Origin of the sequence: Bradyrhizobium sp. C-145 (assembly GCF_023375135.1) — a bacterium.
Classification (GTDB): Bacteria; Pseudomonadota; Alphaproteobacteria; order Rhizobiales; family Xanthobacteraceae; genus Bradyrhizobium; species Bradyrhizobium zhanjiangense.
The window spans coordinates 6,839,131-6,896,448 of record NZ_CP088150.1 but is presented as its reverse complement, the minus strand read 5'-3'; the positions used below and the strand labels follow the sequence as shown (position 1 = coordinate 6,896,448).

Sequence of the window (57,318 nt, the reverse complement as noted above, 5' to 3'; positions counted from 1 at the left end):
GAGGGAGCCCAGAGTGCGGCTCATTGAGTATTCGCTCGGAGGAGGGGACCCGTCAGGCTGTCGGCTTCCAGGATGAAGTCCGGCGCCAAGTTGGTAGAACAAGCTGAATCTATGCGCGCAGAACCAGAACTCGGGCGATTCTCTCATCTCTGGCGAGATAGAGTTTTGGTCGCATAGCGTTTACTCGAACGGCGCTTATCAGGGTTCAAATCAAATGACCACAGACACGAACTGTTTCCTGTCGAATGCCGAGCGCGAGGCCGTGATTGAGTTGCGCCATGCCATGCATCGCGAGCCAGAGCTCTCGAACGCGGAATGGAAAACTCAAGAGCGAATTCGCGGGATGTTGCAGCGCTTCGGCATCAATGGCGCCAAGGTGTTCCACAAGACCGGCCTGTATGTTGATATCGAAGGCACTGCATCTGGCCCAAAGCGCTCGATTGCCGTTCGGGGCGACATCGACGCGCTGCCAATCCGCGAGATGCGCGAGGATCACTCGGGACAGCTGCTCGGCATCAATGGCCATATCCGTCCGCAGCACGACATACCCATCGCGATCTCAAGCTTGATCGCCGGAATCTGACGCTCCTCCAACGCACCTTCCACGACCAGCGGCGCGAATGTCGGCTGCGACGCCTCGCACGGCGGCAACATGCCTCGCTGTCGAAACCGCCGCCGCCAATCGTAGACCTGCCAGCGCGTCGCTCCGTACTTGCGCGCCACCTCGGACACCTGGGCACCGGGTAACAGACTCTCGGCGACGATCCGAGCTCTCTCAGCTTCCGAACGTACGCGACGCCCCGATGGTCCTTCAAGAACCTCCAGCCGGCTCACCGCCCCCGTCGTTGAGCCGTCCAAATGGACGTCCTTTTTGCTGTCCAATCCCATCCCAAACCTCCGTCCAAGCCGGAGGCTTCTTTCGCACAGCTATACAAATCCCGAAGCAAGGGTTCCGGCTAAGCGCTTACGTCTATCTAGGAAGCTTTCGCCGTTGATCGGCCCATCGATCACACAGGGGGCGCTGATGCCGTCATGTCGAAGCGCAGCCAGGAAGGTCAGCGTCCGCCATCGGCCATGGGGAGCCTTGGCGACCAGCCGCTCGCCGCGACGCGCTCGGCCATCGGAACGCGTCATGTTGGTCTTGGCCCATGTCTCGTCGATGAAGACCAGGCTGGAGGGATCGAGCCGCCCTTGATACTTCTTCCATTGCGCCCGCCGCCGGGCGACGTCGGGACGATCCTGCTCGCTGGCGTGCAGGCTTTTTTTGAGACTGATGCCTTCGTGCTCGAAGAAGTGCCACGCCGCGTAATAGCTGACCTTGATCCCGCGCTCTGCCAGCTCTGCAAACAGCGCGCGCAAAGTGATGTCCGGTTGCTCGGTAAGCCGCTTGAGCAGCCGGTCTCGTTCGGACGCCAGCACGTAGGGCCGATTGCCTCCCATCGGCCGGGCCGCGGCGCTTCCGGTCGCGCGGTACCGCTGCGACCACTTCACAATGGCAACGCTGACTTTGAAGGTTGTAGCCACAGACCGACAGCCTTCGCCTGCCGCCACAGCAGCAACAACCCGTTCACGCAGATCAAGAGAATTGGCTCGCCCCATCGGATCCTGGCCTCCAGCCCAGCCAGCATCTTGAATCAGAACTCGCCTGATTTGGAAATCCCAATCGATTCAGACTCAGACGATCACGCTCTAGTGGCCTGGCGACATCGCGAAGCGTCGGCCCCTATCCGCGTTGTCATAATCCAATCAAAGCGTGTGCGTTGGCATGGCCAGTCTAGAGTATGCGACAGATATCGGGAGGCTCATGCAGCTTGTCCGCGGCTCGATTGACGCGCGTCTGCGTTCGACCGTACGGCTGAGTCCGGCTCCTGATATCGAAGGCAGATTTCGAGGTTCAATTTTTCACAGCGTCAGTATATTGAGTTCGTAAGCTCTATTTCCAGTCGGGAGTACATTAATGTTCAAGTGGCTGGCTATTACCTTGTCCGTTGCGTCGCTCTACTGAACGTCCGCGGCAGCTCGGGAGGAGCGGGGCGTGATCCTCCTCAAGGCAACCCACTTTCTGGATCCGCGATCCGGAATAGTCCTTTCTCCGGCGGCCATCCTGATCGAATATGGTAAGATCACTGAAGTGGGATCACCTGCGCAGATCCATGCTCCTTCGAACGCTCAAGCATTAGACTTAGGCGGATCCACGCTCCTGCCAAGCCTGATAGATGGCCACACCCACCCGGTTATTGACGAAGTCATTCCTGCGGAGGCAGAGCTCAACCGGCGGTGGAACGCGGAATCCGAACCGGACATGCTGCTCGCCATTGTGGAGTCGCCAGAGAAGCGTGTGCTTATGGGCGTGAAGTTTGCTGCGGGATCGGACATGTATTTGTACTTTCCCGGCAAGACCCGCGGCGAGGCGTCCGCCACGATGTTCACCGCGCTGCATCACTCGGGAATGCCGCCGTTGGACATCATACGCGCCGTGACCGCCAACGCGGCGGAAATGCTGGGCTGGCATAATCGGATCGGCACGATCGAGCCTGGCAAGTTGCGCACATTATCGCAGTGACAGGAGATCCCCTTAAGGATATCAGTGAGCTGGAAACGTGTGGGATTTGTGATGGAGAAGGGGGCGGTTGTGAAGAACGAGCTGCGCCCCGTGGCTCACTAGCGTAAGTGTGATTTAAACGAGTGAACAAGCCTGCTTAGTCGGCACGTTATTAGTAGACGCCTGAGGCAGTTGTCGCCGAATGATATTGCAGCCATCCACCATTATTTGACGGTAAATTCTAATTTCAGTGTGGCACCTCCAGAATTGCCGCCTGCGCTTCTATAGACGTGGACGCCAATCAGGTCCCGGCATGCAATTCAATTCTTTTGTCCATCTTTTGATTCTAATGAGCGCGATTCTGATGGCATCTCCCGCGTTATTCTTCTCGGCCGCCCATGCAGAGAGATGGGGTAGCACTTGGCGGATACTTACACACCAAACGGCGATAGCATTGTCCGCACATCGGCGAGCTGAGCACCGCGGTAGGCATGGAGCGGGTAGGGATATGAACTTCGTTAATCAATTGAAGATTTGGAGCCAACCCTGCGCAGTGTGTTCCGGGAATTCAGGGCCTATAACGTCGCGTTGCTAGGTGTTGTGAGCCGACAAGAGATGAGCGTGGCGGGTGCGGATACGCGCGCCAGCTGGCCGAGCCGATGAAAACGCTATACTATCCTCGGCCGACAAGTATGATCCCGTATTAGCGCTGGCCACCACCAGCGGAAAAAATGTCCTGTCGCGGGTCGCGGCTAAGCTAGATGTCGGCCAGATGTCCGAAATCCTGAAAATGCTCTCGCTCGACACGTTCGAGCGGCCGATCTATGCCGGCAACGCTATCGAGACGCTGCAGGCGCTGGCCGGCAAGAAGGTCATCATCGCGCGCGTACGACCATATTCAAACCGAGCGCGGAAGGGGGGAGGCGCGGCGGTGGAGAAGGCCGCGCCGGGTGCCGATCCCGGCGTGTCGCGTTGCACCGGCCAAGCTTTTTGCGTCTTGTCCGGTCTGGGAGCGGGCTATCTCATCGGTGGAGAGCCTGCTTACGCTGCGCAAGGATCGCGCGGCCGTGGCTTTTGGTGCAGATTTCTGCGTCTCTGGCCCATCCTCGCAGTAATTCGCGGCTCAAGCCTTGCTATGGTCCGTTTTGGAGCGGCCAATTGTGCTACGTTCCAGCATGAACATAACGGAGAGTTTCCGTGCGTTTTCGTGACAAGATCATTCAGGGCAAGGCGACCACGGCGTTTCGAAAAATGCTCGCCTCCGCTTTGCCGCCGGCGGCACGGCGCATCACGCCCAGTTGGCGGAAGCGGCAGGCTTCAAAGCTTTCGACCTTTCGGGGTCGCAGACATCGATGCACTTGTTGGGCATACCGGATTCTGGGTTGCACACTCTGACCGAGGTGGTGGAAAACACCCGACGCGTCTGCCAAGCCGTATCGATCCCTGTGTCAGTCGACTGCGACACCGGGTTCGGCAACGCTATCAATGTTGTGCGTACCGTGGACGCGATCATCCGCGCCGGCGCAGCTTCCCTGTTCATCGAGGACCAGGTGGCGCCGAAGCGCTGCGGTTTTGTGAAGGGGAAGGAGTTGATTCCGATTGAGGAGGCCGTTGGCAAATACCGTGCCGCCTGCGACGTGCGGAACGAACTGGACCCTGACTTCGTCATCATGGCACGGACCGATGCGCGCGGCGCCGTTGGTGGCAGCATAGACGAAGTGATGCGCCGGGGGGAGGCCTATCTCAACGCAGGTGTCGACATTCTCTATGTCGAGGCGCTGCAGAGCCGCGAGGAGATGTGGGCGGTGCGCCGTGCATTTCCAGACGCCATGCTGTTGATGACGCCTTGGGCGATCAATCCTCGGATAACGACTGAAGAGATGCGCAAACTCGGCGTCGTCAGCACTTATGTGCATTTTCCCGCGGTCGGCAGCATCGCAATGTATGATTTTCTGGTCGACTTCGTCAAGCGAGGAGACGACGCCTACAACGAGTTCGCAATCCGCACTGAGGACCACCCGCTCGGTGGCTGGCGCACGTTCGACCTTGTCGGCTTCCCGAAAGTGCACGAGCTGGAGCAAAAGTACCTGCCGGCCGAGGCCTTAGCCCGCTACGACAATTCCATCGGTGTCTATGATCCGCGCAACCGTTCGGCAAAGCACCCTGATGCGGCGGGCTAGCGGACTGATGAAAATGGCGCTCGCCGCTGAGCGGCAACGTGTTTCACTGTTTCGGAGGTGGTGTCCAGGGCGCCCATCTAACGGACGAACTGTTCAGCAACGCCGTCAAGGTCTGCGACCCGAGCGTTCCGGACAGTTGTGACCAAAGGACTGGAGGGCGAGTGTGCGGAGGGCTCCCGCATAGTCTGGACGGTATATCCGCAGGAATCGAGCTCACACTCAACTATAACGGCAATCATCGTCGCGGGAATGAACATTAGGATGTTACCTCATCGTCGGCCTGCAACTGACGAACAATAGGGATGAAAGGAGTATGTCGTGAGTTTTTACGAAAATGAAGCCGTGCGCATTTATTTCGAGGAGGCTGGCTCTGGCTTTCCACTGCTGCATATCGCCGGAGGAGGATTGAATTCAACTATCGCGCACTTTAGCAACGGCATGTTACCTTTCAATTCATTCAAAGAATTTAAGGACGAGTACCACTGCATCGCGGCCGATCTGCGCAACGCCGATGGCGGTCAATCGACGGGCCCATTCGAGGTTGATCGTCCCTGGGATTCGTACACCGATGATCACTTTGGATTAATGGATCATCTCGGCATCGACAAGTTCATGGTGATTGGCTTCTGTGTCGGTGGCCCATTCATCTGGAATATGCTCAAACGGGCACCCGACCGCATCGCGGCCGCCGTGTTAGTTAACCCCAGTGGTTCGCGGCCGGAGGCGCGCGACCTCTTCTACGACGGTTATATAAAAAGGTGGGCCCCGCAGTTGGTAAAGCGCCGGCCCGAGATCAGCATGACGCAAGCCGATCAATTTTTGACGCAGATGTACCGCACCAATCCCGATTTTGTCTTCACCGTCACGCGCGACTTTGTGAGTCAGTGCCAAGTGCCGGTATTGATCGTGCCGGACGCTGTTGACTCCCATCCCTATGAGGTTGCGATGGAGATGGCGATGCTGGCGCCAAAATCTGAAGTGAGTATATTTCCGTGGTACGAGCCTAAGGAACGGATTCCAATAGTGGTTCGTCAGATCCGGTCGTTTCTACGGGCCCACCGGCCAACTGCGACCTAGACTCGTCGACCGCGGACCGGTTCGTCGAATTACATGACATACAATCCTTGCAAGCGCGCGGTCACCACGCTGCTGGTCAAGATGGTCCATCCGGCAGAGTGGGCAAGGGTCGGTCCACTACCCGCCGGCGGGGCATAGGCCATGAGGTCGCCCGCGCATTGGGACGGGGCCGTAATCGTGCTTGCCTCAACACTTGGTGGCAGACCGTGAGTGTACAGGTGCAAATTGAGAGTGCCCGAGTGCTCGACAACATCGACGCGATTGCGACGGTCGACAGGCGTTCCATAGGGCTCTCCGGGCTCTCCGGCCTCTCAGGCTCGCTGGGAACACGCAAACGGCTTCCGACAGCTAACGGCCTCCCGTGTTGACCATCGTCGAGGGTTTAGGGCCTAAAGAATGTCTCGACCCGGCTGCGCGCATTCGATTCAACAATCACCCCATCCGAGGGAGCTACGCCATGAGACTGCGTGACGACGTCATCAAGGGCAAGACCACCACTGCCTATCGCAGAATGCTAAACGAAGGACCGTTGCCCATTGTTGGCATCTGGGGCGCGACGCCTCATGAAGCGCAGCTTGCTGAAATGATGGGTTTTAAGAACTTTGGCATTTCCGGTGCGTCACTTTCGTCAAACCTGTTGGGTCTGCCGGACGCTGGCTTGCTAACCCTTAGCGAGCTCACGGACGCGACGCGCCGAGTCTGCAATGCTGTGTCTATCCCAGTCACTGTTGATTGCGACACCGGGTTTGGAAATGCCATTAATGTCATCCGTACTGTCACGAGTATCATCCAGGCCGGCGCCGCTTCACTATTCATGGAGGACCAAGTCGCGCCTAAACGCTGTGGATTCGTCAAGGGCAAAGAGATCGTCTCAATCGAAGAAGCCGTGGGAAAGTACCGAGCTGCCTGCGATATACGCGACAGCCTCGACCCCGATTTTACGATCTCGGCTCGCACTGATGCGCGAGGCGCGGTGGGCGGCGGCATGGACGAGGTTCTACGTCGTTGCGAGGCGTACTTGCGTGCGGGCGTGAACGTGCTCTACGTGGAAGCACTGCAGAGTCGCGAAGAGATCCGTACGGTGCGCGAAGCCTTTCCGGATGCCCTACTGCAACTCTCTCTCTTTGCCATCACACCCCCTCTCAGCAATGAGGAGAAGCGCCAGTTCAGACTTTGCACCGACGGCTCATACGTCACGCAGATTGCTTCGGTTGCCATGTACGACTTCTTGCTACGCGTGCGCGAAAAAGGAGGCGAAGCATTCACCGACTTCATAGCCGCTACCAAAGATCACCCGATGTCCCTGTTCGGCGACTTCAACCTGACCGGCTTTCCGAAACTGCTCGAGCTTGAGAAACGCTATCTGCCGCTGGAGGCGCAGGATCGATATGAAAAGTCGCTGGGCATGTATGACCCACGCAACAACCAAACCCTCAAGGTGACAGTCGTCGCGCCGAAGGAGGCAGATAAATGAACGTACCTCGCTTAAGTCTGTTAATCAGAGAGTAGGGATTTGGTCCACTGACATCGCACACGCTGCGAGTGGGATCGCGAAGTCCTGGACACCGTTGGCCTCGAACGCTTCCGTAGGGGTTTTGAGCGATTGGGTTACCGCGACTCTGCATCAATCCCCTGAGACTGGACTCTCCAGACCGAACTAACTTCTACGCCCAGTTGCGAGTTTCTGATTTGGACCTGATCCGCGAACTCCCATACGGGCCCGCGACAAATGACGGTCGCATTAAAGGCCGGACAGATGTCAGCACCCGACTACAGCGCAGCGCTTGACGAAAGATTCTTCTTGCATCCCTGGGGGCGTCCACAGATGGGTATGTGGGCAACGCCTTGGCGTTGTCCAAGCGCAGTGGCGTGTCCACAGCGTCACGAGCTCAGGCCTTTCGGGCGGGTTGCCGAGTTCGGCGCAGGCTCTCGCCGGTGAGGTCGAGCCGATGGGCATTGTGGACGAGACGATCGAGGACAGCGTCGGCGTAGGTCGGATCGCCGAACACGTCAGAGTATCCCTATTCTTGAGCGGGTCGTGTCTCACGTCATCACTGACCCCATCATTTTCTTTTTGGGCGCCGGCTTGAGGTGCTGAAGGAGCGGTCGGGGCGCGGTCCCGCCTACGTCGTTGTCGCGCTGCCGGACGGCCGCGCCGCGGGCGGTTCGGATCGCGTCGACGGATCTTGCCGAGACGATCACTTCCCGCCCGAACGCCGCCGATCTGCCGCGCATCAGTGCACGTACGCTGATCCCATTGATGCAACATTTGAGCGCGAGTCTGAGCCTTCTCGACGAGAAGGTGACTCGCGGATGAGCCACCGACCGCTTCCAGGTCGCGTTGCGTATCGACCCCTACCGACGTTGGCAAATCCACCTGGCCGTCTGGCTGACATTCCGCGCCTATGGCCGAATCTGTCGACCGCGACGCAAACCCAGATCGCTCAAATCCTCGCCACGCTGCTGCGGCGAATGCAAGCGGTTCCCGGCACGCCCGGAAGAGGACGGGGTCGTGCTGATCAGCTTGAACGTCGCTGACGAGCGGCTCACGACTGCGCACCGAGCCAAGTTGGCCAATGTCTACGAGCGGCAGTCATCCGTGAACCAGGTGCGCCAGCACCAGGAGAGCGCGGAGCTGCAGTGCCGGCTCGTCGATCGCGCCGTCGGTCTGGGCTGGCCGCCGGAGCGCGTCCTGGTCATTGACGAGGATCTGGGCGAATCGGGTGCTGGCGGTGTGGATCGTCATGGTTTCCAGAAGCTCATTGCCCAGATTGGCCTTGGCAACGCCGGTCTTGTGGTGAGCCTCGACGCTTCCCGCTTGGCCGCAATAACCGGGGCTGGCATCAGCTTCTCGAACTGTGCTCGGTCTTCGGCGTGCTCATTGCGGATGGTGAGCGGCTTTACGATCCTCGCGCCTACCACGACCGCCTCCTGGCTTGTTCGGCATCATGAGCGAGGCGGAGTTGCATCAGCTTCGAATGCGCCTTCACCGTAAGCGTAGCGCCGAGGCCCTTCAGATTGTCTGTGCGCAGACTTGGGAGCACCGTTAGAAGAGTCATCTTCGGCAAGGGTGCTCATAATGGACGACCATTCGGACGACATAAGACGACCGTTGACGCAGCGTATCGAAGTGTATGCTGGTGTAGGCCGGAAGCAGTGGCCGGATGATTTGAAGGCACAGATTGTCGCGGAAAGCCTCGAGCCAGGTGCGGTTGTAACAGATATCGCACGCCGCCATGGCTGCCGGCCGCAGCAGGTGCATGACTGGCGGCGCCGGGCGCGTTCAGGTCAACTGGTGCTGCCGGCTTCGGCGGATACGCTATCATTCGTGCCTTTGGTGTCGGAGACGTCGCTGCCGGCGGCTGCCGCGCCCTCCGGATCGCCGGAGGCTGCCGCTGTTACGGTTGAGTTCCTTGGGCACGGGTGGAGGTGCGCGGAACGCCTGGGCTTGCCCTGCTGAGTGATGTGTTTGTGGCATTGCGCCGGACACGTTCATGCTGACGGCTCCCGCTGGCCTCATGATTTACGTTGCGACCCGACCTGTAGACTTCCGGAAGGGCGCGGATGGCTTGGCACTCTTGGCGAAGGAGACGCTGGGCCACGATCCGATGAAGGGCGTGGCAGTGGTCTTCCGTGCGAAGCGTGCCGATCGGGTGAAGATCGTCGTTTGGGATGGCAGTGGCCTTGTGCTGTACTGGAAGCGGCTTGAGGGCAGCGCCTTCAAATGGCCGTCGGTTGTTGACGGTGTGATGCGGATGAACGCCGCGCAGCTGTCGGCGCTTCTGGCCGGCATGGATTGGACACGCATGCACGCACCTCGAATCCCGCAGCCGAAAGCACTTGCGTAGGGCATAAAATCTTCGCTGCATCGGAGCGCGAAGCAAGGCAGACTCGGGCCAATGAGTGATTTGCCTGATGTGCTGCCGAGTGATCCAGCCGAGTTGCGTGCCTTTGCCGCGGCTCTGCTGGAGCGCTGCGCCAAACTCGAGCGGTTGCTCAAGCTTGCAAAAGATGCGCAGTTCGGTCGATCCTCGGAAAAGCTTGACGCTGATCAGCTGCAGCTTGTTCTGGAGGATATCGATCCAGGCCGTCGCGGCTCTCGAAGCAGCCGAGGATCGTGCCAATCCCAAAACATGCGAGAAGAGAGCTGCCGAGCGCAGGGCCAATCGCGGTCAGTTGCCGGAGCATTTGCCACGCATCGTTGAAACACTGATGCCGGCTGCAACCTGCTGCCCGTCCTGCAAAGGCGATCTCGTTGAGATTGGTCACGATGAGAGCCAGAGGCTGGACGTCGTACCGGCGCAGTATCGCGTAATCGTCACCCGCCGGCCCAAACTGGCCTGCCGCGCCTGCCAGGGCGTCGTTCTCCAGCAGGCCGCGCCCGAGCGACTGATCAGGGGTGGATTGCCTACCGAGCGGCTCGTCGCGCAGGTGATCGACGCCAAGTATCATTGGCATTTGCCTCTCTACCGCCAGGCGCAGATGCTGGCGACCCACGGAATTGCCATTGATCGTTCCACGCTCGCCTTCTGGGTCGGCTATGCTGCCCAGGAGCTGAAGCCCTTGTGGCGCCGTCTGCGCGAGGTTTTGCTCGCCTCCGCAAAGCTTTGTGTCGATGAGACCCCGGCGCCGGTATTGGATCCGGGGCGCGGCAGGACCAAAACCGGCTACTTCTGGGCGCTCTCGCGCGATGACCGACCCTGGGCCGGACCTGACCCACCTGGCGTGGTTTACGCCTATGCACCGGGCCGCGGCGCCGTTCATGGCTTGAGGCTGCTCGAGGGGTACCGCGGCATTCATTGCGATGGCTATGAGGCTTACAAGACCATGACCCGTGAGACGCGTGCGGACGCCCTGTCCGGCACGCTCGCCTTCTGCTGGTCGCATCTACGGCGCCAGTTTGTGAAGATCGAGCGCGAGGCTTCGCCGGCGCCGGCTCCGGTTGCCCGCGAGGCCCTCGCGCGCATCGCCCAGCTCTACGCGGTCGAGAAAGCCCTCCGCGGCCGATCTGATACCGAGCGTCGCGCGGGCCGACAAGCGCATGCCCGGCCTCTGGCTGCAGCCTTGAAGCAGTGGTTTGAGGCGAAGCTTGATCACCTTGCGCAGAAGAGCGACACGGCGAAGGCTTTGCGTTATGCGCTGCGTCATTGGGACGGCCTGACGCTCTACCTTGATGACGGGCGTATCGAGATGGACACGAATGCGGTCGAGCGTGCGATGCGGCCGATCAAGCTCAATGCCAAGAACGCCCTGTTCGCCGGTTGCGACGAGGGTGCCGAGAATTGGGCATTGCTGGCTTCGCTCATTGAAACCTGCCTATGCCGCGCTCGGTATAGGGCGGTTTATGCCGCCCGCCGAACTATGCCGAACGAGTCCGGTATGGCACGTCGGTCGCGCCAGATCGGAGAAGCTCGGTAGCGAGACTGTGTCGGAAGATATGGGCGCCGCGGTGTGCGCAACGTTCGATTCCAACGCGATCGAGGGCGGCCTTGGCGATCATGGTGATCGCACATCCGGAAGCAAACCCGATGTGCGGCGCGAGTGTGCGGACGAACAACCGTCGGCACGACGACTTTGGGCGGCCACTGCGCAGATATGCAACGATGGCCGCGCCAACGTCTGGCGGTATCGGCATCCGTGCACGCTGTCGGCCCTTGGCGCGAACAAGTATCTCGCTGGCTCGCCAGTCGATATCATCGAGCGTGAGCGTCGCGACCTCGTCGGCCCGCAGGCCGAGCTTGGCCAGCAACAACAGAATGGCGTAGTCGCGCCGTCCCATCACCGTCTTTCGGTCGCAACCGTCGAGAGCCTTCCGCACCTGTGCGGCAGGCAGATAGGTCGGCAGCGTTGCGAGCTTCCATCGCCGCATCGATGGAACGCAATCCGCCAACGGGCGCGCGTTCAGCCCCCGATGGTGGAGGTAACGGAGAAAGGCGCGCAACGACCAGCACATCGCCTTGCCTGTTCCCGGGCTCCAATCCCGGGCGTGGCGCTCAATGTAGCGGATCACGTCCTCTTGGTTGATCTTGCACAGGGCGGCGGCGCCGCCGGAGCACACCTCGTGCAGAAACCTGCGGATGACCGGGAGATGGCGTACGATGGACCTCGGGGCCAAGCCGCGCTCTGATCGCAGGTAGGCATCGAACTCCTTGAAGATCCGTTCGTGCGGGGTGAGAGGCGGTAGCACCAACGGCGCGATCGCGCCTTCCTCGCGCAGCATCGACAACCATCGCTTGAGCGCTGCCCGGTCACCGGGTTGTATAGATTACCTCCCGCCTCGATGTCGGAGGTACTGCTCAACGACCTGCTCATCGAGATCAATCAGCTTATAGCGACGGCCCGCGATCCAACTCAGGAGCCCGCCAACTACGTTGAGGCAGCGCCACGCGCCATGCCGAACGAGCCTCTCTTCGACGAGACGAACGGCGTAGCACTCGACGAGCCGTCCGCGCGGCTCGCTTCTGAGACGCCGGTACAGCCGGCTTCTGCCCAAGTACTCTTCAACTTCCATCTTCCTGTTCTCCGCTGTTGACAGCGGAGGCACAGAACGAACTATGCCGAACCGACCAAACGCCGGTCAGCCAGAAATCTGGGGAAAACGACCCGACTCGGCATAGTTCGGCGGGCGGCATAACCGTGCAAGCTCAATGGCGTCAGCGCCGAGCACTGGCTCTCTGAAGTCCTCGCAAAGCTCGTCAATGGCTGGCCTGCGGCACGACTGGACGAACTGCTTCCCTGGGCGTCGACCTACACGATGCATGCGCACGATCCGAGGCTGGCACCATGAGCCTGAACACGACCGCCGTCCGGATCAGGGTAACCCTCAAGGACGTGAAGCCGGAGGTGATGCGTTGCCTTGTCGTACCCGTCACCCTGCGCCTTTGATCGGCTGCATCTGACGCTTCAGGCGGCGTTTGGCTGGACGAACAGCCACCTCTTCGAGTTCCTGGCTGGCGAAGCGCGTTGGGGCATCCCTGATCCCGACGGTGATTTTGGCCCCCAGCCGATCGATGCCCGCAAGGCGCGGCTCTCCGATATCGTTCAAGAGACAGGCGCCAAGACGATCCATTATCTCTATGACTTCGGCGACAGCTGGGACCATGTGATCAAACTCGAAAAATGGTTCGACAACACGACGATAGAGGGACTTCCCCTCCTGCTCGAGGCCGCCGGTCGTTGTCCTCCGGAGGACGTCGGCGGTGCGCCAGGCTATGCCGACTACCTCGACGCCATCGGCGACCCTACTCATCCAGAACATGAAAATATGCGCCTCTGGGGGCCCGAACAGTTCGAAGGTGCGCAAGAAGGCGCGCCGCAACATCGGCGCACTCCCAAAGCACCTGCCGCGCCGCGAGCAGGTGCAGGAGCCGGAGGCGACGGCCTGCCCGTGCTGCTAGGATCAGCTGCACAAGATCGGTGAGGACGTCAGCGAGGTGCTCGGCATCATCCCGGCGATCTTGCGGGTGCTGCGCACGATCCGTCCCAAATACGGCTGCCGCAGCCGCACCGAATGGCGCCGTCCAGGTGAAGGCGTTGCCGCGCCTGATCCGAGAGCGGCATAGCCTCGACCGCGCTCGTGACTCGCGTGGTGGTCTCGAAGTTCGCCTGGTATTTGCCGCTGTACCGGCAGGTGCAGATTCTGGCCGGCCAGGGCGTCCATCTCGACAGGGGGACGCTTGCCGGCTGGGTAAAGCGTGCAGCCTGGTGGCTCAAGAGCCTCTATGAGCTCCAGCTGCGCACAATTCAGGCCTCGCCGCGCGTGTTCTGCGACGAGACCCCGATGCCCGTGCTCGATCCCGGACGACATCGCACCCGCATCTGCCAGTTCTGGGCGCATGCTATGGATGACCGGCCATGGGGTGGCCCTTCGCCGCCGGCGGTCGCCTACGTCTTCGCCGACGGCCGCGGCAGCGGGGAGATCGCCGGATCATTGACGGTTTTTTCCGGCGTTCTGCAGGCGGATGGTTAGGCCGCCTACAAGGCGCTCGCCCGCGACCATGGTGGCGCGATCCAGCTTGCTTTTTGTCTCGCCCATGCCCGACGCAAATTCGTCGAGGTCTACAAGATGATGCAGTCGCCATTTGCGCGCGAGGTGATCGAACGCCTGCAGGCAGTCTATGCTATCGAGGCGGAGATCCGCGGCAGCAGCGCCGAGCAGCGGCTGGCCGCCCGCCGCACCAGGAGCGCACCGTTGATGGCAGCGCTCAAGGCGCGACTGACTGCCATGGTCGACCAGCTCTTCTCGCAGTCGAAGCTGACGGAGGCGATCAACTACACGCTCAATCACTGAACGGGTTGACGCTGTTTCTCCGCGACGGCCGCGTCGAGGTCGACAGCAATACGGTCGAGCGTTCCATGCGCCCGATTGCCATGGGGAGACACAACTCATTGTTCAGCGGTAGCGACGGCGGTGCTGAGAGCTCGGCAATCCTGGCGTCGCTCGTGAACACGGCAAAACTCCATGAGCTCGATCCGCAGGCCTATCTGAACGACGTGCTGGAACGCATCATCTCAGGGCGAACAAAGAGCCATCAGCTGCACGAGCTGCTTGCCTGGAATTGGAAGGCGGCCCGCGAGCGCGTCGTACAAGCTGCCGCATGAGCCCACGTCGCCATAAAATCGGCGATGGCCGCCGCCGCGATGCCGCTTGCGGAACTCGAGCGATGGCTCCAAGCTCGCTTCGATCAGCATCCTGCCGCCACCAGTCGCCCATGCTCGACGGCTACGTCGCCTCGATCGTGGCTGGACCAGTGTCGATGAGCCCACTCGACTGGATCTGCCCGCTGCTCGCCATCGATGCCGATGCTTTCAACCACGGCGGCACTCCTGAGTTCGCGGCGATCTCCGCCGTGGCACTGCGTCATAACGAGATCAGCCAGACCCTTTCGACCACGCCTCGCCAGTTTGCGCCGATGCACCGGCGTGAAGCCAATGGCGATATCGATGCGCGTCCCTGGTGCCAAGGCTTCTACGCCGCGATGCGGCTCAGGCTGTCGGCGTGGGCGCCGTTGCTGGACGCCAGCAATGTCAATCACGGCCTGCTGCTGCCCATCCTGCCCACACTGTCGCGACGATCACGGCCGTCCGCTGCTCGGGCCGCCACGCGAGACCATGAACTTTCTGCGTAATGCCTACGCCGATATCCCAGCGGCCGTCGAGGCCTTGCGCCAATATTGGATGCCGATCCGCTACCCACGCGCCCGCTGATCACAGCGGACGTGGGAGCTCATACCGGTTACGGACGAAGCTCTTCAAATTTCCGAAATTTATGAGGCATTCCTGCCGTATTGCCGCCGAATTTGAAGAAAGTCTGCATGAGTAATTTATAAGGTTCACTGTCCTGTGAGCACGGCACGCGAGTGCGCCAACAGCGAGGTTGAAGCGCTTTATCGTTGAGCGACTGGGTGGGTCGGGCGACTAAGAGGGACATGCAGAATATGTTGCTCGAAGTAGGTGAGCAGTTGGTGAAAGCCGATCAGCGCGGTCACGCAGACGATTTGTCGCAATTCGAGCATGTGCGTCGCAAGCATATCGGCCGCTATTTCAGCGCTGCCGTGGTTCTCGCGATGGCGTTGTGGATCGTTCGGGCATTCGCTCATGGGCAGATCGAATGGTCTGTCGGCTGGCAATACCTCACGGCGCGGACGGTCCTGTTTGGACTCGGCAACACCGTCCTGCTGGCCGTGCTGGCAATGCTGCTCGGGATCGTGCTGGGCGTAATCGTTGCGATCATGCGGTTTTCGGCCAGTCCGATAATCAATTGGGCGGCGCTGGCTTACGTGTGGCTATTCCGCGGCGTTCCTTCATTGCTGCAGCTGCTCTTGTGGTTCAACCTTGCCCTGGTGTTTCCAACTATTGGGATTCCAGGCTTGTTCGAGTGGCGCACGGTCGATGTGATGACACCATTTTTTGCGGCATTGCTCGGACTGGGGATCAATCAGGGGGCATATACATCGGAAGTGGTGCGTGCCGGTCTGCTGTCGGTCGATGACGGGCAATATGAGGCAGCTAGCGCAATTGGCATGCACCGTCTTCAGGCGTTGCGCCGAATAATCCTGCCTCAAGCCATGCGGGTCATCCTGCCGCCGATCGGCAACGAATTTATCGGCATGGTGAAGTGGACGTCGCTGGCGAGCGTCATCCAGTTTTCCGAGGTGATGTATGCGTCAGAGAGCATCTACTACGTCAACAACAGGGTCATTGAGCTGCTTTTTGTCGCGGCCTTCTGGTACCTGATCGTCGTCACGGTGCTGTCTTTCCTGCAGGGGCGCGTGGAGCAGTATTTTGCCCGTGGGGCGGGACGTGCTTCTCAGTCGCGCTAACCGGGGCAAAGAGATGAAACCCATCCTAAAAGCCATTGACGTGCGCAAGTCCTATGGCTCGTTCGAGGCGCTTAAAGGCATCGACCTGGAGATTAACCGCGGCGAGGTTCTGTGCCTGATCGGGCCATCGGGATCGGGGAAGAGCACGTTCCTGCGCTGCATCAATCAGCTGGAGATCATCAATGGCGGAGCCTTGTGGATCAACGGGGAGTTGGTCGGCTACCGTCGCGTAGGCCAAAAGCTATACGAACTCTCGGAGCGCGAGATCGCGCGGCAGCGACTTGCGACGGGCATGGTCTTTCAGCGGTTCAACCTGTTTCCGCATAAGACGGCCCTTCAGAACGTTGTCGAGGGCCCGACCCAAGTGCTCAAAGTCGAACGCAGGCAAGCCGAAGCGGCGGGTCGTGAACTGCTCGATCGCGTCGGCCTCGCGCAGAAATGTGACGCATACCCGATTGAGCTCTCCGGCGGACAACAACAGCGTGTGGCAATCGCCCGCGCGCTCGCGATGAAGCCGGCGCTGATGCTGTTTGATGAGCCCACTTCTGCACTGGATCCCGAACTGGTCGGCGAGGTGCTCGCCGTAATGCGCGATCTCGCGCGCTCGGGCATGACCATGGTCGTCGTTACACACGAACTCGGCTTCGCGCGCGAAGTCGCAAACCGCGTCCTGTTCATGGATCATGGCCTCGTCGTCGAAAGTGGACCTCCCGAGCAGATCCTGGGCAGCCCGACGCATGCCCGCACTCGAGAGTTCATCTCTGCAGTGCTGAGTTGACCGAGCGCAGTGACGTCGTTCGAATGACGAAAGGGGATCCAAATGTCGAGGAAAATCAACCTTCTTTGCGTGCTGAGTGGACTTCCTCTGGCAGCAACCCTTGTCATCGGCACAGTACACGCGCATGATGTGAACAAAGTCATCAATGCGGCGCACATTAGTACTTACTATCCACCGTTAGAATTTAAGGATCCCAAATCGGGCGAGCTGGTGGGATTCGCCATCGACCTCTTCGAAGCTATGGCCAAAAAAGTGGGCGCTAAAGTCAACTGGAGTGGCTCCAGCTTCGCCGAGCTAACTAGCTTTGCTCCCCTAAAAACCGGACGCGTAGATATCTACGCGTCGGGGGCGATGACGGATACACCCGAGAGGCGCGAGAACGGTGTGAGTTTCCTTGACTTCGTTTACGAACCTTACTTCTTTTTTACGCTTAAGGCGAACGCGGAACAATTTAAGAGCCCAGACGGCTTGTGCGGAAAACGCGTGGCCACGACCCGCAGTAGCACAATGACGACTGGTTTGGTCAATAAATGGAGCGAGGAGACTTGTGCCAAAGCTGGTAAGCCTGCCGTGGTTCAGGTTGGCGCCACGGGCTCAGCAGAAGAAGAATTGATGTTGAAGCAGGGACGTGTCGACGCCGCTGTTGCTGGCGTAGGTCCAATATCACATGCAAATCAGCTCGAGGGTAACACATACATCACGCTTGGAAGGCCCCTGAACAAGAACATGTATGGCATGGCGTTCTTGAATGAGAAAAAGGAGCTCGGAGAAACGCTTAAAAAGGCGCTGGACGAGCTGATCGCCGATGGCACTTATTTCAAGCTGTTACAAAAATGGGGGCTGCCTGTGGATGACAGCTCGATCGGACCAACATCGTCTATCAACGCGGGCCCCACCCTTCCGAAATAAGCGAACTTCTTAGCTCACGAAGAATGATGATGGACACCGCTTCCGTTAGAGCCGAGGCGGTCGCTTGGACAGATTTCCTTTCGCAGTACACTGCGATCGCTCCAAACACTCCCGCTCCTGGGCGTTTGTTCGCCGTACTGAATATGCGTTATCCACCACGATTATAATCGTGTCGTGTTGCCATTGTTTGCTTCTCTGAGCAGCCTCATCGTCGATCGATCACAAGGCGTACTGTCTTGCTGATCTATCCGCTGGTCGCAAGCCAACGGACAAACCAGTCGACCGCCTTACCATTCTCGATCAATACGCGGGTTGGGCTTTCGTTACGATCTTGAGATTTCTTCTACTCTGCGTGGCGTAGAATTCCGGACTTCTGGCGGACTTTCTACAGCTTACGCTACCGGCGAATTATTGTGTCCGGCGGTGCTTATGGTTCGCCGCAACTCTTGCTGCTATCGGGCATTGGTCCTGGCCAGCATCTGCAGGATATGGGGATCCCTGTCGCTCACAATTTGTCGGGCGTTGGCTCCAATCTGCAGGAACACTTCGGTACGTCCTGCGCATGGCGGATCAATCGCCCGTTATCCATGAACGTACTCAAACACAGTATCCCACATCAGCTGGTCGCCGGATTGAAATACATGCTCTTTCGCGCTGGACCGCTAATTGGCACTGGCTTCTATGCTGGCGCTTTCGTGCGCAGTGCCCCGCGGCTAGACCGCCCTGACCTGCAGCTAGTCATGACTTCCCCAGCACTCTCGGCCGATGGCCGAAAGAAATTGTGTCGCATCCGTTTCCAACATTCTCGATCGCCACGATACATCTGCGTCCCGAATGTCGCGGCACGGTGCGGCTAAAAAGCCCCGATCCGCTGGCTCAAGCGGAAATCCGTTTCAACTTCGTTCGGGGCCAATATGACAATCAGGCGATCCTCGCGAGCATTCGGATTGCACGCAAAATCGTCAACCAGGCTGCTTTGAAAGATCTTATTATCGATGAGATCGTGCCAGGCGCCGCAATAAGCAACGAGGAGCAACTGGTCGACGACGTACGCGGTCGCGGCAGGGCGATCCTACATCCAGTGGGCAGCTGCGCCATGGGGCGCGGGACGAACGCTGTCGTCGATCCCCGGTTGCGCATGCACGGCATCATTGGATTGCGAGTGGTGGACGCATCAATCATGCCCTCGAACGTCGCCGGCAATACAAACGCACCGACGATCATGATTGCCGAAAAGGCATCCGACATGATTTTGGCTGAAAGCAACAGCCTCAGCACGCACGGCAACCTGACTTTAGCGCGAAATCTAGAGCCCTGGGCTCGAATTGAATGGGAGACGAGGGAACGAAGCCGCTGGTGGCGTCTGAACAGAGATGGTGACCGCCCCTCCTCTCAGAGAGGATGGAGGGTTCAGAGCCCAACCCATCAGACAGGAGGTTTTTCGGAGCTATGCGGGATTTTGGGTGACGAGGTGATCAGGCGGCGTGGTTTGTCGGCACTTGGATGACCTCGATGCCGTCGTTGAATCTGACACCCGCGATAACCTTCGGCAACTGATTTGTGCCTTTGAGCCGCCGCCAGGTCTTCGATGCGGCGATGACGAGCTTGAACACCATCAGCTTGGCGGTGGTCGGCGACAACGAACCCTTGGTGCGCACCGTCCGGTGCCGCACGGTGGCGAACACGCTCTCGATGGGATTGCTGGTGCGCAGGTGATCCCAATGCTCGGCAGGAAAGTCGTAGAAGGCCAGCAGCGCATCGCGATCCTTCAGACATTCGACCGCGCGACCGTATTTGGCGCGGTATTTCTCGGCAAAGACGCCGATCGCCGCTTCGGCGGACGCCCGGTTCGGCGCCCAATAGACCTCGCGCAAATCCTTCTTCATGGTGGCCTGCACCGAGAGCGGGACCTTGTCCAGGACATTCACGGTCTTGTGCACCCAGCATCGCTGGTGCCGCGTGCCGGGAAAGACCTCGTCGAGCGCCTTCCAGAAGCCGAGCGCGCCGTCGCCGACGGCAATTTCCGGCGCGATCTGCAACCCGCGCTGCTTGACGTCGATCAGGAGCTCGCGCCAGCTCTGCGCGCTCTCCCGCACGCCGACCTAAAAGCCGATCAGTTCCTTCTTGCCTTCCGGCGTCGCGCCGATCAGCACCAGCATGCACTCGCCGTGGTCTTCCATGCGGGCCTGCAGGAAGACGCCATCGGCCCACACGTACACGTATCGGCGCGCCGACAGATCGCGCCTCTGCCAGCGCTCGTACTCGCCTTGCCACTCCGCCGTCAGCCGGGAAATCACCGCGGGCGACAGGTTCGGCGCGTCCTTGCCCAGCAAGGCCGTCAGCGCGTCCTTGCCCAGCAAGGCCGTCAGCGCCTCCTGGAAATCGCCGGTCGAGATGCCGCGCAGGTATAGCACCGGCAACAGCGCATCCAGACTTCTGGTCCGCCGTGCCCACAACGGCAGGATCGCCGAGCTGAACCGGATCCGCTCGCCCTCGCTGGACGCCCCGCGGTCGCGAACCTTCGCCCGCGCCACCTCGACCGGGCCGATGCCGGTCTGGATCATTCGCGCCGGGCCGTAACCATGCCGCACGACACGGGCGCGTCCGTCGGCAAGCTTCAAATCCTTCACCGTGGCAAGAAAGGTCTCGACTTCCACCTCGACAGCCTGTGCCAGAAGCAGCCGCGCACCGGCGCGCAGGACATTGGTCAGTGGATCATCGATCTCGTCGGGCTGACGAAGCGGCACAATATTGCTAGTCTCGTTCATGGCGTATCGCTCTCCTTGAGAGGTTCTGGCAGGCTCGACACCCGCCTCGATACGCCGCCTATCTCAGTCCGTCATCCCCCACTTTCCCGCATAGCTCTGATTTACTCGCAGAGCTTCACATTCGGCGGCCTTAACGGATGAGGCCTTCACGCCTCTTTCCTTGATGACAGGAGATAAATCAAATGCTTCCAAAGGACTGGAAGAAAAGTCGAAAAATGTACAGCGGGAAGATCGATGAGATCATCTACGCGCGACTTGAGCCGGGTGAGGACCTTCTTCAAGCCCTCTGGGACATCTGCGAACAGAAAGATGTCAAGACCGGAATCCTTCTGGATGCGACCGGCTCGATGCAAAGGGTCAAGGTGATGCGATATCCGCATGAGCCGGTAAAAGGCGCGCGGGGCATTGACTACGTCGACATCCAGGGGCCGCTTGAGGTAAGCGCACGGCATCATCGGGATGGGGTGGGTGCCCGACAAGGCGCTGAAACCGGAGCCGGTGCACTTACGGGGCGGCGCCACTGGCTTCGGTGCCGGAGGCTTCGTGGGACACGGGGATCCCTACTTCCACGTTCATATCACGGTGTCGAGCTCCTCGCAGACGGTTTGCGGGCACCTTATGGAGGGCTCACCGATTGACGAAATAGTCTACAACGGGCGGAACGATCTTCCCTCGCACTTCTCGGTCGCGATCGCAAAAGTTTCGGGAGTCATCTTGAGGGCAACCGTCGAGGAAAACGCCTATTACCACGACATCGTCCCAGCATAGCATGTGCGCCACAGTCAGGAGGTACGCACCGCCACCGGGGGAGGCTCCTAAGGCATGTCCATGACGATGACTGAGAAGCTTCTCGCAAGAGCTTCCGGAAAAGACGCGGTCTCGGTCGGCGATGTGGTGACGGCAAAGATTGATGTCATCTCGATCAGCGACGGATTTCGTGACGATTGGCTGATCGAGAACAATCTCAAGGCATGGGATCCAGAGCGGGTAGTCTTCTCGTTCGATCATTTCACCCCTCGATCGACGGGGGCGGTCTTGAAATGGTGGGGCGATGTGGAGCAATCGAGGGAGTTTGCACACAAGCTAGGTGTACCCAGCGAGAACGTCTACGACGTCGGTAGGCATGGCCTGTCGCACCAGGTACCGGCCGAGGAGGGGTGGGTTCTGCCGGGCTCGTTCTATCTGGCTGGGTCAACGATGGGGACGCTGAATTGCTTCGCCATGACAGGAATCTTCTCGACGTGGCCGGCATTGGCGACAGGTGAGATGTGGATAGTCGTGCCGGAATCCGTCCGGATCAATCTGACGGGAGAGATACCCAAAGGGATTCTCGGAAAGGAGATCTACTTCCGCTTGCTTCAAGACCCTCAGGGTCGGGCTGACAACCGTGTGATCAAGTTTGGTGGGCCGGGGTTGCAGTTTGACGTGCGCATGGGCGTGGCGAACGGCTCGAACCACATCGACTACCTGAAGTCCAGAGCAAGGGAACCGTTCGAAACGGTAACGGCGGACCGGGGTGCCAGGTACGTTGCCACCTGCGAGTACGATTGTCCACGTTCGAACCATTGGTCTCCGGGTCTGGGGACATCACCAAGAGCCAGCCCCTCGGTGAGGTGAGGGGGACGACGGTTCAGGCGGCGTACATAGGGTCGTGCTCAGGTGGAAGGATAGAAGTTCTCAAGCTCGCGGCGGAGGTCTTGGATGGCCGCAAGATTTCGCCTGATGTACGGCTTGTCGTGACACCGATCTCGTCGAGCGTTTGGCGGGAGGCCGCCGAGAACGGCGTGCTGCAAACAATCGTGCGCGCCGGCGCGACCGTGACATCACCGGGGTGCGGAGCGTGCGATGCCGGGAATATGTCGCCGCTGCGGTTGGCCGATGGAGAGACTTGTATCACGGCTTCTGTTGAGAACTATTCCGGGCGGATGGGAAGCGCCAAGGCGAACATCTATGCCGCGAACGCAGCAGTCGTGGCCGCATCGGCGCTGACGGGAGAGATCACTGACCCGAGGGGATATTTCCGATGAACACGCTGACGCTCAAAGGCAAAATCTGGAAATTCGGCGATCACGTCAGCGTCTATTACTTCTTTCCCGCGAAGTACGAGCTGCTAGGTATCGCCGAACAGCCGGCAGAACTCGCCAAGCATTTCCTTGAAGAGGTCGACCCGCACCTGGTGCGACAAGTCACGCGTGGCGATGTCCTCTCGCCGGAAAGGGCTTCGGGCAAGGCAAGCATCACTTCTATTACATCGATGCATTCCGCAGCCTGGGGTTGCGCCGGCTTTGTCGCCGAGATTTTCACCCGCAGTTCCAGCGCGAGTGCATCGACCGAGGGATTCCCGCGATCGCGTACCAGGACTTTCCATCGAAGGTGGAGTCGGGGGATCTTCTGGAACTGGATCTTAGGACAGGAAAGGGGGACGTCCTGAACAAGGGGCTGGCGATTAGCGCGGGCCCGGCCCCGGAAGTCTTCCTGTCGATTTTGGTGGCTGGAGGTTTGAAGCCCTACACCCTAGAGAAGCTTGCCACACGAAGCAGAAGCTAGCCGGGCAGTCCCAACTCAGGGCTCGGTTTGACCGTGGACTATTGACTCGGCCTCCATGGTCACTTTCGCCGGCGCGGGTTCACCGCCTTGGACAGGCGAAGGACAGCACGTGAAAGCATCGCTGTTGCTATCCGCTATCACGTTGCAGGTTGGCCAGTTCATCTGAGTCAAGAGAGAGCTTCGCGATGTCGAACATTGTAGCGGGCGAGCTACTCGGAGATCTATCCGACGAAAGAGGGCCACCTCTATCTGCAAACCGCCACGCCGGCATTCTGGAAGAACCTTTATGAACATCTCGGTTTTCCGCAGCTGGCGGAAGACCCGCGCTTGGACACTCTCACTGCGCGCCTCTCAACCAGAGTTGATGGGCATCGCCCTCGGCATGAAGGACGCGGGCTCGGGCGAGATCGAATTCATGTCCGACTTCAACACGCCCAACCCGAAATTCAATTCGAGATGATCGCTTTCAGACGATTCAGAAGGAGTAAGAGATAATGGCAATCAACAAATCCCAGGCTGAGGAAGCAGACAAAAGCATAAGCTTAGACTTGGCCAGCCACTACGCCAGCCTGGACTATGAACGGATTCCCGACGACGTGCGGCAAGAGGGCAAGCGCCTGCTTCTCGACACGTTGGGCTGCATGATTGCAGCTGCCAAGACAAATGAAGGGAATTTGATTTCCCAACTCGCCGCCGACTTGGGGCGGGTTTTCGATCCGACGGCGCCGATTTCCTCGGTCGCGACTACGAGATGGGCCGTCTCGGCAATCTGTTAGATCTTGAGGAGTGCTACGCTTGGTTACATTTCGGTGCCGCCACCGTGGCCAGCGCAATGGCAATGGCGCGTTGGCGGCGCTTGTCGGGCAAAGAACTCATCACAGCGCTGGTGGTAGGCTACGAACTCGGCGGCCAGGTTAGTCTCGCGATCGGTCCTCATACTAAGCTGACCAACGGCCAGCCGGAAAAAGGCAGGTCAGATGTCTTTGGCGACGATGCACCGGTAGTATTCGCCGCCGTTGGCGCGGCTGCCCGCGCCTTGAACCTATCCAGGGACCAGACGAACCAAGCCTATAACCTCGCAGCCCTGTACACGCCGCTCCCGACCGTTCAGAAATGTGCTACACAAGAAGACCTGCCCAACACGAAATATGCCAAGTTTGGCTGGTGTCCCCTGGCCGGCGTCTTCAGCGCTGTTTCCGCCATGCGCGGAAATACGTCGGATCTCACGATACTCGATGGCGAGAAGCACGGGCTGCTCGCCATCGTGCAAGCCCTGGACACCAATCCGCAGCGCTTCCTGGCCCGCTTGGGTAGCCGCTGGCACCTGCGTAGCATCGGATACAAACGCTGGCCCGCTTGCTTCTGGTTTCACTCCCCGCTGAAGGCGCTGGAGATTCTGATCGCCAAGCACGGCATTGACGCTGACGACGTATCTGAGGTGGTGCTCGAAGTTGGTTCCCACATTTTATGGGACGGCGGGGTCCAGAAGAAGAGAGGCGGCTTCTTGAACAAACAGCCGCGGAACCTCGTCAGCCTGACGCTCAGCCTTGCCCACAGCGTGGCGATGCTGCTGATGAAGGTTCCGCCACAGGAATGGCTGAACGAGGAGTTCGCGCAAACCTCGGCGGTGCAAGCGCTGCGCGAGCGCGTCCGGTTCACGGAGAGCAAGACCAAATGGTTTTATCCGGATGTGTTCGACGATGCCGACTTTACGCATGTCCTAAATGCTGGCGTCAATGTCATCACCGGCAAGGGCACGTTCCGCGAGGAGATTGACTGGTTCTGGGATGATTCCCATCACCCCAAAGGCCGTATTTACGATTGCCAGATCGAAGCGAAATTCCGCAGTTGGGTCGTCGCGGACGATGCTGATCGTATCGTCTCCCTCGTTAACGACTTAGAGCGTCTGGACGATGTCAGCGGTCTGTTCGATGCACTTTATACAGCCATAGGGAATGTAAGATGAGTCGTCGCGACTTATTTACGAAAACCCGATGTCAAGCGCTTGCGTGTCAAAGCGGCTTTACGTTGCCAATGGCCTCCATTTGCAGGCTGGTAATTCATCTTGCGAATGCCTGGCGCAAAGGCGAAGAATGGCACGACGTAATCCCAGGCTGCTCCGATCGACGGATAGCGCTTGCCCCACTCGGTCTCGAACTCCTTGAGGAGGACAAGCGCAACATCGGCGTCGTCGCCCGCTAGATCGCCTTGATCGCGGGCAGGACCGTCTTGCGGTCCTTCCGCGGAAGGCCAAGCTGTTCCTGATCAGGTGCACGATGCCGGTCTGCACATGGTCTGCGGGAAAACCGACGTGTTGGCCTTTGGAAAGCCGTTGATGCCGTAGACTACGGCAATCCCGCGCACCTTTGAGCTTATTGACGACCTTGAGCCAGAATTTGGCCCCTTCGGTCTGCTTGATTCAGAGCCCGAACACATCCTTCTCGCCGTCCGCAATGAGCGCGAGGTCCTGTACAAAGGGCCGACGCCGTGCCGACGGTCATCTCGACCACACCGCCGCCTCATTGTTCTGGCTGCCTTCCGCACAGGCCAGAACGATCCGGGCCCTCAAATCCCTGAGGAACTCGCTGTCCGGATCGTCATGGACAACTACGCCACCCACAAGACGCCCAAGATCAAAGCGTCGCTCGCTCGCGGGCCGCACTATCATCTTCACTTCACGCCGGCTTCCGCCTTATGGATCAACGAGGTCGAGCGCTGGTTCGCTGAGCTCACCCGGAGTAAGCGTAGCTCTGCGGCCCCTTTGGTTGACGCTTAACGTCTATTTGAGCCGCGTGGCGCGACGCCGCGGCTTCCGAATTCCGGACAATGGGTGACGGCGACTTCGAGCGTCTTCCGGTCGACGACGGTCGGGATCGAACCGTTCGGGTCCCCAGAGGCGTATATTTTCATGTTCTGAATGAGTAGGGTCGCGGTAGTCGGCATAGCCTGGCGCACCGCCGACGTCCTCCGGAGGACAACGACCGAGGGCCTCGAGCAGGAGGGGAAGTCCCTCTATCGTCGTGGTGTCGAACCATTTTTCGAGTTTGATCACATCGTCCCAGCTGCCGCCGAAGTCATAGAGATAGTGGATCGTCTTGGCGCCTGTCTCAAGCCGCGCCTTGCGGCATCGATCGGTTGTCACAGTCGGGATCAGGGGTGCCCCAACGCCCTTCGCCAGCTAGAGCATTTCCTTGCTTAATTGAATCGGAGGGATTCCGGTTTTTGGCGGATTGTGATTCAAGATGCTGGCTGGAGTGGAGGCCAGCATCGCATGATCCGACCTCTTTCCCTGGATCTTCGCGCGCGTGTGGTGGCGTCAGTTTTGGCGGGCGAGAGTTGCCGATCTGTGGCGGAGCGGTTTGGTTTTGCGGTCTCGTCAGTGGTGAAGTGGTCACAGCGGCAGCGGGCGACTGGCTCGGCTGCGCCTGGCAAGATGGGCGGTCATCGTAAGCCCGTGCTTGATCCCCACCGCGCCTTCATTGTCGAGTGGATCACTCAGATGCCGGACCTGACGCTGCATGGTCTGAATACTGGAGGGTTCAAATAGGTCCCGCGTCGCAGATCTCGCCGCAAGTCCAGCGCGGGACCTATTTGAAGCTGGATTGAACGAAGCCGCGTCTTGTGAGCGAGGACCTATGGGGGCTCGATCTAGGCGCCGGTGGGCGCAGCTGGCCCGATGCTGAGTCCGCGGGCCGGTGAGGTCGCAGATTGTCGCTGATGTTGGCAGCAGAGGATGCCGCCGTCGATAGCGTCGAACGGCGCGTCCAGCATGTGTGGCCGACTATGGCCCGTTCGCCGCGCGTTCTGAGCGTGCTTGATCGTTCCGACGGAGAACGTCGGCATGGCGATGCCTGCAGTGGGAGCGAACAAGTCGAGGTAGTCGGTCATGATGTATCGCAGCGAGGTGCTGCGCGTCGCGGCGTTGGCGCACGCGGCACAGGCCCAATCTCGACCATGCGGCCTCCGCAGATGGGGCACAAGTCAAGGCGGTGACCAATGAGGATGGCGCAGCGCTCACGATAGTCGACAGCTTCGGCAGGCGGAGGTGGTTGCGGCGCCTTTAGCGCCGCTCGGATGCGCGCGAGTTTGGCGACGCGGCAGGCGTTCGCCAGGAAGCCAAAATGGCGGATGCGGGGGAACCCCTTCGGCAATACGTGGAGCAGAAAGCGACGGATGAACTCGTCAGTCTCGAGCGTCATCACTTTGGATTTGTTGCCGGCGCGATAATCCTTCCACCGGAAGCGGACGTGGCCCTGCTCACAGGTGATGAGCCGGCCGTTGGCGATCGCAACGCGATGGGTGTAGCGCCCGAGATACGCCAGAACCTGTTCTGGTCCGCCGAAGGGACGCTTGGCGTAGACGACCCACTCGACCTTGCGGAGGGCGTTTAGATGGCGGGCGAATGCAGCCGCTTCGCTCAGGTGGTCGAGGTGGCCGAAGAACTGGAGCTTGGTGCTATCGAACGCCGCCTGGAGGCGCTCCAGGAATAGCCGACGATACAATCGTGACAGGACGCGAACGGGAAGGAAGAAGCCGGGGCGGCAGCCAACCCAGCTTCCATCGGGGGCAATCCCGCCGCCCGGCACGAGGCAATGGGCATGCGGATGATGCGTCAGGGTCTGCCCCCAGGTGTGGAGAATGGCGATCATCCCAGTCTCGGCACCGAGATGCTTCGGGTCGGCGCTGATGAGACGGATCGTCTCGGCCGCCGTCTTGAGCAGGATGTCGTAGACCACCGCCTTATTCTGCAGCGCGATAGCGGCTACTGGCGCCGGCACGGTGAAGACAACATGGAAATAGGGGACCGGCAGCAGATCGGCTTGGCGATCGGCGAGCCATTGGGCGCGCGCGAGGCCTTGGCACTTTGGACAGTGCCGATCGCGACAGCTGTTGTACGCGACGCGAACCAGGCCGCAGTCGTCGCACCGCTCGACATGGCCGCCGAGCGTCGCTGTGCGGCACGCCTCGATGGCTGCCATCACACGGCGCTGGTCGGATGTGAGCCGAGAGCCCTGCGCGGTACGGAACGCAGCGCCGTGGCGGCGGAAGATGTCCGCCACCTCAAGCACGGGGCGCATATGCGCGGCTTAGTGGGGTGGGATCACCGTGATGGAGAGCCCATCGAATGGGCTGGTCGTGCGAGCGAGCAGATTGGTCGCAACCTGCGCGTAGCGGGCGGTCGATCCGAGGTCGGCATGTCCGAGCAAGACCTGAATGATGCGGATGTCGATCCCGCTTTCCAGGAGATGAGTCGCAAAGGAGTGCCGGAGCGTGTGGACAGTGATCGGCTTGGCAATCCGAGCGCGTCGGCGGGCGGCGCGGCAGGCCGCCTGGACGCAGCGGACGCTGACATGTTCGCTTGGGTCTTGGCCTGGAAATAGCCACAGCCCCGGCCGTGTTCGCGTCCAGTACGCACGCAGAATATCCAGCAGCCGAGGAGAAAGCATCGCGTAACGATCTCTGCCGCCCTTGCCGTTCTCGATGTGGATCAACATTCGCTTGCTGTCGATCGAGCTCACCTTCAGGCGTACGACCTCGCTAACCCGTAAGCCAGCCGCATAAGCCGTCGCCAGCACGACGCGGTTGCGCACCCCTGTAACCGCGTCCAGAAAGCGCTCGATCTCTTCGGCACTAAGCACGAGGGGGAGCTTGTCGGGCTTCTGGCCGCCGATGATCCGCTCGAATGCCTCCGTCTGCCCGAGTGTGATGCCGTAGAAGAACCGCAGCGCGCAGGCCACCTGATTGATGTGGGACCACGAACGCTTTTGGCCGATGAGGTGCAGTTGGTAGGCACGGACCTGCTCGAAACTCAACCGGTCCGGGGCGTCGCCGAAATGGCGGCTAAACTTTGCGATCGCATAGATATAGGATTGCTGAGTCGACGGCGACAGATTGCGGACCGTCATGTCCTCGATCATACGCTGCCGAAGAGGGCTCATCGTAGCCATCTGGGTCTCCTGTCTTGAGAGGGGTGGTGCGAAGACCAACATCCTCTCAGACAGGACACCTCAGTACAGCAGGCTTGCCTCCACTCCCGCGTAGCGGGTTCGTTCAATGCGGATTCCGCTCGATGTCGCCCAGCATTCCGAGATGATCTCGCCCACCTTTCCGATTTGAAGTCGTCCACCCATTCTGAGATGATGTCGCCCACCATTCCGGGATGATGTCGCCCGGGTGACGAGGCCTCTTCTGGCTCCCTTAGGGTCCCCCTTTCGGCTTTGCGAAGGGGGACCCTGGATGCCGACGGAGAGGCTTGCGATGCGCCGTGTGCGCGATGTGATCAGGATGAAGGCGGCTGGGCTGCCGAGCCGTAAGATTGCTCGGCGGCTGGGCGCGGCGCCCTCGACAGTGCGGCTGACCATCCGGCGGTTCGAGGCCGCAGGCCTGAGCAGGCCGTTGCCCGACGAACACGGACGCGGCCCTGGAGGCCCGCCCGTTCGCCAAGACCGGCAACGGTAACCGGCAGGGTCATCGCCGCATCGTCGAGCCCGACTGGGCGGCGGTGCACCGCGAGCTCAAGCGCAAGCACGTGACGCTGTCGATCCTGTGGGAGAAATATATCGCCGCCGAGCCCGGCGGATACCGGTACTCGCGCTTCTGTGAGCTCTACCGCCTGGGAGGGCCGTCTGTCGGTAACGATGCGCCAGGCCCATTTGGCTGGCGGCAAGCTGTTCGTCGACTATGCCGGCGATGGCGTGCCGGTGGTGGTCGACCGCCTCACCGGCGAGCGGAGGACGGCGCAGATCTTCATCGCCGTGCTCGGCGCCTCGAGCTTCACCTACGCGCAGGTGACGTGGACGCAGGGGCTCGCCGACTGGATCAGTGCCCATGTTGGCGCCTTCGCGGCGATCGGCGGCGCCCCCGGCGCTGCTGGTGCCCGACAACACGAAGGTCGCGGTCATCAAGGCGAGCCTGTACGACCCGCAGATCAATCGTATCTATGCGGAGATGGCGGCGCATTACGGCACTGCTATCTTGCCGGCGCGCCCGCGCAAGCCGCGCGACTGGTGCATTCCCGGCATAACGAACTGCCAATCGGCCCTGGCCACCTTGACGACACTGGTGCCACCATCGGGCCGGTGCCGTATGCGCGTTCGGCCATACGCAAAAGCCCCGGCGTAGCGCGGATTGTGGAGCACCTGCAGAACGCGCGCATGGTGCGGCGCTTGAGCAGGCCGTCCTCATCATCGAGCGCTGGCTGCTCGGCCGCCTGCGCCACTGCATCTTCTACAGCCTTGCTGAGGTCAACGCAGCGATCGGCGAGTTGCTCACAAGGCTCAACAGGGAGCGCCAATCCGACGGCTCGGCGTGACGCGCCGCCGGCTGCTCGAGGAGGTCGACCGGCCGGCGCTCAAGCCGTTGCCGGCAAGCCCCTATGTCCTCGCGGAGTGGCGGATCCGCCGCGTCAGCCTCGACTACCATGTCGAGGTGGAGAAGCATTATTACAGCGTTCCGCATCGCTTCGCGCGTGCCGAGGTCGAGGTGCGGTTCACCGCCCCACCGTCGAGATCTTCCACAAGGCGAGCGGATTGCCGCGCATCAGCGCATGAGCGGCCATCACAAGCACACCACCGTGTGCCGGAGCACATGGCCTCAAGCCATCGCCGCTACGCCGGCTGGACCATCGCGCGGATCCGTCAGGACGCCGCCGCGATCGGCCCGGCAACCAGCGCATTGTGCGACCTCATTCTCGACGAGCGCTCGCTCCCCGAACAAGGCTTCCGTGCCTGCCTCGGCATCCCCAGCCTCGCCGCCTCCTATGGGCGCGAACGGCTGGACGCGGCGGCTGCGCGGGCGATCGATATCGGCGCGCGCACCTATGGCTCGGTCAAGTCGATCCTCGCCAACAATCTCGATCGGCGTCCTGCTCACCAGCGCTCCGCGGACGATGCACCGATCCTGCATGCCAACATCCGCGGACCGCGCTACTACAATTAAGAGACCATCCCTTGCTCACCCATCCGACCCTCGACCGCCTCAACGCCGTCGGCCTCCACGCATGGCCAAGGGCTTCGCCGACATCGAAGCTGCCGGTGAGGCTGGCAGCCTCGGTCACGCCGAATGGCTTGCTCTGCTGCTCGAACGTGAAGCCTCGCTGCGGCACGACAAACGGCTCGCCACTCGCCTGCGCTACGCCAAGCTGCGCCAGCAGGCGTGCGTCGAGGACATTGACTACCGCACCACGCGCGGCCTCGACCGCCCACTGTTTGCCAAGCTTGTCGAGGGACGCTGGATCGACGACCATGCTAACCTGCTGATCTGCGGCCCGGCCGGCGTCGGCAAGAGCTGGCTCGCCTCGGCGCTCGGCCACAAGGCCTGCCGTGACAATCGCTCCGTGCTCTATCAACGTGTTCCGCGGCTGTTCGATGACCTCGCTCTCGCGCGCGGCGACGGCCGCCATCCACGCCTATTGCGCGGCCTCGGCCGTGTCGACCTGCTGATCCTCGATGATTGGGGGCTCGAGCCGCTCGATGCCGGCGCCCGTCACGACCTCCTGGAAATCCTCGAAGATCGCTACGGTCATCGCTCCACCATCGTTACCAGCCAGCTCCCGTGGACCAGTGGCATCTGCTCATTGGAGATCCCACCTATGCCGACGCCGTGCTCGATCGCCTCGTCCACAATGCCTATCGGCTCGATCTCACCGGTGAGAGCCTGCGCCGAACTCGGCAATCCGCCCGAAAGGCCTGAGCCGTGACGCTGTGGACATGCCGCTGCGCTTGGACAACGCAATCGCGTTGCCCACATGCCCACAGCAACCGCAACAGAAACACAAGGGGTTCAAGCCGCGATTCCAAGTTGACCGCGCGGCTCGCCCAATGCCACAGAACGTACCGGCCAGAACGCCTCGCCGGGCGAGATCAAATCGGAAAGGTGGGCGACATCGTCTCGGAATCCCCGAGCGACTTCATATCGGTCCACCCGGACGACTTCGTCGGAATCCGCAGTCTGAAGGCAGAACTGGCAGCCCGCGGGGTCAAGGTCTCGCACAACACGGTCTGGCTGTTCCTGCGCCGGGAAGGGCTGCGGTTCAAAAAAACACTGTTCGCCCTCGAACAAGCACGCGCCAACGTCTCTCGTAGGCGACGGCGTTGGCAATCCTGGCAAGCTGGACTTGATCCGAACCGGCTCGTTGTAGCGCGTCGATCTGGATGGGAAGCGTATTGCCTCATGTATTGATGCTCCCGGGTGCGATCGGTTGCCTCATTTATTTTGCTCCTGGCTTGGGTTGAGGAGGAGGCCGGGTGCGGAGATGGCCGGGGTTTCGGAGCGCCCGGCCTCCTCCGCTGGCACCCCGCATGTCATTGGGATGTTGTGGCCTCATACCCTGGCGGCATTTTCTCGCTAGGAGCGAACAGCAGCGCGTTCGCTCGCTCGCTGCGCCAGGATTTCAGCCGACGTTGAAGCGTTCGAAGAAGCTTGTTCGGATAGGCTCCAGGATATTCCTCCTGCAAGCGCGAGAGCAGTTCGCTGCCAGTCCGCCAAGGCTCGGTTTCAAACCATTTTCGCAAATCTGGCGTTGCTCGGATGAGCGGGTCGGGACGACGTCGGCCTCTCTTCGCCTTCACGAGTGGCCGATCCGTCGGTCGCATGGCTCCGTCCTTCCAGGCCGTGCGCAGGCTTGCCAGGAAGCGATCGATCGATTGCGATGCCGCAGCAGGATGGCCGATTGGTTGGGTGTCCGCGAGGGCCGCGAGGCACTCCTGCACGCCGCGGATGTCGCGCAACAACGCGACTGGATCGAGAGCGGCATAGATTTCTTGGAGATGATGGCGGACAGCGTCAGGCGTGCGGGCGTCCGCTGCCAGGCGCTGGTGAGGTGTTGCCGGCGCGCTGTATGTCTTGCGTACACGAGCACCGTCGCGCTGCTTGGCTAACAGTTTGAACGAGGGTTGGAAGAAGTTTACTAACAGCCGCGCTGATCGATAGAGTCCGGCCAGCAGCTCGGCCGCTTCCAGGCCTTCGAACCTGCGATAGCCGACCATCCTGCGCACGACCGCGCCGTTCTTCTGCTCGACGAACGCCTGGTCATTCTTCCGGTAGGGACGGCAACGCGTGAAGACGATGTTGGCCGCCTCACAGTAGGCTTTCAGCGTCTCGTTCATCAACACGGTATCATTGTCGGTATCGAGGCCGAGCAGCGCAAAAGGCAAATGTTTGCGCAATTCCGTCAGTACCGTGCTCAACAGCGTCTGTTCGCGCACGATCAGAGGAGCGCACTCTGTCCAGCCGGTAGCAATGTCCGTGAGCACGAGGGTCTGGATGAAGCTGCCGCGCGCAGATGGACCGCTATGCGCTACAAGGTCAGCCTCGACGAACCTCGGCGCCGGATCGTTCCAATCTGCCGACGTCCGTATTGGAACACTGCGACGCAGGGAATGCGCTGCGTGCCGCCGGCGCCTGCGTCCTAATTTTTCTCGGATCCGCACCAACGCGCGATCGATCGTCGCAGCGCTCATCGCCAAGAGCTTGGCGCGGATCTCGGGGGAAAGGTCGAGGTGGCCGTGCCGTTCCATTGCCTCAATCAGCGCTGGCATCAACGCTTTCAGTCGCTTCCCGCAGATCCGGTCTGACGCTTCCCAAAGCAGCACGAGCGCGTTGTGTTCCGCCTCATTATAGATCCGACGTCGCGCCCGTCGGCCTGCGCTTACGTCTTCCTGGCCTCGAAGTAGACGCATCGCATGTTTGCGATGGAATCCGGTGATGTCGACGAACTCGTCTAATATCCGCGCCTTCTTCGCACGATCCGAACGCCGATAGCGCGCGCCCGCCGCCGTCGTCAGTTCCTTCCGCGTTGCCATGCTCAGCCACCCCATCTGCGCCCCCGCTCGTTCCCGATCCAGGGGAGCAATTTACGTGAGGCAACGGCTCAGCATCCGGTAACAATTAAGGCGAGGCAATGCGTCTTCCATCCTGATCGCCGCGCGACAGGCTCGTCTTCATCGATGAGACTTGGATCAAGACCAACATGGCCCCTTTGCGGGGCTGGGGGCCCAAAAGCGCACCCCTGCGCGGCTTCGCCCCGCACGGTCACTGGCGCACCCTCACATTCCTCGGCGCGCTCCGCCATAACCAACTCACTGCACCCTCCGTCTTCGATGGTCCGATCAACAGCGAATGCTTCTGCGCTTATGTGAAGCACCTTCTCCTGCCAACCCTGCGCGAACGCGACATCGTCATCCTCGACAATCTCGGAAGCCACAAGTCGAAAGCTGTCAGGCAAATGATCAAGGCTGCTGGCGCCAGGCTCTGGTACCTGCCACCATACTCGCCCGACCTCAACCCGATCGAACAGGCATTCTCTAAGATCAAACACTGGATGCGGCAAGCTCAGAAGCGCACCATCGAGGACACTTGGCGCCGCATCGGTCACCTCATCCAGGACATCCAGCCTCGCGAGCGCGCCAACTAACTTCGCCAACGCAGATTATGCTTCCGTCAAAATGTGAAACGCTCTAGGAACTCGAGGAGGTGGCTGTTCGTCCAGCCAAACGCCGCCTGAAGCGACAGATCCGGCCGATCAAGGCGCAGGGTGATGGGTACGACAAGGCAACGCATTGCCTCCGGCTTCTCTTCCTGGAGGGTTACCCTGATCCGGACGGCGTTCGCGTTCAGGCTCATGCTGCCAGCCTAGGATCGTGCGCACGCATCGTGTAGGTCGACGCCGTTCCGCGCTCGCCTTCTGGGTCGACCGTGCTGCCAAGGAGCTGAAGCCCTTGTGGCGGCGTCTGCGCGAGGATTTGCTCGCCTCCGCAAAGCTTGGTGTCGATGACACCCCGGCGCCAGTGTTGGATCCGCGGCGTGGCAGGACCAAAACCGGCTACTTCTGGGCGCTCTCGTGCGATGACCAGCCTTGGGCCGGACCTGACCCTACCTGGGGTGATCTATGCCTATGCACTGGGTCGCGGCGCCGTCCATGGCTTGAGGCTGCTCGACGGCTACCGTGGCATCATCCATTGCGATGACTATAAGGCTTACAAGACCATGACACGAGAGACGCGTGCGGTCGCCCTGTCCGGTACGCTCCCGATCAATGGCAATTTCGTGGGTCGCCAGCATCTGCGCCTGGCGATAGAGAGGCAAATGCCAACGATACTTGGCATATCGAGCCTACGCCGAACCTTGACCAGAGTGCGTTAGACGAGCTCAGCGGGCGAGCGTGTGGCCCCGAGTACCGCGAGAGCTATCTCGCGGCCCTCGATGCGCCGGGTGATACGATATCGACATCATAATCTGCCGCGCATGCAGGAAAGGACGGCCGACCAAGACGATCTGGACGCGGAGGGTAGCGCCTGTATCACGTCAGTGCCGCCGCGGATCAGGCCATCGAGCATCACTGTCATGCAGTGGTCGGCGTTCGCCGCTATCTCGCGCCGGGGCGAGTAGGGTCTTCTACAAACGTATTAATAGAGGTGGGGTTTCAACTCTGGGCTTGTTGGGCTCGAAGGACCGGCGCTTTTCCGCAGATCGTGCAGGAATTCATGCCCAATCAAGCCAAATTTGCAGAAATTCAGTTCCTGACTCCTCTAGGCTACCAGCCTTGTAAACCCGTCGATCGGTGGGGCGGGGTCAAGTCCCCTTTATCAATCACCGAAAGGGATAGGCGCCTATGCTCACTGTCGCTGAAGTCGGGTACCACCATGATTGTCGTGATGCATAGACTCGCCTTCGCGCGCGCTCCGGTCCCGTTCGTGAACTATGGGCTTGTCGCAGAAAGCGGCCCCCCCCACGAAGTTCTTGCAAGTCCGAAGCCCGCACGCGAGACGTCATCTCGGTTGTGCTGGGTTAATGGGCCAACCGAAATCTAGGAGATCAAATGCTTTTCAGGATTGCAATTCGTCTCGCAATGAGCGGACTCGCCGCGGCGAGCCTCTTAGCGGGCACCGCAAATGCGCAGAATTCCCCACGGGTCATCAATGCAGGGGATTTCAACACCTACCCACCGTTCGCTTTTAAGGACATTCACTCTGGCGAATTTACTGGATTCGACCGCGATCTGTTCGAAGCCATGGCGAAGAAGATTGGTGCGACGGTCAAATGGGATTTTTTCAGCTATCAGGATCTGACGAGCTTCGCTCCGCTCAAGACCGGGCGAGTTGATATCTACGGCGGAGGGGCGATGCAGGGTCATTCCGCAAGGCGTGCGCAAGGTGTGAACTTCATTGACTACGTGAAGGAGCCCTATGTGTTTTACGCGCTCAAATCCAACGCGGAACAACTCAAGACCCCTGCCGCATTGTGCGGAAAGCGGGTCATGACGTTCCGCGGCAATGTTGGGACGGCTAAAGCGCTAGACAAGTGGAACGATGAAGTTTGCGTTAGGGCGGGGCGGCCTGCCCTGGTAAGAGTCGAGATGGACGGCGGAACACCGACGGCAAAACTGGAATTGAAGCAAGGCCGCGTGGACCTAGCCATGGGAGGGGCGGGGTCGGTCGCATACTCGAATATGTCGGAGGGCAACATCTACATGATGCTCCCGAAGCCACTCGGTGGGGCCGTGTACGGCATGGCATTCATGAACCAGAACAAGGAGCTTGGAGAGTCGCTCAAGAAGGCCCTGGATGAACTCATCGAAGACGGCACTTACGGCCAGCTTTTGAAGAAATGGAATCTACCCGTCGAGGATAGCTCGATCGGAAGAGCCACGATCAATGGCGCACCTGAGCCGGATCAGTAGCAAGCGACGTTGCTAACACCAAAGCGCGAACGCTCGCGCGTAGTTACGGACGAAGGAAGTTTGCATGCCTCAGATGTTCCGCGATGCTAAGTTGTATCGATCGATGCTCTACATCCCTGGCCACAAGCTCGACTGGATGTTGAAGGCGCCCAAATACGGAGCGGATGCCCTGATGTTTGATCTCGAAGACTCTGTCGAGGTCGCTGAGAAGGCCGGCGCCCGCGCGTCCGTCGCCGCGGCCATTCAACAGCTGCGCACCGGCTCCTTCGGGCGCTTCGTGAGGCTCAACGGATGGCGCACAGGGCGTTTACTGGACGACGTCAATGCGGTGGTCATCGATGGCCTCGACGGGGTGGGTCTTGCCAAGACTGAAGGGCCGGAAGACATTGCCGCTCTGGACCTCGTGCTTGGCGAGTTGGAGAGGTCGCGGGGGCTTCCGCTCGGCCGGATCGAGATTTGCCCGCACGCGGAAACTGCACTGGCGATGTACAGGTTCTACGAGATCTGCATGGCGTCGCCGCGAGTCAAACGTGCCGGCTATACCGGCGCGCCGGGTGGTGACCTTGCTCACTCCCTGGGCGTGCAGCCCGAAGACACGACCGAGGCCGGAAGTTACTTCGGAGCGCATTCCCTGCTGCAGGCACGCGCTGCCGGGATTCTACACGTTGCCGGCGGCATGACGGGTCAATTGAATGACCTCAATTTGGTGCGGCGAATTGGCGAGAAATCCAAGCGCATGGGAGCCTCCTGGGCATCGGCAATCCACCCTAGCCACATTCCTGTGATAAACGAGATCTACTCGCCATCCCAAACGGAGATCGACGAAGCGCGCGGTATGGTTTCTGCGTTCGCAGAGGCTGTTGCCCGTGGCGAGGCTGCGGTTCGATATAAGTCTATGCTGGTGGACTACGCAAACATCCGATGCGCTATCGATGTACTAAAGAAAGCTCAGGCAGCGGGGATCGTCGTCGGAGATGTTCCCGAAATCGAGCTACCCGCATACTAAACGGCAGATACGAGTGACGGCACTCGCGCCCCAAGTACGAGTGCATCGTTCCGCAGCCCACTTGATCTGGTCCAGCCTGGCCCGGAACAGATCGCCCGATCCCGTCGCCTTCTGCTTCTTCGGCCGCATCGCCCCCTCCGATGCGACCACGGAATTAGTCGTCCGTTAAGAAGCCGATTGCAGCGATGAACGGTCGCTGATGGCTGCGATGAAGGTGGCCAGGAAGAGGCACCAAAGAATCCTCAGCCAGGCGAGGATGCGGCGGAAGTTGTGACCGACGGCAGAGAGGATGACGTTGGCCGCATCGCCGGCGCGGCCTTTGAGGTAGCAGCGGCCGAGGTGACCATCGGCCTTCAGGTGTCCGATGATGGGTTCGATGGCAGAGCGGCGGCGCAGCTCTCGCTTGATGACACCGAAGACGCCGCGCTTCTGGCCGGAAATGAAGACACGGCGCGGGTTCTGCGCGTCATGGCCGCGGTATCCCTTGTCGACATAGGCCCGCTCGATCGCACAGCCGGTGAGTGTCTCGGTGCGGTCGATGACGTCCCGCAAGGTGTGACCGTCGTACGGGTTATCGGGTAGCGCCCTGGCGTGCAGCACGAACAGGCCGCCGGGAGCCCGGCGGTTGTTGGTGACGATGGAGGCTTTGACACCGAACTCGTAAGGCGCGGCTGCTTTGCCCTTGCCGATGCACTCCACCTCCGGAGCATGGAAGGAATACAGCTTCCAGCCGCGCTGGCGCTGCTGCTGCGAGCGGATCTGGGAGGCCCGGCCAAGCGGGAGGGCGAAGGCGTTCTCCAGCACGGCCTGACCTTCGATCTTGCGACGGATGTCGCGGATGATCCGGCCCAGCCTTGAGCGCAGGAGACGCAACTGCCGCTGATGGCGCCTGAACTGTTTGGCATGGGCGTAGCGGGAAGCCATCATGGCCGCGGTCTTGGCAATGCGAAGATAGGACTGCCGCAGCCTGATCCCGTGCTTCCTCGCCAGACGGTTGAGCCCCTTGATCGTCGCGTGCAGCAGCTTGGCATCGGTCGGGAAGCTGATGGCCTTTGGCTGCACCGTGGTATCGACTGTGACCCGCTTGAGGTCTTGGCCGCGTAACGCGCCGGCCTCGTGCGCCACCCGCAGGCTCTCGGCCAGCAGCAGTTCCAGCCTGTCGCCGAGCCGCTTGCGCCAGTGGCTCAGGTCCGAGCGCTCGTGCGGGAAGGCATGCTGGAAGAACTCTTCGCCGGTGAAGTACTGGAAATACGGGTCGTGGACCCAGCGCTCGCACATCCCCTCATCGGACAGGCCGTAAATGTGCTTGAGCAGCAGCAGCCCGATCATGAAGCGGGTCGCGATGCCCGGCCGGCCGTTCTCGCTATAGAGCGGCGCGATCTCGCCGTCGATCCAGTCCCAATCGACCTTGCCGGCGAGCTGAACCAGCTCGTGCTTCATGTTGATGATCTGGTCCAGCCTGGCCCGGAACAGATCGCCCGATCCCGTCGTCCTGTGCTTCTTCGGCCGCATCGCCACCTCCGATGCCACCACGGAATCATGACCGGCGATTCGACGGAATCCTGAAAACAAAATTGCAGGGTTCCGACGCCCGAAGCATCAAAACCCTGCAATCCAAAAACAGTCCACAACCACGAATCCGATTCTGGCTCAGTCGCTTAGCCGCTCTTCACGGACGACGAATTATGACTGGCGATTCGACGGAATCTGAAATGAAATTGCAAGCTTCCGATTCCCGAAGCATCAAAACCCTGCAATCGCAAAAAAGCCGGACTGCCAGATTACGATCCCACATCAGTCACTTGGTCGCTCTTAACGGACGACTAACTAATGTAGCCAACGAAGCAGGCAGTCCTTGGCCGGTCCCGGAAAGCCGGGGCACCGATTACTGCTCGGACAGCTCTCAGGACCTCAAGAGATCGAGGATGTACCTAACCGCAAGCTCCGTGGTCGGAATGAGAAGGTCATCGGACACGCCGAAGGTCGGCGTATGCAGATGTGAGTCGTTGCCGGGAGCTCGGCTGCCGAACCAAAAATAGATGGATGGCACGCATGCCGAGTAGAATCCGAAGTCGTCGCTGCCGTCTCCGCGCTGCTTCTCGTCGCTGAAGGCTTCGTGCCCGACGGCCGCGTGCACGAGTTGACGGAAACGATTTACCATTTCGGGATCGTTCATCACCGGCGGCTCACCGGCGCGGATGATCAATCCAGCTTGACCGCGGTGCATTGAGGCAGCGCCTTGCGCAATTTCGCGCACGCGCTGGATGAGTAACGCCCGACGGACAGGGCTGCGGGTCCTGATCGTGCCCTCCATGACGACCGACGGGCAGATTATGTTTGCCGCTTCGCCCCCACGGATGACACCAACGGTGACAACAGCACCGTCGTCGCCTGGCATTTCGCGCGAAACCACCTTCTGGACCTCGTTGACGAAGGTAGCTGCGATAGCGATCGCGTCGACGCCCTTAAACGGCGCCGCGCCATGCGCCATCTTGCCCGCAATGGTGAGCTTGAACCCATCAGCTGACTTGGTCACCGCGCCTTCGCGCGCGCCGAAGGTGCCGGCCGGAAGATCCGGAGCGACGTGAAAGCCAACCGCCCGGTCGAAGCCATCCAACAGCTTCTCTTGTTCTACCGTACGCCCACCAAGCGGCTCAGCCTCTTCCGCTGGCTGGAAGAATACGCGCACCTTGCCTGCAAAGTTTTTCCGGATCCGATTGAAGGCAAGCGCGGTCCCAAGCGCGATTGAGCCGTGCATGTCGTGACCGCACGCATGCATCACGCCTTCAACCTGCGAGCGATAGGGCAGATCCTCACGCATCTCCCGGATTGGCAGCGCATCGATGTCACCCCGAACCGCGACCGATCGCTTTGGGCCGGAGGCGGTGCCTTCGATATCAACATACAGACCGGTGTTGTGGAACACCTTGACGTCATCGATGCCGAAGCGCTCCAAAATCCCGCGGATTCGCTCTTGGGCTTTCCATTCCGCATTCGAGAGCTCTGGCTCGCGATGCATGGCATGGCGCAACTCAATCACGGCCTCGCGCTCAGCATTCGACAGGAAACCGTTGGTGTGTGTGGTCATTTCGATTTGAACCCTGATAAGCGCCATTCGAGCGAACGCTATGCGACCGAAAACCTATCTCGCCATAGACGAGAGAATCGCCCGAGTTCTAGCTCCTGAGCGCATAGATTCAGCTCGTTCTACTAACTTGGCGCCGGACTTCATCCCGGAAGCTGATAGCCTGTGCCCACAGACCGTCTGCGAGGCACTCGACACCGTGATATGAACGTGGCAATAGGGGTCTTGGTGTCCCTCGAAGCCTCCAGCACTGAAGCTGGTGTGGTCGCCTCGGGTAACACCGGCGCCCGCGTCAACAACTTGTCCGGGACCCAGCCCATCCCGATCATGCCGTGCGCGCTCACCTCTAGCGGACCCGGGATCTCGACGTAGTCAATATTAAGGTTGTATCCTTCCGTGCCGAGCTTCCGTGACTCGTGGGGTTACCGCATGATCCTAACCTTTTGCATCGAGCCGGTCGTGTTCAGAAGGACTCCTGTCTTGACAACGTTTTGTTTGCAGATGTCCCAAAGGGCCCGAAGGAGGTCTTCACCGGGCTCAAGTCGTGCGTAGATGATCTCCTCGATCTTCCCCCTGACCATGTTCCTTTTCTTTTGCATTCGATAGATCTCCAAGGTGGTTAAGATAGAACGCGTGAACTCCTCCCTGGCTTGAAGACTCAAGCTCTGCGGAAATACTACGGGTTCCTCACCTGAATTTCCGCAATGTGGCGCTTCACAAGGACGAAAATCTTCGCCTTTGCTGCGAGAATTGCGGAGCCTTCGTGTTGTCACTGCAGGCGCATCACACTGACTCAGGATGAACGTCGGCTCCTCTTTGTCCATCGACGTCACAAGTCTTCATCATGTCCACAGCCTTCGCGGCGTGCTATCCATGACCTCCATCGGCGTGGGATATCGAACGGATCTCGCCCGCGCCCGCGACGACGCTCGCGGAGCCTAAAGAGATATTTTTCCGCGACTCCCGGCCCCCCCACAATGAAAACTTCAAAATCGCGAGCTACGCAAGGAGCTCGCAGGCCAATCAACCAGTCTGAACTGATGGAGTAGTCCGTGTCACTTAGTGGCCATATTGGAAGGGCTTTAGCCGAGTTTTCGTTGAAGAGCCTTCCTGATGAAGTCATCGAAAAGGCACGGACTTGCTTGCTAAACGGGTATGGCATCGGGCTTGCCTGCCACAACACAGTCTCCGTGCGCGTGGCTCGTTCAGTGGCCTTGTCTCTGGACGTGAAAGTATCCACGGAGCGACGCTCCTGGCTCATGGGGTCAAAGTTTCGATCCCAGGTGCAGCCCTGGCGAACGCTGCGCTCTTTCATGGCCGCGGACAAGAAAATACCTGCGGCGCAGCGCATCTGGGTGCAATACTCATTCCTGTGCTCACGGCGCTCTTTGAGGCCCGACAACTACCTATGGAGCGTTTCATTCCAGCGTTGGTAGGAGGCTATGAGACGGGGGGACTCCTCGAAGGCACCTATGCGAAGTTCACCACCCCCCGAGGGCTCCGGTCATCACCCCTATACGGTGCTGTGGCAGCCGCGGCGGCGGCTGCTCGAGCGATGGGCTTGCCAGCCGGCAGATCGCGGCTGCGATTGGTAACGCTGCCTCCCTCAGCGGCGGCGGAATACTACAAACCTTCGATGACGGCACAGACGAGTGGCGGTACCAAGTTGGTGTTGCGGGTCGCACTGGCCTTGTGGCGGCCGAACTTGCGATGGCAGGATCAGACACCGCCCCGCACGCCATTGAAGGGAAGCGCGGAAACTCGAGTGCTGCTGTCACGGGTGTCTGGTTGGGCACTTTATGGTGAGCCCATCCGGACGCTGTTCACGTCGCTGGCCCAGGCCCACGTCACGCTTGGATGCTGGCGGCCGATTACAACAACGCACGACCACACTCGCAGCTCGGATGGAAAACCCCGTCGGAGTTCGCCTTCACCTGTCATCGGCACCGGGATCTGGCGCTGCGCTATGCCGAAGGCTCCGCGCCAGCTCCCCTCGCTTCCACCGCCCAACCGGGCAAATCCAACGACCGGCGCGAACTTAGAACTGGATAAAACTTGGGGGCAGGGTCACGTATCTTCAACCTACCCGCCACCAATCATCAGATCCCGAATCATGGTCGCCCATGGATTCAGAACCTTCAACAACATGCAACTGTACTGCTAGTTGCGACTGGCTCGAGCAGCAGATGCGTTGCACGATATGCTTGTAGTTTGGAGCATTTACCTCTTCAACTGGAGAGGGCTAGTGGTCGGCTACGACGACGATAGCCGTACAGGGCAGATCAATCCGCCGATCTTTGATCACGGCCGAGATTCCTCTCTTATGTGCTGTCGCTTTGAAGCGCAGAGAACGATCTGGAGATCGTTGCGGGACCGGCACGTAACTAGGCGATTGGCAGCGGCGATGCCGATCATGGTGATGGTGCCGCCGTGAGGCCAGCCTCGGCGTTGCAGCGCCGCCGCGCCGGTCTGATCACGGACTTTCGCAAGATCTTCATGTGCGAACCGAAGCGGCATCGAGCGATCCGTGGAAACTAATAGGCGGGCTCCTCAACGGCGAGAACATTCCTTGGAACTTAGGTTCACGATCAAGATTTGCCGTACGTGCAGATGCGTGCATTCGGGAACAAATGCACGTTCTCGACGTCTTAAAGTCTGCCGTGCACTCCAATTTGTAGGGGGGGTGAGGGACGCCAGTGCGAAGCCAGCCCGTTGAGTAAGCAGATGCGCGCCTTCTCGATGAGATCATCGGGAAGACTCCTTCAACGAAAACGCGGTCCGATAGCAGGTCAGTACTCCGCCGCGGCGAATCTCTGTCAGTTCCAGAACAGCCGGCGCTCCATCTTCGTGAGCCGCTCGGGCCCTTTTTCCGTGACCAGCACCGTGTCGCTGAACCCGATGCCATTCGCCATCATGAGCATGTGGAAGACCATCCCCGGCTCCAGGGCCCAAGTGGCGTCCGGCAGAAAATCCCTTCCTTGCTCGGTGATGTTCGGGCGGACGATCAGCCCGAGGGAATAGCCGCTCTTATTGGTGTAGGTTTTCTTCAGGCCGGACTGGAGAGCAGGTCTGCGGAACGCGCCGTCGACATCCGCCGCGATCGCGCCCGGCTTCATCATCGCGAATCCATCGTCCAGGATTCGGATCAACGTTTCCGCCGTCCTCATCTGGTCCGCATTTGGGCGCCCGACAATCGCGGTGCGCATGACACGGGCCGTATATTGGTTTCGGATTGCGCTTGGCTCGAAATAGAGTTGGTCGCCTTTTACGAGCTTGCGGTCCGTGATTGTTCCGTGGACCTCGTTACCGCGCTCCCCGGAGAGAATCACTGCGGAATAGGGCGGTTCGCCTCCGGCGCTCACGATTTCGTGGAACAAGATCGCAGCAAGCTCACGCTCCGTCCGGCCCGCGGCGACGCTTTCGATGCCCTTGCGCACGCCCGATTCGACGATGGCGGCCGCTTCACGGATGCAGTCTACTTCGAGCGGCGACTTGATGAATCGCAACTGCTCTACGATCTGCGGCTCCGCAACGAACTTTGCGTGAGGCAGTTGGGCCCGGAGATATCCATACCTCTCGGGCGTAAGAAACCACGAGTGTTCGTCCACGCCCACTTTGCCACCCGAGAGCCCAAGCTTGTCGAGCGCTTTCCTCACCGCGGGTGCCACGACCTCAATCACATTGGATGTGTCCGGATAGGCGACCCATTCCTTGATCGGTGAGTCTTTCTTGATCGCGTGGATTTCGACATCGCGAACGACCAGGACCGGCACCCCTTTTTGCGGCACCGCCAGCGCGTGGTAGGAGTAAAAGCCAGTGCCGATGTTGAACCCGGTCAGGTAGATGATGCTTTCGGGTTGATGCAGAAGAAGGACGGGAATATCAGCCTTCTCCATCTCCCTCTGGGTGTTGGCCAGGCGCCTGTGATATTCGTCTGGAGGAAATGCCATCGTCTTGATCTCGTGAGCGATTGAAAGACAGTGACACTACCTTTACTCTCAGGTTGAACACCTTCAAATTTGATCACTTTGCAGCCTGAATCCTGCAATTCGAGCCGGCCGACAATGCCAGCATGGGGTCGTGATAGTAGGCGTCCTTGGTCGCCCCGGACCCCTTGATTTAGTTCGCGGATTAGATCGCGTCAGTTACGATCAGCCTCGCGCGTCTTTCTTCGTTCGACGCCTTGTGCACGCCTCTTCGTCTTCCGGCAAACCATGGTGCGCGTCCGATTGACCTAGGCCAACCAGTAGATCGGGGTCCCGTAGTAGTCCCTCAGATGCATGGAGACGCCAGACTTGAGAAGCTAATGAATGGTTGCATGCACTCGTGGACATCAACCCAAATCCGCCTGTCGCCACTGGAATGGACCTGCGGAGCGGGACCGTTTGAGTCGGTTTGTTAGTTGGAAATCCGACCGCTCCTATTTCGCTTCTATCAAGCCGCCAACGACGTTGTCTGCTGTTGCTGTGGGCGTGTGGTCAACGCGGTAGCGTTGCACAGCGGCTGCGGTTGCTTCTCGCCAGACCGCCATCGGCGTGCGATAATGCCCGCCTTGGCGTGGTGGCCATCGACGTAGCCCTTGAGGTAGAGATGCTCATGCTTGAGGGAGCCGATCGATGAACACTTTGTCTCTCCAGGGGCCGCGGCCATCCATGGAGATCTTGATCCCGGCTACCGCGAGCGCGCCGGTGAAGGCGGCGCTGGTGAATTGCGAGCCTTGATCGGTGTTGAAAATCTCCGGTCGGCCGTGTCGCGCCAGGGCGTCGCCGGGCGCCGTCAGGCAGAACGAGCTGTCCATCGTATTGGATAGACGCCACGCCAGCACGGCGCGGCTCGCCCAATCGATGATCGCGACGAGATAGAGGAAGCCGCGGCCAATGGGCAAATAGGTGATGTCGGCCGCCCACACCTGGTTCGGGCGGTCGATCGTCATATTGCGCAACAGATAGGGATGGATCTTGTGACCCGGCGCCGGCTTGCTCGTGCTCGGCTTCGGACCCAGCGCCGCGCTGCCCATCTGGCGCATCAACCGCTGCACGCGCTTGCGGTTGATCGTCTCGCCCTCGGCCTTCAGCGTCGCCGTGATCCGCCGCGAGCCGAGAAATGGCCAAGCGTGAATAGCTCGTCGCTCCGCTACATCACCGCCAGATCGTTGTCGTTGGCCGGGTTTTGCAGGCGATAGACGCCGGAGCGCGCAACGCCGACCAGTTCACATTGGCGGCGGATCGACAGCCCCTTGTCGGCGCGATCGAGCATTCCGCGACGGTCCGAAACGCTCATCTTCCGGACCGCTTTGCCAAAAAATCCTGCTCCGCCGTCAATTGCCCGGTCTTGGCGTAGAGGGGTCCCCGGCCTTTTTCTCCGCCGCCTTTTCCGCGTCAAGGCCAACATTGGCGTCGAAGGCAGCGCGCTGCATGCTCCAGAAGCTGCTTCTTCCAGGCGTAGATCTGAGTCGAGTGAATCTCGTAATGCTGGGCCAAATCGGCGACCGTCGTTGCTCTCGCACCGCCTCCAAGGCGATCTTCGCCTTCAGCGCTACATCAATCTTCCGTCTCGTCTTCCTCGTCATCACCCGCCATCTAACAAACGGAGCGATCCCCTTCCAAATTAACTGATGGTCCAAAAACGGGGTCCATTTCAGCACGGTCAGGTTGGGCCATCCCGTTTCGCGAGGCGCTTCCGCGACTCGCGCGGAATCTTTCGTGCCCGACCCATCTCGCGAATCTTTTTCGGCAGTTCGCAGCTGAAGAAGTCGCGCATGTTGTCGCGCAGAGCTTCGTACTCCGGAATCTTCTCGAAGTTCGTTTTGGCATTCTCGGAGCACCCGCCCGCACACGGCCAATAATTTTTCAGCCGCCTCGATACCGTGGCGGAATCATCGGGTGCGCAGTAGAGTCAGCCGGTCTGGCGGCTGAACGGACCGGCAGTGCGCCCGCCATCGATCGCGAGTTCCGCGCCGGTAAGGTAGCTCGAAGCATCCGAAGCAAGGAAGAGCACGCCGGCGGCCACTTCCTCGGGAAGGCCCGGGCGTCCAAGGGGAACCACACGACGGGAATAGGCCTCAACGCTCGCCCTCGCTTCAGCCTGACTTTCGGGTGTAGTCACGAAGAGCTGCTCCAGCATCGGTGTGGCGGTGCTGCCGGGGTGCACAGAGTTCACGCGCACGCCGTCGTTGGCATGCGCACACTCGAGCGCCACGGCTTTTGCGAACAGGCGAACGCCGCCCTTGCTCGCGCAATAGCCGGACATGTTCGCAGTGCCATACAGGCCCGAAGTCGAGGAGATCAGCACGATCGAGCCGCCTCCGCCCCCTCTCATGAGGGGAAGCGAATGCTTCACCGCCAGGAATACGCCGTCGAGATTGACCGAGTTCTGTAGCCGCCAATCCGCCAGCGTCATGTCTACGACCGGCGCGACCTTCGCGATGCCGGCGCTCGCCACGAGCGTGTCTAGCCGGCCGTACCGGCTGCCGATCTCCCTGATGACCTGCTCCCACCGCGACTCGTCTGTCACGTCCTGCTGCATGAAGATCGCGTGGCTCTTGCGGCGCGTGATGGCCGCGACCACCTCCCTGCCCTTTCCCTCCTCGCGGTCCGCGACGATCACCGAGGCGCCTTCCTGCGCGAGCAATTCCGCGATCGCGCGGCCGATGCCCGATGCGGCGCCCGTGACGAGCGCGACTTTTCCTGCTACTTGCCCTGGCATTCTCGATCTCCTTCGTTTCATCGCCGCGCCGTGGCTATCCGAACGCGAGCATTACGGTTCTGCCGGCAGGTCCAGTTGCGCCCAATGCTGAACGCACCATCGATGATTAAGTGAAGCTCGTCACTCGCGAAATATAAGGCTGTATAAGCGTCAAGGTGAGCCTCATGAGCCGCTTTTCAGCGATGTCGAACCACCATGCCCTTCGGGTCCGATGGTCAAAAGTGGGGCCTTCGCCTGATGGCAACGCTCAGCGCTGACAATAAAAGTGGTCCGCTCTGTTCTATAATCATCCGAGCCACTTTGGTCATGCGTTTGACTGGTTCATTTGGAAGCAGAACGTCGGCTCAGGTCGCGGGCATAGATAGGGTTGTGGTATGCGATCGTAGACCGCTTGCTGCGTTCCGGCGGCGCATGAAGACGGTGAGGGTGCGAGGCTTCGATCGCGTTGTTGCGCTCCTTGAACATCCATCCGAATTCGGGATGGGTCAGGATGTAAAGATCGTTATTTCGCATGCCCTCAAGCACCAGCCGCCCGGCCTCCAGCGGCTCCATGTAGAGGAGTTCGCGAGGTGTGGTCACAGGCGTGCCTGGCGCATCTGTGGAGATGGAACTGCGAACCTCGATTTGTGACCACACGTTGCCGGGGCAATAGATCGACACGCCCACTTCGGTGTCTATCAGCTCTGCACCAAGCGCTTCCATGAGCCCGACGACGGCGAACTTTGTGGCTGAATACCCCGTGCGATTGCGAGCGGCCGCGAGACCCAGGACAGACGACGTGGCAATGATGTGGCCGCCCTCGCCATGCTCGCGGATCAGAGGAAGAAAGGCGTGGATGCCATTGAAGACGCCTGTCAGGTTTATCCTGACCTGCCAATCCCAATCGTCTTGCGTCGTTTCTCTGAGAGGCTTGACTACGCACACGCCCGCGTTATTGACCAGAACGTGGACCTTGCCGAAACGCCTAACCGTTTCGGCTGCGGCCATCTCAACGCTCGCAGAGTCACCTACTTCAAGCGGAACGGGATGGATGCGGCCTCCGAAACGATCGAGGCTTTTCATTGCGTCGTCTAGATGCGCGGACGATCGATAACCGAAAGCGATGTTCATGCCCGCGTCTGCAAAGGCCTCGACGATGCCGAGGCCGATGCCGCTCGACCCGCCAGTCACGAACGCGACCTTGCCCTCGACTTCCTTCATGTCAGCACTCCCTTTCTTATCTTGAATCCTCGTCTTCCCACAAACTCTCAGCTCATCCACGCCGGCAAGCTCCTTACTGTAGCATCGCCCGTCCGTGTTTCCACTCGAAGTACGGCGATACGTGATCGCCGGGAGCGATGACCTCGGCGATGCGCCGCCTGTCTTCGTCGATGATCTGGCCTTTCAGCGAGGACAGCGCTTTCCGAACCGATGATGGCGCTGGTGATTTGCGGCGCCTGCGCCACCGATGCGAGAGCGAAATCCGCGGCAATCTTTCGCCCTAGCCAGCCCGGCCGCGCGCTCGACCACGGGATAGACGCCATCACTCGGCCACCCGACAGATCGAATACCGCAGCGGTCGTGAAGCTGTCCTCCTGGGTCACCAGAGGCGATCGCGATCGCCGCATACACCGGCTTCCACCGAGCGAAATAGTCCGGAACGCCGATGAAATAGAGAATAACCTGCTAAGGTTAGGGCGACCACAGTAGATCGGCGCGGGCTCCGCGCGCTTGTGAGGTGTCCAGAATCCGCGCCTGTCGCGCTTGCCCAGCAGTATCTCGTCCATCTCGTCGCAGTCTCCTCACTTCGCCATCACGCGACGCGGTTATGCGCATACCACTCGTAATGCGCGGTCCAGTGCCGCGCCGTCACCAGGATCGCGATCTCCGAGGGCTTAGCGGGAAACACAGTATCGAAGCGCAGGACTTCGCCGAGCCGCGTCGCGTGACGGGCCATGTCGGGGCTGTTGAGCCACGCCATCATCGGAGCCGGCGGCTTGCCGCGTTTTCCAGCAATCGACTCGTCGTAGGTCTGCCGCTGGTTGTCGCTCATTTCGCCACGCAAAAGCAGTTTTAGGCGCATCGTTGTTTCCTCTTGGTTTCAAGCCTCGCCGTGGCGGCGACTGTAGCTTGATGACGAGCGGCGTGAGTAGCCGGCGCACACGAAGCGGCTGAATTCAACGTGCCAGCACGGTCGGTACATCGGCCCACGACTTTCGACCGAACGCCTCGATAAGCTGCAGCACTCGAGCCACCAAACACGAACTAGGCCACCCGTTGGCCGTCGCACAACACCTCGACCAGGACACGGGTGTTCTCGGAATAGTCGATCGGCACGTCCACCAAGTGGACACCGCCTTCCATGAAAGCCACCCTGCAGCGTCGGTACCAGTGCATCGACAGACTTTAAGCACGCGCCCTTCGCGCCAAACGATTCGGCGTAGCGGACGAAATCCGGATTTCCGAACGTAAGGCCGAAATCGGAGAGGTTGCGGACGGCCTGCTTCCAGCGGGTCATGCCGTAGGCCCCATCATTTCTAGCTCCTGGCTGTTCATCATAAAACCGCCATCACCGCAAACCGCTATCACCCGAGACGGCCATCATTGCCGGCGGCAACCCGCCGCCCATTGTGGCAAGCGCATTGTCGAGCAGCAGCATATTCGTAACATGAGTACTATAGTTGCGCGCCTACCAGATCTTGTACATGCCGTTATCGAGCGTAACGATGCCGTCCTCCGGCATCACTTTGCGCACGTCGTGAACTAACCGCTGCGGCGTGACAGGCCAACGGCTTTCCGTTGCCCAGTCGGCAACCCGATCCAGAATGCTCTGACTTAGCGACAGCAGCGTCTTTGCATTCGGGAGCTTTCCTTCGATACGGTCGGCAAGCAGCTCGAGACTGGGTCCCACGTCGCCGACGATCTCCGCATGCGGGCTGCTGCACTGTCGCTGGCGTATAGCTCACATGTATCACGTGAGCGCCCTTCGGCCCCATGATGAACGGCGGCTTCTCCACGGTATCATGCCCGATTGCGAGTGATCAAATCCGCCTGATTGATCGCTTCATGAACATAGTCGCTCTCGGAGAGGGCAGTCGTCCCTATGTACAGACTTGTTCCCCCGGGCACCGAGCCCTTTCCCATCTGTGTCGTGAAAAACGGAATGCCGGTACGGTGCACGAAGCCCGCTCAAACCAGTGTAGGAATAGTTGCCGCGCTTGCGATCTGTCGCGACAGCTTCGTAAGTGGTTCATGGACGCGATCACATCCACAAGCTGAAAACGCCCTCTCGACCGCTCATGATCGCCGTTTGTCCAGTGATCATGACCATCGGCATTGCGCCGAGGTGAGCATAGGCGGCCCCGGTCGAGAGGTTACGCGCGCCAGGATCGCGAGCTAGACGGCGCTCACGTCCTGGCCGTCAACCGTAGTGCATGGCACGCGGCGACGCCTGCCGCCCGCAGCGCGATGTCGGTCTGGGCGTTGCTTTGCGCTGAAATCGAGGTCCCCAGCTCCGCGCGAAAGATTTCTTGATGCCATCGTCGAGCTGAGCCTCGAACTCCCGCGCCTGCACGGCCATCTCAGCCTTGATCTCCCTTTGGGCAACGCCATCAGCAAGACCCTTAAATATGCGATAGCCATTGATTGCCTTGATCTGGCAGGTCGATCGCAGCGTCACAAGTTCGCGCTCGCATTGGCCCCGGCCACGGTCCCGGCGAAAAGCCAGTTGCTCCGCACGACGCAGAACGCTCGGATTGCGTTCTCGGCGCTATTGTGGTCCAGGCCGCGCCGTCCTGGGTGTAGCGCGTGAGCTTGCAACCTGCGATGACAGGTACTGCAGCGCCTTGCCCCGCATTGGGCCAGCTGCAAGCCTTCAATCTCGGCCAGCATTGGCGCGCTGTGCTCGCTGCGGTGCCGACCGCGACGAACTCGCCAGAGGTCAAGGGGCTCCTATCCATCAGCGAGTTAAATGCGATCGAACAGGCGATCCGCAGCAACTCACTCGATGAGCCATGTCGAATCTGGCAGCTGCACGCCGCACCAAAGCTTGCAGCGCTGTGGCAATGGCTGCAGGAGACTCTCTCGGTGGTCTCACTAATGTTGGCGTTGGCAAAGACGATCCTGTACTCGCCCAGTTGATGGACTGCACTGACTTGCTTTGCCGAGGGGGCCGCATCGAGATCGACAACTCCCCGACCGAGCGAGGCGCCACTGACAGGAAGACGTGGCGGGGCGTGATGACGTCTTGTTTGGCCAAACGAAGAGCGCTCGTAGTCATAGCATGATAAGACGTAGGATGCGAGGATCGGCGATCCTTTGCACCACCATCCGCAACAGCCACCCGCGTAGCACGCGGACGGTGGCGGTTTCCGGCAAACTCCTCGCGCTAACCAGAAAAGTAGCGATCGAGATTTGTTCTGTCCGGAAGGCGCCTAGCCCATTTTCCAACCGTGCGCCGACAAAAGCCTACGAGCGTGCCATGGACCGAGAAGTGATCGCTCGATAGAAGCTTCTTCAGCTTGGGCTGCGCCAGCACCGCCGTTAGGAACTTGGCCGCGATGTCGCCTTCCAGCAGCCGGTCGCGGTTCTTCGAGAACACCGAATGATCCCAGGCTGCGTCGTCGACGCCGATTCCGACGAACCAGCGGAACAGCAGGCCGTATTCCAACCGCTCCATCAGAAGCCGCTCGGAGCGGATCGAATAAAACGCCTGCAACAGCATCGCATGCAGCAGCATCTCTGGCGGGATCGATGGTCGCCCAATCGGCGGATAGAGCGCGGCAAACTCGCGCCCCAGCACCGCCAGGGCCCCGTTCACGATTGTCTGGATCGCCCGCAGCGGATGATTACGCCGCACCCGCGCCTCCAGGTCAACGTAGCTAAACAGCTCGCCCTTCGATTGTCGCCTCATAGGAGCCAATGAATCATGATCGCCGGAAAACTGCGAGCGTCTTTTTTCAATAGCCTGCTCTGGGAACCTGCTCTGGGTGTACCGAGAGAGAACGTTCTCAGAGCATGGCCTATCTCGCAACCTAGTATCGGCGGAGGAAAGCGCTGCCAGGCACGTTTTATCTAGCAGGGGATACACAGGATCGTATCGAGCATGAGATAAACCAAGAGGCAGCGCGGAAATTGGCAGCAACGAAGCGCTAAAGGAAATGAAGGACAAGGTCGTGGTGATTACCGGCGCACAAGCGGGACCACAGCTATAGCAGATCACCTCCATTAAATGACATCGCCTCGCCTGAAAGACAAAATCTGCGTCGTCACCGGCGGTGCGCAAGGCATCGGCCTTGCGACCGCGCTGCGATCGTCGCCGTCTGAGATCTGCCCCACGCCGGCGTGGATGAAACTGCGCGGCAGTGCCGCGAAGCGGGTGCCGAGGTGCAGGGCTGGCTCGTCTTTGCGCGCAGGCTGTGAGCGCTCCCATAGTCGAACGGGCCGCGGTGTGATCCTAAACGCCAGCTCGGTTTTGGGACTGTACGGCAACTACAAGATGCGGCTAGCATTACAGTTGCAGTTTTCTCTTGAGATGGGCTTTACCGCGCGTTGGGCCTGATGAGCCCTGCGCCAGGACGATCATGTGAGGATGTGGGCGTGCGGGGTGCGCCGCTGGGTTACCTTCATGGCGATGCGCCGGATTTCGTGGATCGACCAGCGGATCAAAGGCGAAGCTTCGGTCGAGGCCGCGGTCGCGGTTTTTTGAGCGATGGCCGATGTTGGCCCGATGACGGATGACGGCCACTTGGCGAAGGCAAGCATGACGAGTGAGACATGGCGATGCCAGCCATGCCAGGAGCGGGTTTCGTTGTGATCAAGGCCGAGCTCGTTCTTAGCAGTTTCGAAACTGTCTCGATGGCCCAGCGATGGCCTTCCACCGACACCAGCTTCTGGATGGACGTACCCTTGGGGCACCAGGTGGAGAAAGAAGGCCAAGCTGCCGTCGGCGATATTGCGGCGGACCAGAAGACCCCGCGTTCATTCCCGGCAAGCTCGTAGTTGTATTCACTGTCTTCGAGATCGGCCAATTCGAGATAGGCCCAGTCGTGCCAGGGCGGACCTTTGGTCCCTCCGCCGGACGACAGGCGGCGCCAGGCCTTGTTGGGAAGGTTTTGCGCGATCGTGGCGGCGGTGCCGGCTGCTGTTTGCCCCAGGACCGGAACACATGATTGGGAGCAACACCCGGAACATAACCTTTGGCCTTGGCCGCCTTGCGCAGCAGAGTTTTGATCTCTCCGGTGCCATACACGCTGTCCGCCGCCACGAACGAGAACGGCACCTTTGCGACGATCGCGCGAGTGATCATTTTGACGCGCGATCTTGGGCTTCGTCGCAAAGCCCACATCGCTCGGTACATGCGCTGCCTTCAGGCGAGCGGGGTCGTCCGTCCATTCCTTTGGCAGGTAGAGCGCCCGGTCGATGAAGGCATGGTCATGCCGCGACACATAGCAGCCGAACACTCCGATCTGGCAATAGGTAATCTTGCCCGCCGAGCCAGTGTACTGGCGTGCGGCCTCGCACGAGGCCTTGCCCTGTTTCAAAAAGCCGGTCTCATCGATAGCCGGGACCGCGTCCTCATCATCAAGCGTTTTCAGCGCATACTCACGCACAATGTCGCGCAGCGCGTCGGCATCCCACTGCCCCCGGCCCAGGATCACCTGCTGGCGCCACGGGCCTGGATCGCCGGCCGCTTCCGCCCGTATCCAACCCGTTTTGCGCAGCTCGTTGCCCAACCGTCCGTCGAGAAACTGCCCCGCCGCGGCCGCCACCCGCTCCTGCGTAAAAGCGGACGGATGCGTTGCTTGCCATCTCGCAACGACGAAGCCAACAGCGTCAGCGTATCTTTAAACTACCCGCCACCAATCATCAGATCCCGAATCATGATCGCACATGGAGTCAGAAACCTTCAACAACATGCAACTGTAATGCTAGTGGAACGTGGCCTCATCTGTGGACGTCCCGCGAGATGCAAGCGGTTTTTCAGAGGGTTCGGCTCGTGGTCGGATGCTGCCATCTGTCCGGCCTCTGATGCAGCGGGCCGGAAAAACCAGTTGGACTCATCGTGCCTGGAGCACGCGCTAAGCTATGCGGGATTTTGGGTGACGAGGTGATCAGACGGCGTGGTTTGTCGGCACTTGGATGACCTCGATGCCGTCGTTGAATCTGACACCCGCGATAACCTTCGGCAACTGATTTGTGCCTTTGAGCCGCCGCCAGGTCTTCGATGCGGCGATGACGAGCTTGAACACCATCAGCTTGGGTGGTCGGCGACAACGAACCCTTGGTGCGCACCGTCCGGTGCCGCACGGTGGCGAACACGCTCTCGATGGGATTGCTGGTGCGCAGGTGATCCCAATGCTCGGCAGGAAAGTCGTAGAAGGCCAGCAGCGCATCGCGATCCTTCAGACATTCGACCGCGCGACCGTATTTGGCGCGGTATTTCTCGGCAAAGACGCCGATCGCCGCTTCGGCGGACGCCCGGTTCGGCGCCCAATAGACCTCGCGCAAATCCTTCTTCATGGTGGCCTGCACCGAGAGCGGGACCTTGTCCAGGACATTCACGGTCTTGTGTACCCAGCATCGCTGGTGCCGCGTGCCGGGAAAGACCTCGTCGAGCGCCTTCCAGAAGCCGAGCGCGCCGTCGCCGACGGCAATTTCCGGCGCGATCTGCAACCCGCGCTGCTTGACGTCGATCAGGAGCTCGCGCCAGCTCTGCGCGCTCTCCCGCACGCCGACCTAAAAGCCGATCAGTTCCTTCTTGCCTTCCGGCGTCGCGCCGATCAGCACCAGCATGCACTCGCCGTGGTCTTCCATGCGGGCCTGCAGGAAGACGCCATCGGCCCACACGTACACGTATCGGCGCGCCGACAGATCGCGCCTCTGCCAGCGCTCGTACTCGCCTTGCCACTCCGCCGTCAGCCGGGAAATCACCGCGGGCGACAGGTTCGGCGCGTCCTTGCCCAGCAAGGCCGTCAGCGCCTCCTGGAAATCGCCGGTCGAGATGCCGCGCAGGTACAGCACCGGCAACGGCGCATCCAGACTTCTGGTCCGCCGTGCCCACAACGACAGGATCGCCGAGCTGAACCGGATCCGCTCGCCCTCGCTGGACGCCCCGCGGTCGCGAACCTTCGCCCGCGCCACCTCGACCGGGCCGATGCCGGTCTGGATCATTCGCGCCGGGCCGCAACCATGCCGCGCGACACGGGCGCGTCCGTCGGCAAGCTTCAAATCCTTCACCGTGGCAAGAAAGGTCTCGACTTCCACCTCGACAGCCTGTGCCAGAAGCTGCCGCGCACCGGCGCGCAGGACATTGGTCAGTGGATCATCGATCTCGTCGGGCTGACGAAGCGGCACAATGTTGCTAGTCTCGTTCATGGCGTATCGCTCTCCTTGAGAGGTTCTGGCAGGCTCGACACCCGCCTCGATACGCCGCCTATCTCAGTCCGTCATCCCCCACTTTCCCGCATAGCTCTGATTTACTCGCAGAGCTTCACATTCGGCGGCCTTAACGGATGAGGCCTTCACGCCTCTTTCCTTGATGACAGGAGATAAATCAAATGCTTCCAAAGGACTGGAAGAAAAGTCGAAAAATGTACAGCGGGAAGATCGATGAGATCATCTACGCGCGACTTGAGCCGGGTGAGGACCTTCTTCAAGCCCTCTGGGACATCTGCGAACAGAAGGATGTCAAGACCGGAATCCTTCTGGATGCGACCGGCTCGATGCAAAGGGTCAAGGTGATGCGATATCCGCATGAGCCGGTAAAAGGCGCGCGGGGCATTGACTACGTCGACATCCAGGGGCCGCTTGAGGTAAGCGCACGGCATCATCGGGATGGGGTGGGTGCCCGACAAGGCGCTGAAACCGGAGCCGGTGCACTTACGGGGCGGCGCCACTGGCTTCGGTGCCGGAGGCTTCGTGGGACACGGGGATCCCTACTTCCACGTTCATATCACGGTGTCGAGCTCCTCGCAGACGGTTTGCGGGCACCTTATGGAGGGCTCACCGATTGACGAAATAGTCTACAACGGGCGGAACGATCTTCCCTCGCACTTCTCGGTCGCGATCGCAAAAGTTTCGGGAGTCATCTTGAGGGCAACCGTCGAGGAAAACGCCTATTACCACGACATCGTCCCAGCATAGCATGTGCGCCACAGTCAGGAGGTACGCACCGCCACCGGGGGAGGCTCCTAAGGCATGTCCATGACGATGACTGAGAAGCTTCTCGCAAGAGCTTCCGGAAAAGACGCGGTCTCGGTCGGCGATGTGGTGACGGCAAAGATTGATGTCATCTCGATCAGCGACGGATTTCGTGACGATTGGCTGATCGAGAACAATCTCAAGGCATGGGATCCAGAGCGGGTAGTCTTCTCGTTCGATCATTTCACCGCTCGATCGACGGGGGCGGTCTTGAAATGGTGGGGCGATGTGGAGCAATCGAGGGAGTTTGCACACAAGCTAGGTGTACCCAGCGAGAACGTCTACGACGTCGGTAGGCATGGCCTGTCGCACCAGGTACCGACCGAGGAGGGGTGGGTTCTGCCGGGCTCGTTCTATCTGGCTGGGTCAACGATGGGGACGCTGAATTGCTTCGCCATGACAGGAATCTTCTCGACGTGGCCGGCATTGGCGACAGGTGAGATGTGGATAGTCGTGCCGGAATCCGTCCGGATCAATCTGACGGGAGAGATACCCAAAGGGATTCTCGGAAAGGAGATCTACTTCCGCTTGCTTCAAGACC

Annotated in this window: 43 protein-coding genes and 22 pseudogenes (1 of these 65 only partly in view); 38 read left to right on the top strand and 27 right to left on the bottom strand. The window is 60.3% G+C overall.

Annotated elements, in window-relative coordinates; genetic code table 11:
• The first annotated feature begins 214 nt into the window (after positions 1-214).
• On the top strand, positions 215-583 hold the full coding sequence (locus LRP30_RS32535; protein ID WP_249761991.1) for a hypothetical protein: 369 nt from the start codon (positions 215-217) through the stop codon (positions 581-583).
• Here LRP30_RS32535 and LRP30_RS32530 read toward each other — a convergent pair.
• Entirely contained in the window at positions 493-888 is a 396-nt protein-coding gene (locus LRP30_RS32530) for a transposase (RefSeq protein ID WP_249757426.1), read from the bottom strand. The two genes, LRP30_RS32535 and LRP30_RS32530, sit on opposite strands and share 91 nt — an antisense overlap.
• Before the next feature lie 99 nt (positions 889-987).
• Positions 988-1,599 (bottom strand): annotated as a pseudogene (locus tag LRP30_RS32525) (IS630 family transposase); the annotation flags it as partial.
• Between the two features lie 436 nt (positions 1,600-2,035).
• On the opposite strand from LRP30_RS32525, the gene LRP30_RS32520 reads away from it, so the two are divergent.
• From LRP30_RS32520 to LRP30_RS32505, 4 genes are all read left to right on the top strand, one after another.
• Positions 2,036-2,563 (top strand): amidohydrolase family protein, encoded by a 528-nt coding sequence (locus tag LRP30_RS32520; protein WP_249757425.1) that lies wholly within the window; start codon positions 2,036-2,038, stop codon positions 2,561-2,563.
• 1,331 nt (positions 2,564-3,894) lie between these two features.
• Positions 3,895-4,722 (top strand): isocitrate lyase/PEP mutase family protein, encoded by an 828-nt coding sequence (locus LRP30_RS32515; RefSeq protein WP_249761883.1) that lies wholly within the window; start codon positions 3,895-3,897, stop codon positions 4,720-4,722.
• A gap of 318 nt (positions 4,723-5,040) precedes the next feature.
• Positions 5,041-5,799 (top strand): alpha/beta hydrolase, encoded by a 759-nt coding sequence (locus LRP30_RS32510; protein WP_249757424.1) that lies wholly within the window; start codon positions 5,041-5,043, stop codon positions 5,797-5,799.
• A gap of 457 nt (positions 5,800-6,256) precedes the next feature.
• Complete coding sequence (locus LRP30_RS32505) at positions 6,257-7,273, top strand: isocitrate lyase/PEP mutase family protein (RefSeq protein WP_249757423.1); 1,017 nt, start codon at positions 6,257-6,259, stop codon at positions 7,271-7,273.
• Between the two features lie 415 nt (positions 7,274-7,688).
• Here LRP30_RS32505 and LRP30_RS32500 read toward each other — a convergent pair.
• Positions 7,689-7,817, bottom strand: a pseudogene (locus tag LRP30_RS32500) (ATP-binding protein); the annotation flags it as partial.
• 494 nt (positions 7,818-8,311) lie between these two features.
• Here LRP30_RS32500 and LRP30_RS32495 point away from each other — a divergent pair.
• From LRP30_RS32495 to LRP30_RS32480, 4 genes and pseudogenes are all read left to right on the top strand, one after another.
• Positions 8,312-8,794, top strand: a complete 483-nt coding sequence (locus tag LRP30_RS32495; protein WP_249757422.1) for a hypothetical protein — start codon at positions 8,312-8,314, stop codon at positions 8,792-8,794.
• An 84-nt stretch (positions 8,795-8,878) separates the two neighbouring features.
• Complete coding sequence (locus LRP30_RS45310) at positions 8,879-9,259, top strand: transposase (RefSeq protein ID WP_346016187.1); 381 nt, start codon at positions 8,879-8,881, stop codon at positions 9,257-9,259.
• Between the two features lie 34 nt (positions 9,260-9,293).
• Positions 9,294-9,647, top strand: a complete 354-nt coding sequence (gene tnpB / locus LRP30_RS32485) for an IS66 family insertion sequence element accessory protein TnpB (protein ID WP_249757421.1) — start codon at positions 9,294-9,296, stop codon at positions 9,645-9,647.
• 51 nt (positions 9,648-9,698) lie between these two features.
• Positions 9,699-11,115: pseudogene (locus LRP30_RS32480) on the top strand (IS66 family transposase); the annotation flags it as partial.
• A gap of 43 nt (positions 11,116-11,158) precedes the next feature.
• Here the strand turns inward: LRP30_RS32480 and LRP30_RS32475 are convergent.
• The gene (locus LRP30_RS32475; protein WP_249757420.1) at positions 11,159-12,019 is read right to left on the bottom strand and encodes a tyrosine-type recombinase/integrase; all 861 of its coding nucleotides are present in this window, start codon (positions 12,017-12,019) and stop codon (positions 11,159-11,161) included.
• Between the two features lie 60 nt (positions 12,020-12,079).
• On the opposite strand from LRP30_RS32475, the gene LRP30_RS32470 reads away from it, so the two are divergent.
• From LRP30_RS32470 to LRP30_RS32425, 8 genes and pseudogenes are all read left to right on the top strand, one after another.
• Positions 12,080-12,331 (top strand): hypothetical protein, encoded by a 252-nt coding sequence (locus LRP30_RS32470; protein WP_249757393.1) that lies wholly within the window; start codon positions 12,080-12,082, stop codon positions 12,329-12,331.
• Between the two features lie 324 nt (positions 12,332-12,655).
• Positions 12,656-13,033, top strand: a pseudogene (locus tag LRP30_RS32465) (plasmid pRiA4b ORF-3 family protein); the annotation flags it as partial.
• 70 nt (positions 13,034-13,103) lie between these two features.
• Positions 13,104-14,400, top strand: a pseudogene (locus tag LRP30_RS45305) (IS66 family transposase); the annotation flags it as partial.
• Positions 14,401-14,510: 110 nt separating this feature from the next.
• Positions 14,511-14,927, top strand: a complete 417-nt coding sequence (locus LRP30_RS32445; protein WP_249757417.1) for a UPF0149 family protein — start codon at positions 14,511-14,513, stop codon at positions 14,925-14,927.
• Between the two features lie 309 nt (positions 14,928-15,236).
• A complete protein-coding gene (locus tag LRP30_RS32440; RefSeq protein ID WP_249761881.1) occupies positions 15,237-16,121 on the top strand; it encodes an amino acid ABC transporter permease in 885 nt (294 codons plus the stop codon).
• A gap of 13 nt (positions 16,122-16,134) precedes the next feature.
• The gene (locus LRP30_RS32435) at positions 16,135-16,899 is read left to right on the top strand and encodes an amino acid ABC transporter ATP-binding protein (RefSeq protein ID WP_249757416.1); all 765 of its coding nucleotides are present in this window, start codon (positions 16,135-16,137) and stop codon (positions 16,897-16,899) included.
• 42 nt (positions 16,900-16,941) lie between these two features.
• Positions 16,942-17,808, top strand: coding sequence for a transporter substrate-binding domain-containing protein (locus LRP30_RS32430; RefSeq protein WP_249757415.1), 867 nt, complete (start codon positions 16,942-16,944; stop codon positions 17,806-17,808).
• A gap of 781 nt (positions 17,809-18,589) precedes the next feature.
• A complete protein-coding gene (locus tag LRP30_RS32425; RefSeq protein ID WP_249757414.1) occupies positions 18,590-19,315 on the top strand; it encodes a GMC oxidoreductase in 726 nt (241 codons plus the stop codon).
• Here the strand turns inward: LRP30_RS32425 and LRP30_RS32420 are convergent.
• A pseudogene (locus LRP30_RS32420) lies at positions 19,284-20,576 on the bottom strand (IS256 family transposase). The gene LRP30_RS32425 and the pseudogene LRP30_RS32420 overlap by 32 nt on opposite strands.
• A 468-nt stretch (positions 20,577-21,044) precedes the next feature.
• On the opposite strand from LRP30_RS32420, the gene LRP30_RS32415 reads away from it, so the two are divergent.
• The 7 genes from LRP30_RS32415 (at position 21,045) to LRP30_RS45085 (ending at position 25,089) form a co-directional block, all read left to right on the top strand.
• Positions 21,045-21,344 (top strand): hypothetical protein, encoded by a 300-nt coding sequence (locus tag LRP30_RS32415; protein WP_249757398.1) that lies wholly within the window; start codon positions 21,045-21,047, stop codon positions 21,342-21,344.
• 54 nt (positions 21,345-21,398) lie between these two features.
• Positions 21,399-22,193: an aconitase family protein gene (locus LRP30_RS32410; protein ID WP_249757413.1), complete on the top strand. Its 795-nt coding sequence runs from the start codon at positions 21,399-21,401 to the stop codon at positions 22,191-22,193.
• Complete coding sequence (locus LRP30_RS32405) at positions 22,190-22,603, top strand: aconitase family protein (protein WP_249761880.1); 414 nt, start codon at positions 22,190-22,192, stop codon at positions 22,601-22,603. Before LRP30_RS32410 ends, LRP30_RS32405 begins: the two co-directional genes overlap by 4 nt.
• On the top strand, positions 22,600-23,007 hold the full coding sequence (locus LRP30_RS32400) for a hypothetical protein (protein WP_249757412.1): 408 nt from the start codon (positions 22,600-22,602) through the stop codon (positions 23,005-23,007). Before LRP30_RS32405 ends, LRP30_RS32400 begins: the two co-directional genes overlap by 4 nt.
• A 402-nt stretch (positions 23,008-23,409) precedes the next feature.
• Positions 23,410-23,583: a hypothetical protein gene (locus LRP30_RS32395; RefSeq protein WP_249757411.1), complete on the top strand. Its 174-nt coding sequence runs from the start codon at positions 23,410-23,412 to the stop codon at positions 23,581-23,583.
• Positions 23,584-23,617: 34 nt separating this feature from the next.
• Positions 23,618-23,899 carry an MmgE/PrpD family protein gene (locus tag LRP30_RS45090; RefSeq protein ID WP_256477634.1) on the top strand — a complete coding sequence of 94 codons (282 nt, stop codon included), beginning with the start codon at positions 23,618-23,620 and terminating at the stop codon, positions 23,897-23,899.
• Positions 23,875-25,089, top strand: a complete 1,215-nt coding sequence (locus LRP30_RS45085) for an MmgE/PrpD family protein (RefSeq protein WP_256477633.1) — start codon at positions 23,875-23,877, stop codon at positions 25,087-25,089. Before LRP30_RS45090 ends, LRP30_RS45085 begins: the two co-directional genes overlap by 25 nt.
• Positions 25,090-25,178: 89 nt before the next feature.
• Here LRP30_RS45085 and LRP30_RS32380 read toward each other — a convergent pair.
• Positions 25,179-25,587, bottom strand: a pseudogene (locus LRP30_RS32380) (transposase); the annotation flags it as partial.
• Positions 25,588-25,689: 102 nt separating this feature from the next.
• On the opposite strand from LRP30_RS32380, the pseudogene LRP30_RS32375 reads away from it, so the two are divergent.
• Positions 25,690-25,860: pseudogene (locus LRP30_RS32375) on the top strand (transposase); the annotation flags it as partial.
• Between the two features lie 42 nt (positions 25,861-25,902).
• Here the strand turns inward: LRP30_RS32375 and LRP30_RS32370 are convergent.
• Entirely contained in the window at positions 25,903-26,175 is a 273-nt protein-coding gene (locus tag LRP30_RS32370) for a plasmid pRiA4b ORF-3 family protein (protein WP_249761878.1), read from the bottom strand.
• 219 nt (positions 26,176-26,394) lie between these two features.
• Here LRP30_RS32370 and LRP30_RS32365 point away from each other — a divergent pair.
• A pseudogene (locus tag LRP30_RS32365) lies at positions 26,395-26,649 on the top strand (helix-turn-helix domain-containing protein); the annotation flags it as partial.
• 122 nt (positions 26,650-26,771) lie between these two features.
• Here the strand turns inward: LRP30_RS32365 and LRP30_RS32360 are convergent.
• From LRP30_RS32360 to LRP30_RS32350, 3 genes are read right to left on the bottom strand one after another with little or no spacing between them, the layout of a single operon-like run.
• Positions 26,772-27,011 carry a hypothetical protein gene (locus LRP30_RS32360; RefSeq protein ID WP_249757263.1) on the bottom strand — a complete coding sequence of 80 codons (240 nt, stop codon included), beginning with the start codon at positions 27,009-27,011 and terminating at the stop codon, positions 26,772-26,774.
• On the bottom strand, positions 27,008-28,201 hold the full coding sequence (locus LRP30_RS32355; protein WP_249757262.1) for an IS91 family transposase: 1,194 nt from the start codon (positions 28,199-28,201) through the stop codon (positions 27,008-27,010). The genes LRP30_RS32360 and LRP30_RS32355 overlap by 4 nt, the downstream gene beginning before the upstream one ends.
• A gap of 9 nt (positions 28,202-28,210) precedes the next feature.
• A complete protein-coding gene (locus LRP30_RS32350) occupies positions 28,211-29,071 on the bottom strand; it encodes a site-specific integrase (protein WP_249757261.1) in 861 nt (286 codons plus the stop codon).
• A gap of 310 nt (positions 29,072-29,381) precedes the next feature.
• On the opposite strand from LRP30_RS32350, the pseudogene istA reads away from it, so the two are divergent.
• A pseudogene (gene istA, locus LRP30_RS32345) lies at positions 29,382-30,128 on the top strand (IS21 family transposase); the annotation flags it as partial.
• Here the strand turns inward: istA and LRP30_RS32340 are convergent.
• Complete coding sequence (locus LRP30_RS32340) at positions 30,083-30,262, bottom strand: recombinase family protein (RefSeq protein ID WP_249757410.1); 180 nt, start codon at positions 30,260-30,262, stop codon at positions 30,083-30,085. The pseudogene istA and the gene LRP30_RS32340 overlap by 46 nt on opposite strands.
• A gap of 20 nt (positions 30,263-30,282) precedes the next feature.
• On the opposite strand from LRP30_RS32340, the pseudogene LRP30_RS32335 reads away from it, so the two are divergent.
• From LRP30_RS32335 to LRP30_RS32325, 3 pseudogenes are all read left to right on the top strand, one after another.
• Positions 30,283-31,061, top strand: a pseudogene (locus tag LRP30_RS32335) (IS21 family transposase); the annotation flags it as partial.
• A gap of 11 nt (positions 31,062-31,072) precedes the next feature.
• Positions 31,073-31,814, top strand: a pseudogene (gene istB / locus LRP30_RS32330) (IS21-like element helper ATPase IstB).
• 258 nt (positions 31,815-32,072) lie between these two features.
• Positions 32,073-32,258, top strand: a pseudogene (locus LRP30_RS32325) (IS630 family transposase); the annotation flags it as partial.
• 167 nt (positions 32,259-32,425) lie between these two features.
• Here the strand turns inward: LRP30_RS32325 and LRP30_RS32320 are convergent.
• Positions 32,426-33,940 carry an ISNCY family transposase gene (locus LRP30_RS32320; RefSeq protein WP_249757409.1) on the bottom strand — a complete coding sequence of 505 codons (1,515 nt, stop codon included), beginning with the start codon at positions 33,938-33,940 and terminating at the stop codon, positions 32,426-32,428.
• Between the two features lie 113 nt (positions 33,941-34,053).
• Between LRP30_RS32320 and LRP30_RS32315 the strand changes: the two are divergent.
• Positions 34,054-34,573: pseudogene (locus LRP30_RS32315) on the top strand (IS630 family transposase); the annotation flags it as partial.
• Here the strand turns inward: LRP30_RS32315 and LRP30_RS32310 are convergent.
• The gene (locus LRP30_RS32310) at positions 34,563-34,745 is read right to left on the bottom strand and encodes a plasmid pRiA4b ORF-3 family protein (RefSeq protein ID WP_249757408.1); all 183 of its coding nucleotides are present in this window, start codon (positions 34,743-34,745) and stop codon (positions 34,563-34,565) included. The pseudogene LRP30_RS32315 and the gene LRP30_RS32310 sit on opposite strands and share 11 nt — an antisense overlap.
• Positions 34,746-34,750: 5 nt before the next feature.
• Between LRP30_RS32310 and LRP30_RS32305 the strand changes: the two are divergent.
• The 3 genes and pseudogenes from LRP30_RS32305 to LRP30_RS32295 all read left to right on the top strand — a co-directional run.
• Positions 34,751-35,207, top strand: a pseudogene (locus tag LRP30_RS32305) (transposase); the annotation flags it as partial.
• Positions 35,208-35,940: 733 nt separating this feature from the next.
• Positions 35,941-36,801, top strand: a complete 861-nt coding sequence (locus LRP30_RS32300) for a transporter substrate-binding domain-containing protein (RefSeq protein ID WP_249757407.1) — start codon at positions 35,941-35,943, stop codon at positions 36,799-36,801.
• Positions 36,802-36,865: 64 nt separating this feature from the next.
• On the top strand, positions 36,866-37,807 hold the full coding sequence (locus LRP30_RS32295; protein ID WP_249757406.1) for a CoA ester lyase: 942 nt from the start codon (positions 36,866-36,868) through the stop codon (positions 37,805-37,807).
• Positions 37,808-37,972: 165 nt separating this feature from the next.
• Here the strand turns inward: LRP30_RS32295 and LRP30_RS32290 are convergent, their stop codons facing one another.
• Complete coding sequence (locus LRP30_RS32290) at positions 37,973-39,319, bottom strand: IS5 family transposase (protein ID WP_249757405.1); 1,347 nt, start codon at positions 39,317-39,319, stop codon at positions 37,973-37,975.
• A 391-nt stretch (positions 39,320-39,710) separates the two neighbouring features.
• Entirely contained in the window at positions 39,711-40,895 is a 1,185-nt protein-coding gene (locus LRP30_RS32285; protein ID WP_249757404.1) for a M20 family metallopeptidase, read from the bottom strand.
• Positions 40,896-42,708: 1,813 nt separating this feature from the next.
• Between LRP30_RS32285 and LRP30_RS32280 the strand changes: the two are divergent.
• A pseudogene (locus tag LRP30_RS32280) lies at positions 42,709-42,944 on the top strand (integrase core domain-containing protein); the annotation flags it as partial.
• Positions 42,945-43,708: 764 nt separating this feature from the next.
• Here LRP30_RS32280 and LRP30_RS32275 read toward each other — a convergent pair.
• From LRP30_RS32275 to LRP30_RS32240, 9 genes and pseudogenes are all read right to left on the bottom strand, one after another.
• Positions 43,709-44,842 (bottom strand): Xaa-Pro peptidase family protein, encoded by a 1,134-nt coding sequence (locus tag LRP30_RS32275; RefSeq protein ID WP_249757403.1) that lies wholly within the window; start codon positions 44,840-44,842, stop codon positions 43,709-43,711.
• Positions 44,843-45,464: 622 nt separating this feature from the next.
• Positions 45,465-46,043 (bottom strand): annotated as a pseudogene (locus tag LRP30_RS32270) (IS3 family transposase); the annotation flags it as partial.
• Positions 46,026-46,148, bottom strand: a complete 123-nt coding sequence (locus LRP30_RS45080) for a hypothetical protein (protein ID WP_256477669.1) — start codon at positions 46,146-46,148, stop codon at positions 46,026-46,028. The gene LRP30_RS45080 and the pseudogene LRP30_RS32270, both read right to left, overlap by 18 nt.
• Before the next feature lie 639 nt (positions 46,149-46,787).
• Entirely contained in the window at positions 46,788-47,597 is an 810-nt protein-coding gene (locus tag LRP30_RS32265; protein ID WP_249757402.1) for a glucose 1-dehydrogenase, read from the bottom strand.
• Between the two features lie 321 nt (positions 47,598-47,918).
• Complete coding sequence (locus LRP30_RS32260; protein WP_249757401.1) at positions 47,919-48,797, bottom strand: SDR family oxidoreductase; 879 nt, start codon at positions 48,795-48,797, stop codon at positions 47,919-47,921.
• Between the two features lie 595 nt (positions 48,798-49,392).
• Positions 49,393-49,659: pseudogene (locus LRP30_RS32255) on the bottom strand (carboxymuconolactone decarboxylase family protein); the annotation flags it as partial.
• A gap of 182 nt (positions 49,660-49,841) precedes the next feature.
• Positions 49,842-50,964, bottom strand: a pseudogene (locus tag LRP30_RS32250) (thiamine pyrophosphate-dependent enzyme); the annotation flags it as partial.
• 33 nt (positions 50,965-50,997) lie between these two features.
• Positions 50,998-51,255 carry a hypothetical protein gene (locus LRP30_RS32245; protein ID WP_249757400.1) on the bottom strand — a complete coding sequence of 86 codons (258 nt, stop codon included), beginning with the start codon at positions 51,253-51,255 and terminating at the stop codon, positions 50,998-51,000.
• A pseudogene (locus LRP30_RS32240) lies at positions 51,255-51,371 on the bottom strand (transposase); the annotation flags it as partial. The gene LRP30_RS32245 and the pseudogene LRP30_RS32240, both read right to left, overlap by 1 nt.
• 30 nt (positions 51,372-51,401) lie before the next feature.
• On the opposite strand from LRP30_RS32240, the gene LRP30_RS32235 reads away from it, so the two are divergent.
• A complete protein-coding gene (locus LRP30_RS32235) occupies positions 51,402-51,716 on the top strand; it encodes a hypothetical protein (RefSeq protein WP_249761990.1) in 315 nt (104 codons plus the stop codon).
• A gap of 331 nt (positions 51,717-52,047) precedes the next feature.
• Here LRP30_RS32235 and LRP30_RS32230 read toward each other — a convergent pair.
• The 3 genes and pseudogenes from LRP30_RS32230 to LRP30_RS32220 all read right to left on the bottom strand — a co-directional run.
• Positions 52,048-52,488 (bottom strand): annotated as a pseudogene (locus tag LRP30_RS32230) (transposase); the annotation flags it as partial.
• A 751-nt stretch (positions 52,489-53,239) separates the two neighbouring features.
• Positions 53,240-54,346, bottom strand: coding sequence for an IS701 family transposase (locus LRP30_RS32225; RefSeq protein WP_249757399.1), 1,107 nt, complete (start codon positions 54,344-54,346; stop codon positions 53,240-53,242).
• 342 nt (positions 54,347-54,688) lie between these two features.
• Positions 54,689-55,952, bottom strand: a pseudogene (locus tag LRP30_RS32220) (IS256 family transposase).
• A gap of 468 nt (positions 55,953-56,420) precedes the next feature.
• Between LRP30_RS32220 and LRP30_RS32215 the strand changes: the two are divergent.
• Both LRP30_RS32215 and LRP30_RS32210 read left to right on the top strand, forming a co-directional pair.
• Entirely contained in the window at positions 56,421-56,720 is a 300-nt protein-coding gene (locus LRP30_RS32215) for a hypothetical protein (protein ID WP_249757398.1), read from the top strand.
• A gap of 54 nt (positions 56,721-56,774) precedes the next feature.
• On the top strand, positions 56,775-57,318 hold the 5' portion of the coding sequence (locus LRP30_RS32210; protein ID WP_249757397.1) for an aconitase family protein. 143 nt of this gene lie beyond the right edge of the window; 544 of the gene's 687 nt are visible here — the first part of the coding sequence; it begins with the start codon at positions 56,775-56,777; its stop codon lies off the right edge, out of view.

Excerpts from the sequence above, each read along its gene's own strand:
- LRP30_RS32470 (WP_249757393.1), top strand. The coding sequence starts at position 12,080 with ATGTCGGAGGTACTGCTCAACGACCTGCTCATCGAGATCAATCAGCTT.
- LRP30_RS32360 (WP_249757263.1), bottom strand. The coding sequence starts at position 27,011 with ATGACCGACTACCTCGACTTGTTCGCTCCCACTGCAGGCATCGCCATG.
- LRP30_RS32505 (WP_249757423.1), top strand. The coding sequence starts at position 6,257 with ATGAGACTGCGTGACGACGTCATCAAGGGCAAGACCACCACTGCCTAT.
- LRP30_RS32275 (WP_249757403.1), bottom strand. The coding sequence starts at position 44,842 with ATGGCATTTCCTCCAGACGAATATCACAGGCGCCTGGCCAACACCCAG.
- LRP30_RS32310 (WP_249757408.1), bottom strand. The coding sequence starts at position 34,745 with ATGAGCCTGAACGCGAACGCCGTCCGGATCAGGGTAACCCTCCAGGAA.
- LRP30_RS32300 (WP_249757407.1), top strand. The coding sequence starts at position 35,941 with ATGCTTTTCAGGATTGCAATTCGTCTCGCAATGAGCGGACTCGCCGCG.
- LRP30_RS32535 (WP_249761991.1), top strand. The coding sequence starts at position 215 with ATGACCACAGACACGAACTGTTTCCTGTCGAATGCCGAGCGCGAGGCC.
- LRP30_RS32440 (WP_249761881.1), top strand. The coding sequence starts at position 15,237 with ATGTTGCTCGAAGTAGGTGAGCAGTTGGTGAAAGCCGATCAGCGCGGT.
- LRP30_RS45085 (WP_256477633.1), top strand. The coding sequence starts at position 23,875 with ATGGGCCGTCTCGGCAATCTGTTAGATCTTGAGGAGTGCTACGCTTGG.
- LRP30_RS32260 (WP_249757401.1), bottom strand. The coding sequence starts at position 48,797 with ATGAAGGAAGTCGAGGGCAAGGTCGCGTTCGTGACTGGCGGGTCGAGC.
- LRP30_RS32395 (WP_249757411.1), top strand. The coding sequence starts at position 23,410 with ATGAACATCTCGGTTTTCCGCAGCTGGCGGAAGACCCGCGCTTGGACA.
- LRP30_RS32530 (WP_249757426.1), bottom strand. The coding sequence starts at position 888 with ATGGGATTGGACAGCAAAAAGGACGTCCATTTGGACGGCTCAACGACG.
- LRP30_RS45080 (WP_256477669.1), bottom strand. The coding sequence starts at position 46,148 with ATGCTCGATCGCGCCGACAAGGGGCTGTCGATCCGCCGCCAATGTGAA.
- LRP30_RS45310 (WP_346016187.1), top strand. The coding sequence starts at position 8,879 with ATGGACGACCATTCGGACGACATAAGACGACCGTTGACGCAGCGTATC.
- LRP30_RS32475 (WP_249757420.1), bottom strand. The coding sequence starts at position 12,019 with ATGCTGCGCGAGGAAGGCGCGATCGCGCCGTTGGTGCTACCGCCTCTC.
- LRP30_RS32430 (WP_249757415.1), top strand. The coding sequence starts at position 16,942 with ATGTCGAGGAAAATCAACCTTCTTTGCGTGCTGAGTGGACTTCCTCTG.
- LRP30_RS45090 (WP_256477634.1), top strand. The coding sequence starts at position 23,618 with ATGGCAATCAACAAATCCCAGGCTGAGGAAGCAGACAAAAGCATAAGC.
- LRP30_RS32320 (WP_249757409.1), bottom strand. The coding sequence starts at position 33,940 with ATGGGGTGGCTGAGCATGGCAACGCGGAAGGAACTGACGACGGCGGCG.
- LRP30_RS32400 (WP_249757412.1), top strand. The coding sequence starts at position 22,600 with ATGAACACGCTGACGCTCAAAGGCAAAATCTGGAAATTCGGCGATCAC.
- LRP30_RS32265 (WP_249757402.1), bottom strand. The coding sequence starts at position 47,597 with ATGCCAGGGCAAGTAGCAGGAAAAGTCGCGCTCGTCACGGGCGCCGCA.
- LRP30_RS32290 (WP_249757405.1), bottom strand. The coding sequence starts at position 39,319 with ATGCGGCCGAAGAAGCACAGGACGACGGGATCGGGCGATCTGTTCCGG.
- LRP30_RS32355 (WP_249757262.1), bottom strand. The coding sequence starts at position 28,201 with ATGCGCCCCGTGCTTGAGGTGGCGGACATCTTCCGCCGCCACGGCGCT.
- LRP30_RS32235 (WP_249761990.1), top strand. The coding sequence starts at position 51,402 with ATGACAGGTACTGCAGCGCCTTGCCCCGCATTGGGCCAGCTGCAAGCC.
- LRP30_RS32285 (WP_249757404.1), bottom strand. The coding sequence starts at position 40,895 with ATGACCACACACACCAACGGTTTCCTGTCGAATGCTGAGCGCGAGGCC.
- LRP30_RS32435 (WP_249757416.1), top strand. The coding sequence starts at position 16,135 with ATGAAACCCATCCTAAAAGCCATTGACGTGCGCAAGTCCTATGGCTCG.
- LRP30_RS32515 (WP_249761883.1), top strand. The coding sequence starts at position 3,895 with ATGCACTTGTTGGGCATACCGGATTCTGGGTTGCACACTCTGACCGAG.
- LRP30_RS32295 (WP_249757406.1), top strand. The coding sequence starts at position 36,866 with ATGCCTCAGATGTTCCGCGATGCTAAGTTGTATCGATCGATGCTCTAC.
- LRP30_RS32410 (WP_249757413.1), top strand. The coding sequence starts at position 21,399 with ATGTCCATGACGATGACTGAGAAGCTTCTCGCAAGAGCTTCCGGAAAA.
- LRP30_RS32445 (WP_249757417.1), top strand. The coding sequence starts at position 14,511 with ATGCTCGACGGCTACGTCGCCTCGATCGTGGCTGGACCAGTGTCGATG.
- LRP30_RS32350 (WP_249757261.1), bottom strand. The coding sequence starts at position 29,071 with ATGGCTACGATGAGCCCTCTTCGGCAGCGTATGATCGAGGACATGACG.
- tnpB (WP_249757421.1), top strand. The coding sequence starts at position 9,294 with ATGCTGACGGCTCCCGCTGGCCTCATGATTTACGTTGCGACCCGACCT.